Source organism: Sphingopyxis sp. OAS728, from assembly GCF_014873485.1.
In the GTDB taxonomy this organism is placed as follows: domain Bacteria; phylum Pseudomonadota; class Alphaproteobacteria; order Sphingomonadales; family Sphingomonadaceae; genus Sphingopyxis.
In genome coordinates, this window is sequence record NZ_JADBDT010000001.1 from 110,573 (window position 1) to 168,243 (window position 57,671).

At 64.8% G+C, this 57,671-nt stretch carries 46 protein-coding genes (2 of these 46 running past the window's edge); 26 read left to right on the forward strand and 20 right to left on the reverse strand.

Features of this window, described 5'->3' with window-relative positions; genetic code table 11:
• From GGC65_RS00585 to GGC65_RS00605, 5 genes are all read right to left on the reverse strand, one after another.
• A protein-coding gene (locus GGC65_RS00585) for a nuclear transport factor 2 family protein (protein ID WP_192645381.1) crosses the window boundary here: on the reverse strand, window positions 1-330 show its 5' portion. The gene continues 99 nt to the left of window position 1, outside the view; 330 of the gene's 429 nt are visible here — the first part of the coding sequence; its start codon is at window positions 328-330; its stop codon lies off the left edge, out of view.
• Window positions 331-482: 152 nt separating this feature from the next.
• Entirely contained in the window at window positions 483-1,208 is a 726-nt protein-coding gene (locus GGC65_RS00590) for a hypothetical protein (RefSeq protein ID WP_192645382.1), read from the reverse strand.
• 137 nt (window positions 1,209-1,345) lie between these two features.
• Window positions 1,346-4,237, reverse strand: coding sequence for an excinuclease ABC subunit UvrA (gene uvrA / locus GGC65_RS00595; RefSeq protein ID WP_192645383.1), 2,892 nt, complete (start codon window positions 4,235-4,237; stop codon window positions 1,346-1,348).
• A 116-nt stretch (window positions 4,238-4,353) separates the two neighbouring features.
• Entirely contained in the window at window positions 4,354-6,963 is a 2,610-nt protein-coding gene (locus GGC65_RS23220) for a transferrin-binding protein-like solute binding protein (protein WP_225940611.1), read from the reverse strand.
• A gap of 46 nt (window positions 6,964-7,009) precedes the next feature.
• Window positions 7,010-8,332, reverse strand: coding sequence for a surface lipoprotein assembly modifier (locus GGC65_RS00605; protein WP_192645384.1), 1,323 nt, complete (start codon window positions 8,330-8,332; stop codon window positions 7,010-7,012).
• Between the two features lie 242 nt (window positions 8,333-8,574).
• Here GGC65_RS00605 and GGC65_RS00610 point away from each other — a divergent pair, with 242 nt between their 5' ends.
• On the forward strand, window positions 8,575-10,647 hold the full coding sequence (locus tag GGC65_RS00610) for a M13 family metallopeptidase (RefSeq protein WP_192645385.1): 2,073 nt from the start codon (window positions 8,575-8,577) through the stop codon (window positions 10,645-10,647).
• Window positions 10,648-10,663: 16 nt separating this feature from the next.
• Here GGC65_RS00610 and GGC65_RS00615 read toward each other — a convergent pair whose 3' ends face one another.
• The gene (locus GGC65_RS00615; RefSeq protein WP_264081018.1) at window positions 10,664-12,154 is read right to left on the reverse strand and encodes a BCCT family transporter; all 1,491 of its coding nucleotides are present in this window, start codon (window positions 12,152-12,154) and stop codon (window positions 10,664-10,666) included.
• A gap of 175 nt (window positions 12,155-12,329) precedes the next feature.
• On the opposite strand from GGC65_RS00615, the gene GGC65_RS00620 reads away from it, so the two are divergent.
• A complete protein-coding gene (locus tag GGC65_RS00620; protein WP_192645387.1) occupies window positions 12,330-12,728 on the forward strand; it encodes a hypothetical protein in 399 nt (132 codons plus the stop codon).
• 4 nt (window positions 12,729-12,732) lie between these two features.
• On the opposite strand, the gene GGC65_RS00625 is transcribed toward GGC65_RS00620, so the two are convergent.
• The gene (locus GGC65_RS00625) at window positions 12,733-13,218 is read right to left on the reverse strand and encodes a hypothetical protein (RefSeq protein WP_192645388.1); all 486 of its coding nucleotides are present in this window, start codon (window positions 13,216-13,218) and stop codon (window positions 12,733-12,735) included.
• A 243-nt stretch (window positions 13,219-13,461) separates the two neighbouring features.
• On the opposite strand from GGC65_RS00625, the gene GGC65_RS00630 reads away from it, so the two are divergent.
• Window positions 13,462-13,818, forward strand: coding sequence for a UrcA family protein (locus tag GGC65_RS00630; protein ID WP_192645389.1), 357 nt, complete (start codon window positions 13,462-13,464; stop codon window positions 13,816-13,818).
• 64 nt (window positions 13,819-13,882) lie between these two features.
• Here GGC65_RS00630 and GGC65_RS00635 read toward each other — a convergent pair whose 3' ends face one another.
• The 4 genes from GGC65_RS00635 to GGC65_RS00650 all read right to left on the reverse strand — a co-directional run bounded on the left by GGC65_RS00635 (window position 13,883) and on the right by GGC65_RS00650 (window position 20,092).
• Window positions 13,883-14,614 carry a LytR/AlgR family response regulator transcription factor gene (locus GGC65_RS00635; RefSeq protein WP_192645390.1) on the reverse strand — a complete coding sequence of 244 codons (732 nt, stop codon included), beginning with the start codon at window positions 14,612-14,614 and terminating at the stop codon, window positions 13,883-13,885.
• The gene (locus GGC65_RS00640; RefSeq protein ID WP_192645391.1) at window positions 14,614-15,786 is read right to left on the reverse strand and encodes a sensor histidine kinase; all 1,173 of its coding nucleotides are present in this window, start codon (window positions 15,784-15,786) and stop codon (window positions 14,614-14,616) included. Before GGC65_RS00640 ends, GGC65_RS00635 begins: the two co-directional genes overlap by 1 nt.
• Window positions 15,787-15,881: 95 nt before the next feature.
• Complete coding sequence (locus tag GGC65_RS00645) at window positions 15,882-17,342, reverse strand: MATE family efflux transporter (RefSeq protein WP_318780101.1); 1,461 nt, start codon at window positions 17,340-17,342, stop codon at window positions 15,882-15,884.
• Window positions 17,339-20,092, reverse strand: coding sequence for a valine--tRNA ligase (locus GGC65_RS00650; RefSeq protein WP_192645392.1), 2,754 nt, complete (start codon window positions 20,090-20,092; stop codon window positions 17,339-17,341). Before GGC65_RS00650 ends, GGC65_RS00645 begins: the two co-directional genes overlap by 4 nt.
• An 85-nt stretch (window positions 20,093-20,177) precedes the next feature.
• Here GGC65_RS00650 and GGC65_RS00655 point away from each other — a divergent pair, with 85 nt between their 5' ends.
• Window positions 20,178-20,525, forward strand: coding sequence for a cupin domain-containing protein (locus tag GGC65_RS00655; RefSeq protein WP_225940612.1), 348 nt, complete (start codon window positions 20,178-20,180; stop codon window positions 20,523-20,525).
• An 18-nt stretch (window positions 20,526-20,543) separates the two neighbouring features.
• On the opposite strand, the gene GGC65_RS00660 is transcribed toward GGC65_RS00655, so the two are convergent.
• A complete protein-coding gene (locus GGC65_RS00660; RefSeq protein WP_192645393.1) occupies window positions 20,544-22,613 on the reverse strand; it encodes an alpha/beta hydrolase family protein in 2,070 nt (689 codons plus the stop codon).
• 139 nt (window positions 22,614-22,752) lie between these two features.
• Here GGC65_RS00660 and GGC65_RS00665 point away from each other — a divergent pair, with 139 nt between their 5' ends.
• The gene (locus tag GGC65_RS00665; protein WP_192645394.1) at window positions 22,753-23,454 is read left to right on the forward strand and encodes an HPP family protein; all 702 of its coding nucleotides are present in this window, start codon (window positions 22,753-22,755) and stop codon (window positions 23,452-23,454) included.
• Here GGC65_RS00665 and GGC65_RS00670 read toward each other — a convergent pair.
• Complete coding sequence (locus tag GGC65_RS00670; RefSeq protein ID WP_192645395.1) at window positions 23,451-24,734, reverse strand: metal-dependent hydrolase family protein; 1,284 nt, start codon at window positions 24,732-24,734, stop codon at window positions 23,451-23,453. The two genes, GGC65_RS00665 and GGC65_RS00670, sit on opposite strands and share 4 nt — an antisense overlap.
• The gene (locus GGC65_RS00675; RefSeq protein ID WP_192645396.1) at window positions 24,707-25,612 is read right to left on the reverse strand and encodes a neutral zinc metallopeptidase; all 906 of its coding nucleotides are present in this window, start codon (window positions 25,610-25,612) and stop codon (window positions 24,707-24,709) included. The genes GGC65_RS00670 and GGC65_RS00675 overlap by 28 nt, the downstream gene beginning before the upstream one ends.
• 152 nt (window positions 25,613-25,764) lie before the next feature.
• Between GGC65_RS00675 and GGC65_RS00680 the strand changes: the two genes are divergently transcribed.
• The 5 genes from GGC65_RS00680 (at window position 25,765) to GGC65_RS00700 (ending at window position 30,738) form a co-directional block, all read left to right on the forward strand.
• Complete coding sequence (locus GGC65_RS00680; protein ID WP_192645397.1) at window positions 25,765-26,910, forward strand: patatin-like phospholipase family protein; 1,146 nt, start codon at window positions 25,765-25,767, stop codon at window positions 26,908-26,910.
• A 54-nt stretch (window positions 26,911-26,964) separates the two neighbouring features.
• Window positions 26,965-27,750: a 3-hydroxybutyrate dehydrogenase gene (locus GGC65_RS00685; protein WP_192645398.1), complete on the forward strand. Its 786-nt coding sequence runs from the start codon at window positions 26,965-26,967 to the stop codon at window positions 27,748-27,750.
• Between the two features lie 75 nt (window positions 27,751-27,825).
• On the forward strand, window positions 27,826-28,470 hold the full coding sequence (locus GGC65_RS00690) for a DUF4893 domain-containing protein (RefSeq protein ID WP_192645399.1): 645 nt from the start codon (window positions 27,826-27,828) through the stop codon (window positions 28,468-28,470).
• Between the two features lie 22 nt (window positions 28,471-28,492).
• Window positions 28,493-29,806 carry an amidohydrolase gene (locus GGC65_RS00695; RefSeq protein ID WP_192645400.1) on the forward strand — a complete coding sequence of 438 codons (1,314 nt, stop codon included), beginning with the start codon at window positions 28,493-28,495 and terminating at the stop codon, window positions 29,804-29,806.
• Window positions 29,807-29,913: 107 nt separating this feature from the next.
• Window positions 29,914-30,738 carry a helix-turn-helix domain-containing protein gene (locus GGC65_RS00700; protein ID WP_225940613.1) on the forward strand — a complete coding sequence of 275 codons (825 nt, stop codon included), beginning with the start codon at window positions 29,914-29,916 and terminating at the stop codon, window positions 30,736-30,738.
• Window positions 30,739-30,901: 163 nt separating this feature from the next.
• Here GGC65_RS00700 and GGC65_RS00705 read toward each other — a convergent pair whose 3' ends face one another.
• Window positions 30,902-31,669 carry a crotonase/enoyl-CoA hydratase family protein gene (locus tag GGC65_RS00705; RefSeq protein WP_192645401.1) on the reverse strand — a complete coding sequence of 256 codons (768 nt, stop codon included), beginning with the start codon at window positions 31,667-31,669 and terminating at the stop codon, window positions 30,902-30,904.
• Between the two features lie 244 nt (window positions 31,670-31,913).
• On the opposite strand from GGC65_RS00705, the gene GGC65_RS00710 reads away from it, so the two are divergent.
• Window positions 31,914-32,108 carry a hypothetical protein gene (locus GGC65_RS00710; RefSeq protein ID WP_192645402.1) on the forward strand — a complete coding sequence of 65 codons (195 nt, stop codon included), beginning with the start codon at window positions 31,914-31,916 and terminating at the stop codon, window positions 32,106-32,108.
• A gap of 68 nt (window positions 32,109-32,176) precedes the next feature.
• The gene (locus GGC65_RS00715) at window positions 32,177-33,163 is read left to right on the forward strand and encodes a TerC family protein (RefSeq protein ID WP_192645403.1); all 987 of its coding nucleotides are present in this window, start codon (window positions 32,177-32,179) and stop codon (window positions 33,161-33,163) included.
• A 144-nt stretch (window positions 33,164-33,307) separates the two neighbouring features.
• Here the strand turns inward: GGC65_RS00715 and GGC65_RS00720 are convergent, their stop codons facing one another.
• Entirely contained in the window at window positions 33,308-34,900 is a 1,593-nt protein-coding gene (locus GGC65_RS00720) for an isocitrate lyase (protein ID WP_192649334.1), read from the reverse strand.
• Between the two features lie 137 nt (window positions 34,901-35,037).
• Between GGC65_RS00720 and GGC65_RS00725 the strand changes: the two genes are divergently transcribed.
• The 3 genes from GGC65_RS00725 (at window position 35,038) to GGC65_RS00735 (ending at window position 38,997) form a co-directional block, all read left to right on the forward strand.
• Window positions 35,038-36,426: a helix-turn-helix domain-containing protein gene (locus GGC65_RS00725; RefSeq protein WP_192645404.1), complete on the forward strand. Its 1,389-nt coding sequence runs from the start codon at window positions 35,038-35,040 to the stop codon at window positions 36,424-36,426.
• A gap of 95 nt (window positions 36,427-36,521) precedes the next feature.
• Window positions 36,522-37,835 (forward strand): HD-GYP domain-containing protein, encoded by a 1,314-nt coding sequence (locus tag GGC65_RS00730; RefSeq protein ID WP_192645405.1) that lies wholly within the window; start codon window positions 36,522-36,524, stop codon window positions 37,833-37,835.
• A 91-nt stretch (window positions 37,836-37,926) separates the two neighbouring features.
• Window positions 37,927-38,997 (forward strand): L,D-transpeptidase family protein, encoded by a 1,071-nt coding sequence (locus tag GGC65_RS00735; RefSeq protein WP_225940614.1) that lies wholly within the window; start codon window positions 37,927-37,929, stop codon window positions 38,995-38,997.
• 15 nt (window positions 38,998-39,012) lie between these two features.
• Here the strand turns inward: GGC65_RS00735 and GGC65_RS00740 are convergent, their stop codons facing one another.
• Complete coding sequence (locus GGC65_RS00740) at window positions 39,013-40,392, reverse strand: alpha/beta hydrolase (protein ID WP_192645407.1); 1,380 nt, start codon at window positions 40,390-40,392, stop codon at window positions 39,013-39,015.
• Between the two features lie 266 nt (window positions 40,393-40,658).
• On the opposite strand from GGC65_RS00740, the gene GGC65_RS00745 reads away from it, so the two are divergent.
• Window positions 40,659-41,741, forward strand: a complete 1,083-nt coding sequence (locus GGC65_RS00745; protein ID WP_192645408.1) for a class I SAM-dependent methyltransferase — start codon at window positions 40,659-40,661, stop codon at window positions 41,739-41,741.
• Between the two features lie 70 nt (window positions 41,742-41,811).
• On the opposite strand, the gene GGC65_RS00750 is transcribed toward GGC65_RS00745, so the two are convergent.
• Complete coding sequence (locus GGC65_RS00750; RefSeq protein WP_192645409.1) at window positions 41,812-43,641, reverse strand: DUF885 domain-containing protein; 1,830 nt, start codon at window positions 43,639-43,641, stop codon at window positions 41,812-41,814.
• A gap of 200 nt (window positions 43,642-43,841) precedes the next feature.
• Between GGC65_RS00750 and GGC65_RS00755 the strand changes: the two genes are divergently transcribed.
• Genes GGC65_RS00755 through GGC65_RS00770 form a run of 4 tightly spaced genes read left to right on the forward strand, consistent with a single transcriptional unit; the run spans window position 43,842 to window position 50,574 of the window.
• Window positions 43,842-45,230, forward strand: a complete 1,389-nt coding sequence (locus tag GGC65_RS00755; RefSeq protein WP_192645410.1) for a TIGR03013 family XrtA/PEP-CTERM system glycosyltransferase — start codon at window positions 43,842-43,844, stop codon at window positions 45,228-45,230.
• A gap of 2 nt (window positions 45,231-45,232) precedes the next feature.
• Window positions 45,233-47,347 (forward strand): XrtA/PEP-CTERM system histidine kinase PrsK, encoded by a 2,115-nt coding sequence (gene prsK, locus GGC65_RS00760; RefSeq protein WP_192645411.1) that lies wholly within the window; start codon window positions 45,233-45,235, stop codon window positions 47,345-47,347.
• Between the two features lie 2 nt (window positions 47,348-47,349).
• On the forward strand, window positions 47,350-48,726 hold the full coding sequence (gene prsR / locus GGC65_RS00765; protein ID WP_192645412.1) for a PEP-CTERM-box response regulator transcription factor: 1,377 nt from the start codon (window positions 47,350-47,352) through the stop codon (window positions 48,724-48,726).
• Window positions 48,727-50,574, forward strand: coding sequence for a tetratricopeptide repeat protein (locus GGC65_RS00770; RefSeq protein ID WP_192645413.1), 1,848 nt, complete (start codon window positions 48,727-48,729; stop codon window positions 50,572-50,574).
• 3 nt (window positions 50,575-50,577) lie between these two features.
• Here the strand turns inward: GGC65_RS00770 and GGC65_RS00775 are convergent, their stop codons facing one another.
• The gene (locus GGC65_RS00775) at window positions 50,578-50,925 is read right to left on the reverse strand and encodes a GntR family transcriptional regulator (RefSeq protein WP_192645414.1); all 348 of its coding nucleotides are present in this window, start codon (window positions 50,923-50,925) and stop codon (window positions 50,578-50,580) included.
• 71 nt (window positions 50,926-50,996) lie between these two features.
• Window positions 50,997-51,578 (reverse strand): nitroreductase, encoded by a 582-nt coding sequence (locus tag GGC65_RS00780; RefSeq protein WP_192645415.1) that lies wholly within the window; start codon window positions 51,576-51,578, stop codon window positions 50,997-50,999.
• Window positions 51,579-51,762: 184 nt separating this feature from the next.
• On the opposite strand from GGC65_RS00780, the gene GGC65_RS00785 reads away from it, so the two are divergent.
• The 6 genes in view from GGC65_RS00785 to GGC65_RS00810 are tightly spaced (at most 45 nt apart) and all read left to right on the forward strand, a layout consistent with a single transcriptional unit that may run on beyond the window.
• On the forward strand, window positions 51,763-53,385 hold the full coding sequence (locus GGC65_RS00785) for a peptide MFS transporter (RefSeq protein WP_192645416.1): 1,623 nt from the start codon (window positions 51,763-51,765) through the stop codon (window positions 53,383-53,385).
• Window positions 53,386-53,388: 3 nt separating this feature from the next.
• Entirely contained in the window at window positions 53,389-54,792 is a 1,404-nt protein-coding gene (locus tag GGC65_RS00790) for an amidohydrolase (RefSeq protein WP_192645417.1), read from the forward strand.
• Window positions 54,789-56,090, forward strand: a complete 1,302-nt coding sequence (locus tag GGC65_RS00795; RefSeq protein WP_192645418.1) for an amidohydrolase family protein — start codon at window positions 54,789-54,791, stop codon at window positions 56,088-56,090. Before GGC65_RS00790 ends, GGC65_RS00795 begins: the two co-directional genes overlap by 4 nt.
• Window positions 56,091-56,135: 45 nt before the next feature.
• Window positions 56,136-56,837: an NnrU family protein gene (locus GGC65_RS00800; protein ID WP_192645419.1), complete on the forward strand. Its 702-nt coding sequence runs from the start codon at window positions 56,136-56,138 to the stop codon at window positions 56,835-56,837.
• A 4-nt stretch (window positions 56,838-56,841) separates the two neighbouring features.
• Entirely contained in the window at window positions 56,842-57,393 is a 552-nt protein-coding gene (locus tag GGC65_RS00805; RefSeq protein WP_192645420.1) for a DUF1003 domain-containing protein, read from the forward strand.
• A 25-nt stretch (window positions 57,394-57,418) separates the two neighbouring features.
• Window positions 57,419-57,671: the start of a hypothetical protein gene (locus GGC65_RS00810; RefSeq protein WP_192645421.1), read on the forward strand. The gene runs 440 nt beyond the window's last position; the window shows 253 of its 693 coding nt (coding positions 1-253); the start codon lies at window positions 57,419-57,421; its stop codon lies off the right edge, out of view.

The window sequence follows — 57,671 nt, forward strand, 5'->3', positions numbered from 1 at the left end:
ATAGGTGACCGCGCTCATCGCCGGCGTCGCGTCGCGGCGGTCGAGGACGCGCCCGCTCGCCGCGGGATCGGGCCGCGCCGCCCAGTCGCCGAGCACCTCGGCAAAGCGCTTGCAGCCGATCGGCGTCGCGCCCTTGTCGGCAAGCGTGCAAAATTGCCCGTCGGGCAGGAACAGCGCCCGAAGTGTTTCGACCCGCCCGCTGCGCAGCCCCTCGACATAGGCTTCGAGCGCGGTTTCGGGCGAGGACGGGGTGGGAGCCGCCATCGCGGGTCCCGCCGCGAGCAGGGCCGCAGCGCAGGGAAGGGCAAGGCGTACCGGACCGAGGGGCATCGCATGAAACTCCCGCCGCAAATCAGCCCTGCTTTTTAGCCCGTCCCGCGCGGATTCTCCAGCCTCTGCGGATCGCGCCCCGGACGGCAAAAGGGCCCCGAACCGCGTCCGGGGCCCCCTGTCGATCGGCCTGTCCGATTTGGCCGGTCGGGTCAGCCGCCCGTGGGCGTCGTCGCTGCGGGCTCGGCCGCCGGCGCGGCTTCGGTTGCCGGCGCGGCAGCTGCAGCCGGAGCCGCCACGGCCGCAGGCGTGATCACCGCAACGCCCGCTGCGGGCGCGAGCTGCGCGGTCGGGACGATCACCGCGCCCGCCGGGATCGAATAGGCCAGCGGCTCGTTCGTCCGCGCCATCAGATGCTGGCCGTTCGGGATGATCGCCGACTTGCCGGTGACGAAAGCGCCGAACACGCCGACCGCGATTGCTGCGCCGACCGCGGCGCCGGTGTTGCCCTGACCCTCCTGACGGTGCATGCCCGCCAGCGGCAGGCGGTGGCCGTTGGGCAGCGTCAGTTCGTTGAAGGTGATCTCCATCTTCGCCGACTTGCCGAACGCGCCCTTGCCGGTGCGCCACGTCACCGTGCCCATGCCGCGCGTGCCCTTCGGGATCACGACGACGCCATTGTGCATCACGTCGAACACCGTGTGCATCGGGATCGTGTGTCCCTCGCGCAATTTCTTGCTGTTCGCCTCGGCATCAGGCGTCAGGATCACTTCGGTATAGGACGGCAGCGTCAGGCCGGGTGCCGGCGCCGCGATGGCAACGGCGGGCGCGGCGACGACCGCCGGGACCGCAGCGGGTGCAGCGGCGGTTTCGGCCGCGGGTTCGGCGGCAGCGGCGGGCGCCGCGGCTTCCTGCGCCTGAACCGAGATTGAAAGCATAGCAAAAGAGACCGCAAAAGCGGACGCGCCCCTCAGGTAATTCATCCATTTTCCCCCAAGCCGCAGAGTGCGGCCAAGGGTTATCTGCAAGGGTGTAAGTGACTTGTCAATCGGGTCCGCAAGACAAGGCTGTGCCGTTATTTGAGCAGCGGCGCCAGATACTGCCCGGTGAAGCTGCGCTTTTCTTTGACGACCTGTTCCGGCGTCCCCGCCGCGACGATTTCGCCGCCCTTCACGCCGCCTTCGGGGCCGAGATCGAGGATGTAGTCGGCGGTCTTGATGACGTCGAGATTATGCTCGATCACTACGACGCTGTTACCCTGATCGACGAGCGCCTGCAGCACTTCGAGCAGTTTGCGGACATCCTCGAAATGCAGGCCGGTGGTCGGCTCGTCGAGGATGTAGAGCGTCTGGCCGGTCGAACGGCGCGACAATTCCTTGGCGAGCTTGACGCGCTGCGCCTCGCCCCCCGACAGCGTCGTCGCCTGCTGCCCGACCTTGATATAGCCGAGTCCGACGCGGACGAGCATCGCCATCTTCTCGCGGATCGACGGCACCGCCTTGAAGAACTCCGCCGCATCCTCGACGGTCATGTCGAGCACGTCGGCGATGCTGTGCCCCTTGAACTTCACCTCGAGCGTTTCGCGATTGTAGCGTTTGCCGTGGCACGTCTCGCACGTCACATAGACGTCGGGCAGGAAGTGCATCTCGATCTTGATCAGCCCGTCGCCGGTGCAGGTCTCGCAGCGCCCGCCCTTGACGTTGAAGCTGAAGCGCCCGGGCTTGTACCCGCGCGCCTGGCTTTCGGGCAGCCCCGCAAACCAGTCGCGGATGATCGTGAAGGCGCCCGTGTATGTCGCGGGGTTCGAGCGCGGGGTGCGGCCGATCGGCGACTGGTCGATGTCGATCACCTTGTCGCAATGCTCGAGCCCTTTGAGGCTGTCGTGCGGCCCCGCGATCATGCGCGCGCCATTGAGCACGCGCGCCGCGCTGGCATAGAGTGTGTCGATGATCAGGCTCGACTTGCCGCTGCCCGACAGGCCGGTGACGCAGGTGAAAGTGCCGAGCGGGATCTTCGCGGTGACATTGTTGAGGTTGTTCGCGCGCGCGCCCTTGAGCACGAGGTCGAAGCCATTGCCCTTGCGGCGATGCTTCGGCACCTCGATCTTCTTCGCACCTGTGAGGTAGGCCGCAGTCAGGCTCTTCGTGTTCGCGAGCACCTCGTCGAGCGTGCCCTCGGCGACGATCTCGCCGCCGTGGAGGCCCGCGCCGGGGCCCATGTCGACGACATAATCGGCGTGGCGGATCGCATCCTCGTCATGCTCGACGACGATCACCGTGTTGCCGAGGTCGCGGAGGCGCTTCAGCGTCGCGAGCAGCCGGTCGTTGTCGCGCTGGTGGAGGCCGATGCTCGGTTCGTCGAGGACGTAGAGCACGCCCGACAGGCCGCTGCCGATCTGCGAGGCGAGACGGATGCGCTGGCTCTCGCCGCCCGAGAGCGTGCCCGAGGTGCGGTTGAGGTTGAGATAATCGAGCCCGACATTGTTGAGGAAGCCGAGGCGCTCGTTGATTTCTTTGAGGATCGCCTTGGCGATCTGGCGCTGCGTGTCGTTGAGCTTCTCGTCGAGCGTGCTGAACCAGCCCAGCGCGTCGGCGACCGAGCGCTGCGCCGACATGCTGATGTCCTCGCCCGCGATCTTCACTGCGAGCGGCTCGGGGCGCAGACGCGCGCCGTGGCACGTCTCGCACGGATGCGGCGCCTGATATTTGCTCAGCTCCTCGCGCATCCACGCGCTTTCGGTCTGGAGCAGGCGGCGGTTGAGGTTGCCGATGACGCCCTCGAACGCCTTGTGCGTCGTATAGCTGCGCTTGCCGTCCTTGAAGGTCAGCTCGACCGGCTTGCCGCCGCTGCCGTAGAGGATGATCAGCTGCACCTCGCCCGGCAGGTCCTGCCAGGGCGTCGTGAGGTCGAAACCATAGGCTTTGCCGAGGCTTTCAAGTACCTGCATATAATAGGGCGAGGGCGGGTTCGATTTCGCCCAGGGCACGATCGCGCCCTTTTTCAGCGACAGCGCATGGTTGGGGACGACGAGGTCGGGGTCGAACTCCTGCCGCTCGCCGAGCCCGTCGCATGCGGGGCAGGCGCCCTGCGGTGCGTTGAAGCTGAACAGGCGCGGCTCGATCTCGGCGATCGTGAAGCCCGAGACGGGGCAGGCGAATTTCTCCGAGAAGATCAGCCGGTTCGCGGGAATGCCCGCGCCCTTCATCGCGCCGCCGGTGTCTTCTTCCTCGCGCCCTGGTACGGGGCCGTCGGCGAGGTCGACATAGGCGAGACCTTCGGCGAGCTTCAGCGCGGTCTCGAAACTGTCGGCGAGGCGGGTGCCGAGGCCTTCGCGCACCGCGATGCGGTCGATGACGACTTCGATGTCATGCTTATACTTTTTGTCGAGCGCCGGCGCGTCGCCGATCTCGTAGAATTCACCGTCGATGCGGACGCGCGTGAAGCCGTCCTTCTGCCACTGCGCGAGTTCCTTCTTATACTCGCCCTTGCGGCCGCGCACGACGGGGGCGAGCAGATAGGCGCGCGTACCCTCGGGCAGCGCCATCACGCGGTCGACCATGTCGGTGACCGTCTGCGCGCTGATCGGCTCGCCGGTCGCCGGCGAATAGGGAATGCCGACGCGCGCCCACAGCAGGCGCATATAGTCGTAGATCTCGGTCACCGTCGCGACGGTCGAACGCGGATTGCGGCTCGTCGTCTTCTGCTCGATGCTGATCGCCGGCGACAGGCCGTCGATATGCTCGACATCGGGCTTTTGCATCATTTCGAGGAACTGGCGCGCGTAAGCCGACAGGCTCTCGACATAGCGCCGCTGCCCCTCGGCATAGATGGTGTCGAAGGCGAGCGACGATTTGCCGCTGCCCGACAGGCCGGTGATGACGATCAGCGCATCGCGCGGCAGGTCGACGTCGACGCCCTTGAGATTATGCTCGCGCGCACCGCGCACTTTGATGTGGGTGAGACTCATGGGAGAGGTATGTTCCAGATTTGTTCTTTGCGCGCAAGAGGGCGCTGCGACCCCGGAGATGGGATGCAGTCGCCCCTGTTGCAATAGCGTCTGCCGGCGCTCGATGCCCCGCGCTGCTAATCTTTCCGGCCGAGTGTCACGCCGGCAAAGGTCGAATTGTCGACGGATTGCCCCGTGTTACTGTCGAGGTTCAATACGAAGGTCGCGCCATATTCCGCCGCATTGGGTCCGAAGAAATAGCCGTTCAGGAAACCGCTCCCGCCCGATCCGGGGGAGAGGGAGAGCGAAATCTGGTTAGGGCAGGCTCCGGGGCAGGGCGGCGCTCCCGACGAGGCATAGGTGAAATTGCCAAGGTTGGACGTGACGGTTCCCGCCTGGTTGCTGGCGATCAGCGACATGACGAGGCTGCTCACGCCGGTCGCGAAGTTGATGTTGAACTTGCTGGTTCCGGTTAGCTGGGCATCGGCGATGATATTTCCGTGCCGGCCCGCGCCATAGACAATTCCCGAATAGGAGGCGTTGCCCGTCGTCGGAACCTGGAAGCTGGGCGTGCGGCCCCCGAAGAGAGCGAAATGGCGAGCCGTGGTCGCCTGGCCGACCTGGTCTACACCCGTCTCGCTCAGGTCGGCGAAACTGGCGTAGGAAAGCGCGATCTCCGGATTGCCCGCGCCGGGTTTGTAAATGCGCCCGCGATAATCGGAACCCTGATAGACGTCGAAGCGGTCGTCGCTGGCGGCGGCGATGCGGTCGGCCTTCTGAACCACAATAGACAGGGGAATCCCAGCCATGTTTCCGGTCGATTTCGTCTGGAAAATATAGGAGCCTGCAACTGGGTCATAAGTGACTTCGATATTGCTGTCGGTTCCTGACGCGTCGCTTGGCGACACGTTCGGGCGAATATAATATTGCCCGCTCATACCGTTGAGGACCGTCGTTGTTGTCAGGTCGAGGAGCTTTGTCTGCGACGCGCTGACGTCCGCGCCGCGCGCGCCGTAAAGCGCGCCGACGAGAATCGAGCCGTCGCTGGCGGTCGTATTCACGGCGGCGCCGACTTCCTCGGCTGCAGGGCCGAAGAACTTCCCGGCGAGCGTCCCGGAATAGTCCTTGGTCCCGTCCATCGTGAAAGTGCCTGAAAACGCGTTTGCCGCGGCGGCGATGGTCGCCGTTCCGGTCCAGCTTCCGGCGTCGATCTGGCTTCCCAGCGGGTCGCCGAATTCGCGGAGCGGGAGGGCCGATGACACGGTATAATTGCCGAGCGTGGTCAAGGCCCCGGTCGCAAAATTGGCCGAGAGAGAACCAAGTCCGGAAACGCTGTTCAGCGCCGATCCCGCCGTACCGACACCGCCCAGAAGCGACACGTTGTACGAAGCCGATCCGGTACGGGGGACCCCGGCTGCGGCGGTGTCGAATCCATAGGCGAACGCGTCGAAGAACATGTCATTGCCTTCGGTTTGGCGTTGAAGTCCGACACGAAGATATTGGGAGTTGGTGAAAAATTCGCCGCGAAGCGAGGATGTCGGAAGCCGGCCATCGGCCGAATAATATATCGTGCCGCCGCTGTTCTCGCGTTTCAGGACGCTGACGAACGACGCTCCGGAGGCGACAGAGGTCAACACCCCGCCATTCAGCGCCCCACGAAGCGATGCCGATACCGGGCGGAAGAAGATGTCCTTTTGCGGTGAGTTGAGATTGTCGGCCTGATTGACGGCATAGGTGCCGCGAGCGCCGAAGATCGTACCTGCGAGTGCCATCGCAAAATACGGGTTGAGGTGATTCGGGTTGAGGTGAAATGTACCGCCCACCTCTTCCGCCGCCGGGCCATAGAAGGCGCCGCGCAGATCGCCGCTACCGTAATTGTCGAAATTAATCTTTCCCGCGAAGCTGTTGCTGCCCGACGCGATCAGTGCGACGGCGCCCCACCCGCGATTGGTCCCGATCACCTGTCCGGTCTGGGCGACGGTTTCGTCATAAATGCCGGTCCCGAAGATCGCTCCGCTTTGCAGGTCCGCGCTGAGCCGGCCGGTCCCGGAAAGCGAATAGACCTCGTTGCTGAACGACCGCGCGCCCAGCAAGCGCACGTCAAAACTCGCGACGCCTGTTCGCGGCAAGGCGACGTCGGGTGTCTGGGCGCCGTAAGTGAAGGAGAGGAAGCGGCCGTCGATCGCGGTCGAGCCGTTGACCTGACGCTGCCAGAAACCCGCGCCGACGTAACGGGTTTTTCCCGCCGCGGTCCCGTTGGTCGTGAGCGACAGGAAATCGGTCGTGTTGCCCGATACGACTTTATAGGTGGTCAAATCGCCGTTCGTCTGAGTGGGGTCGATATTCGCCTGCCCGAAGGTCTGGCTCCTGGTCCCGTCGGATACGGTGTAGGACTGCGTCGACGCATTATAGACGAACGTAAGCGTCGAGGGTCCGGCGGTTGCGGTGACGTTGTCACCGTTCGTCGGGACGCTCAGCGTGCCAACCGACGCGAGGTTGCGAAATGTCTCGCTTTCCAACGGGGCGATCAGGTCGCTGTTTGCGCCCGTAGGCGTCGGAGTAGGGGTGGGAGTTGGCGTCGGCGTCGGCGTCGGAGTGGGCGTCGGCGTTGGCGTTGGCGTTGGTGTCGGAGTAGGCGTGGGTGGCGGGGGCGTGCTGTTGACGCCGCCGCCACCGCCGCCGCCACATGCGGACACCGCAAAAGCCAGAACCAGCGACGACGATGCGACCGCGAAGCGATTTTTCATTTGATTAGGCCCCCACCTCTGTTCTCATTTTTTCGGCATATCCGCTTTAAAAAGCGGAGGTTATGCCGAATTCTGCACTGATACGTGAATAGTCCCAAATCTCAACGGTCGATTTATTCTTTTCCCAGCCCACTTTGACGGTTGGTGCAAAGCTGCCGAGCTTGAGAAAGCGAAAGTGGCCGCCGATCGATGCCTGCAGCCGGTCGTCGATGCGGCGGTGCGGATAGAGGAAGAGTCGCCGATCGGCCTCGAGCCGGCTGTAGCCCGCGCTCGCGGTCAACGTCGTCTGCCCGATCTCGCGGAAGAGATAGGCGGTCAGGCCGCCCGATGTGGTCGAATATCCGGGATCGCGGGCGGCCTCGCGGTTGCCGCTGAGCTGGAGGCCCCCTCCGAACTTTGCCGAAAAGGCCCGGTCATAGGATGCGGCGAGCAAGACGTTGGTCGCATCCTGCAGTCGATTGCGCTGGTTGTTGACGTCGGCGATCCGGCCGTCGAGGCGCAGCTGTGCCTTTTGGCCCATCGGATGCTGCCAGGTCGCCCCGGCGCCGGCGGAGAAGCTGTACGGATCGAGGCCGTACCAGCGCCACGTCGCTTCGCCCGATATATTGATCCGGTCCTTGCCCGATACATATTCGGGGCCCGCCTGGATCGAGAAGGCGATGTCGTCGAACTGTTCGGCGCGGTAGAGGTTGGCATAGGTCGACGCGCGGACGAGCAACTGCGAGCGCTTGTCGATGCCGGTGCGGAAATAGGCCTGTCCGCGCAGCGCGATGCCCAGCCCCGACCGGGCTTTTGCGTCCTCATCGAGCGTGAAGTCGCCGATGATCGTGCCGAGCGTGTCCGACCGGGTCGCGCGGTTGATATTGCTGTCGGGGGCGAAGGCGATCGAGACCGACCCGCCAAAGGGCTTTTGCGCGCTGAGCGCCGCCGCATAGAAACGGATCTGCTGCTCGACCTCGGGCGGCAAGCCGGCCGCCTGCGCCGAGCGCAATTCGCGCTCCGCCGCGCCGAGATTGCCAAGCATCGCCTGCATGCGCGCAAGTTCGATGCGGACGCGCCCGGCGCCCGGCTTTTCGTCGAGAATCTCGCGAAAGAGGACCGCGGCTTCGCGGTGCTTGCCCAGATTGTCGGCGAGCATCAACGCGAGCCGGAACCGCGCCTCGGTGCGAAGTTCGATATCGGGATTGGTGGCCAGGGCGCGATAGGCGGTTTCGGCCGCCGCAAAATCGCGCGCTGCCTGGGCCTCCGCGGCGAATGTAAACAGCTGTTCGGCCGATAACTGGACCTGGCCGGGCGTTTCAACGCGATCCGATGATTCCTGTGCCCCTGCAGCGGGCGTCCAACATGCTGCGACAGCCCCTGCCGCCAACAAAAACGGCTTGATGATTTTTCCCCCAATGCGGCCAGCGCCGCCCGGCGTTTCATTACGATATATATGTGGCTCGTCAACATCTTCGGAAAGAAGCGAGGGGCTGTTCCAACTAATCTACCAACGCGGGTTTTCGGTCGACCAATGCACCGCAGCCAGGTTGACCGCCCGACCGGCGGGGAGGACAACATGGCTATGTTCGCCGGAGTTTCGGGCCGGCGCGGGGACCAAGGAGACGGGGAATGAAGATGGGATTCACGGGAGCGGCCTCGCTGGCCATCGCTGCGGCGTTGGCGACGCCGGTACTGGCGCAGACTGCACCGGCGGTGTCGCTGGCCGCGGCTGCCGACGAAGTGGCGGGTGACGCCGAAGCGGGTTCGCTGAAAGCGCTGTCCTTCGGCAAATGGGGCGTCGATCTGGACGCGCGCGATCCGTCGGTGAAGCCGGGTGACGATTTCGACAAATATGCGAATGGCGGCTGGTTCGCGCGCACCGAAATTCCGTCGGATCAGGCGTCCGCGGGGGTCGATTATGACGTCTATAACCTGACCCAGCGTCAGCTGCGCGCGGTGGTCGCGGGCGCGCCCGCGGCAAGTCAGGTGGGCGGGCTCTATCAAAGCTTCATGGACGAGGCGCGCGTCGAGGCGCTCGCCGCCAAACCGCTTATGGCCGATATCGCTGCGGTCGCCGCGATCAAGGACAAGAGCGAAATGGCGCGCTTCATGGGCGGCACGCAGGGCACCTTCGGTTCGACGATCGTCAGCGGTGGGCCCTATGCCGACACCGCCGATCCGACGGTCAACGTGCTGTGGCTGGGGCAGGCGGGGATCGGCCTGCCCGAGCGCGAATATTATCTGAGCGACAGCTTCAAGCCGCAGCGCGACGCGTACCGCGCCTATATCGCGCGCACGATGAAGATGGCGGGCAATGCCGACCCCGAAAAGGCGGCCGATGCGATCATGGCGTTCGAAACCGAGATCGCAAAGGTCAGCTGGGCGATCGCGGATCGGCGCGACATCGGCAAGATCAACAATCCGATGTCGTCGGACGAACTCGCCGCCTATGCGCCGGGGCTCGACTGGAAAGCCTGGTTCGCAGGGTCGGGCATCGCCCCGCAAAAGCGCATCATCGTCAACGAGAAGGCCGCGGTGCGCGACATAGCCGCGCTCTACGCCAAGACCCCGCTCGACACGATCAAGCTGTGGCAGCAGTTCCACGTCGCCGATAATGCCGCGCCCTATCTGTCGAAGGCGTTTGTCGACAGCCGCTTTGAATATACCAAGGCGCTGAGTGGCGTGGGCGAGCTGCGTCCGCGCTGGAAGCGCGGGCTGACCTTGGTCGACGGCAGCCTCGGCGAGTTGGTCGGCGAAACTTATTCGAAGCAATATTTCCCCGCGAGCGCCAAGGCGAAGATGGAGGTGCTGGTCACCAACCTGAAACTCGCGATGGGGGATCGTATCCGCAACAACAGCTGGATGGCCCCGGCGACGAAGGACGCCGCGCTGGCGAAGCTTGCGAAGATGGACGTCATGGTCGGCTATCCCGACAAATGGCGCGACTATTCGGGGCTGAAGATCGACCCGGCAGACCTTTACGGCAATGTGAAGCGCAGCGCGGCGTTCGAATATGCCTATGCGCTGTCGGACCTCAACAAGCCGGTCGATCGCAAGAAATGGTCGATGAACCCACAGGAAGTGAATGCGTATAACGGCGGGCTCGAGAACAAGATCGTGTTCCCGGCGGGCATATTGCAGGCGCCCTATTTCAGCGAGAGCGTCGACGATGCGGTCAATTATGGCGCGATCGGCGCCGTGATCGGCCACGAGATCACCCACGGCTTCGACGACCAAGGCCGCAAGATCGACGCCGAGGGCGCGGTGCGCGACTGGTGGACGCCCGAGGATGCGGCGCGCTTCGACGCGCAGGCGAAGGCGTTCGGCGCGCAATATGCGACCTATGAGGCCGCCCCTGGGTCGTTCATCAATCCCGACTTGACGATGGGCGAGAATATCGCCGACCTCGCCGGCTTGGAGGTCGCCTATGACGCCTATCGTCGCTCGCTCGGCGGCAAGCCCGCGCCGGTGATCGACGGGCTGACCGGCGACCAGCGCTTCTTTCTGGCCTTCGCGCAGGCCTGGCGGACGAAGCAGCGCGAGGATGCGATCAAGCAGCAGGTCGCGAGCGACCCGCACAGCCCCGCGCGCTGGCGCATTATCGGACCTGTGCGCAACGTCGATGCGTGGTACAAGGCGTTCAGCGTCGCCGCGGGCGCCAGATATTATCTGAAGCCCGAGGAACGCACCCGGATATGGTAGTCCTGAGGCCCCTTTCTCAGGATTGGGCGGGGGCGGCCTCGTGCCGTCCCCGTACCGCCATGACTGCGAGCGACAGTGCGGCCCCGACGATGACGAACAGCGCGGGAAAGCCACCGAGCACCGACATCATGCGGATGCCGTCGATGCCGCCGCCGGCGACGAGCACGATTGCGACGAGACCGACGGTGATGCCCCACACCGCCTGAACCCAGAGCGGCGCTTCGGGCGCGTCGGGCGAGATGCCGCGCGTCGACAGCGCGCTCATCGCCGAGACATTGGCGTCGGCGCCAGCGACATAAGAGAGGAAGATCGCGAACAGCACGATCCCGGCGACAACCGGGCCGCCGCCGAGCGCGCTGAACAACCGGAACAATACCGGATCGGGGCCTTGCGCGGTGAGCACGGCGTAGAGGCTGGCGCCGCTCTGCTGATCGAAGGCGATGGTCGCGCCGGCGATGGCGGTCATCCACACCGCGCCGAACAGCGACGGCAGGATGAGGTTGTATAGGATGAAGGCGCGGACGCTGTATCCGACGGCGAGGCGGCCGAGGAACAGCGCGGTCACCGGCGCCCACGCGAACCAGTTGGCCCAGTTGAAGATCGTCCATTGCCGGTGCCAGCCGGTGTCGACGTCGAGCCCGAGGTTGCGGGGGATGAAGGTCTGGAAATAGTCGGCGGTGCCGCGCAGCGACAGGCCGAGCATTTCGGCGGTCGGTCCCGCAACCAGGACGAAGGCGATGATCGCGAAGAAGAGCCAGGTGTTGAGCACGGACAGGCCCGCGATGCCTTTTTGCAGGCCGGTCGCCGCCGAAATCAGGAAGCTGGCGACGATCGCCGCCGCGATTCCCCAGCGCAGCGCCGTGCCGCCGTCGAAACCGCCGATGCCCTCGACGCCGCCCGCAAGCGCGAGCAGGCCGGCGCCGAGCGACGCCGCCATGCCTGCGACAAGCGCGTAGAGGCAGATGATGTCGATCCCTGTCCCTACGGGGCCGTGCGCGCGCTGGCCGATCAACGGGACGAACAGCGACGACAGGCTGAACGGTTCGCGGCGATTATAATAGACGAGCGCAAAGGCCAGGCCGGCCACTGTGTAGATGGCATAGGGCGTCAACGTCCAATGCAGGAACATCGTCGACATCGCGAAGGTAGCCGCCGCATCGCTGCCCGGTTCCAGTCCCAGCATCGCGGGCGGGTCGTTGAGGTGGAAGAGCGGTTCGGCGGCGCCCCAAAAGAGGATGCCGGTGGCGATCGTCGTACAGAGCGTGACCGCGAACCAGCGCCAGCGGGTCAGTATCGGCTTCGCGTCCGGCCCACCGATGATCCGCCCACCGAGCGGAGAAACCGCAATACCCGCCAGAAGCGCCAGGAAGCCGATCCCAGCCCAGGCAAAGAGCGGCGAAAAATTGCGCAATATCCAGTCGTTGATCGCGGTTTCGGCGGCGACGACGGCGGCGCCCTGCCACAGGCTGAGGATGACGGCGGCGAGCAGCACCGCGAGCGGCGTCAAGAATACCGGGCGATTGAGCGGGTGCTTCGGTGATGCTGGCAAATGATCGGCCGATCAGACATGAAGAGGGCGTCCAGCATGGCGCTTGCGTTTGGAGAGGTCAATTCGCCGCCGGGAACGCGCTACCGGGCAAAGCGTTGGACCGGCAGACCAGATGATTGAAGGAGACGCTTCGATGACCAGGAATATCATGGCGGCGACCGCCGCGCTTGCGCTGCTCGCCTCGGGCCAGGCCGCAGCCTTCCAGACGCCCGATGATGCGACGACGGCGGTGAAACCTGCCAAGGATGGCACCACCCCCGAAGAGCGCGCGAACACGGCGCGGCTCAATGCCGAACAGGCGTCGCGCGCCAAGGTCGACAACACGGTCTATGCGCAGGAAGTGTCCGCTGCGCAGCAACAGGTTGCGCATGACCAGACCGTGTTCGCCGAGGAAACCGCGGCCTATGAGGCGGAGAAGGCGCGCGTCGCCGCGATGTCGGCCGAAGAACGGATGACGTGGGAGGCCAATGCCGCCGCGTGTAAGGCCGGCGATACGACCCGCTGCGCCGCTCCCACCAAGCCGCCGCACTAAGTCGTCAAAATTCGGCGGGGACGGGAGGCGTCATGTCGAGGGCCGGGGATTCGTCGGCCGGCCCGTTGGTGTGTGGATCCTCGCTCGTCGCAGCGGCGTGCGGCTCCGGGTCGGGAAAGCGCCCGCCGTAGCGATAATCGTCGTGGGCATCTGCCTGGATGGGCGGATCGACGTTGACGGCCCCGAGTTCGCGGAATTCATCGCTCATCCTGACGTCGCGCTCTGCACGAAGCCGCAGTGCAACGCCGTAGCCGTCCGCGCAGCCCGGGCAAGGAAGGATTCCGCCGTCGCCCTGCGAAACGAGCGCGTCAGGGTTGGCGCTAAGGTCGGAATAGGACGCTCGCCCGCCGGTTTCGCTGCCGAGGCGCGTCCCGGCCGCCATCTCGCCCAGCATTGCCCCGGCGGTCACACCGGCGAGCGCCAGCACCGACCAGCGGAAGAGTCGCACCCCTTTGTGCCGACTCACAGCGAAAGATAATTTCTTTCCCATTGGTCAATTTGGCCATGACCGTTCTTCCGATGCAAGCCTCGCGTCATGATCTTGTCCGCCGGTTGGCCATTCGTCGACGGATCGACGCCCTTCGTCTGTCAATCGAGCGGCTCTCCGCCCCGATCGATCCAAAGGCGATTCTGATGACGTCCAGAGGGTATCACCAACTTGCGGGATATCGGAAGACGGTCTCCCCGGTCCGCCAGCCGGTATCCCGCATCCTTTTGAAGAGAGGACTCCCCCATGGCGAAATTTTCATTCCTGCTAGCTGTGCCGGTGGCGCTGGCCGGCTTTTCGGTTCCGGCTCTGGCCTCGGCCGAAGACGATGGTGAGCGGCATACCACCGTCGTGCGATATGACGACTTGGACCTGTCGAGCGTCGACGGTCGCGAGCGGTTGAACGCGCGCGTCAAATATGCCGTCCAGAAAGTGTGCGGTACCCGGGTGAACTACCGGCAGGCCCTTCGTGAGCGCGCCGCGGCCACACGCTGCGAGGACAGTGCGATGGCCGACGCCGATGTGAAGCTGGCCGGCCTGTTCAACGGCGAAAGTGCCCGTCTTGCCGATCGCGGCCGGATCGTCGTCGCTGCCGCTCCCTGATCAACCCCGCCGTATGTTGATCCCAATAAGGCGGTCATGCCCGGTGGCATGGCCGCCTTTTCGTTCAGGCGTGCATGATCGCCTTTACATCGTGGAGATAGGTGCGGCCGATGCGGTGCACGCCGCCTTCGCCGAGGTCGACGCTCCATGCGCCGTCGCCATGATGCTTCAACCCGACGATGCCCTCGCGGCGGATCATCTTCGACCGGTGGATACGCATGAACTGGTCGGGGTTCATGCGGGCTTCCAACGATTTGATCGTCTGGTGGATCAGCCAGCTGCGGCCGCCGACATGGAGGCGCATATAGTCGCGTTCGGCCTCGATCAGATCGACCTGGCCCGCATCGATGCGCAGCATCTCGCCGCGGTTCTGCACCCAGAATTCGGTGATCCACTTGCTCTTTTGCGTCGGCGCGCGCTCGGTCGCGCGCCATTCGCGCACGCGCGACAGCGCGCGTGCGAGGCGGTCGGGTGATACCGGCTTGAGCAGATAGTCGACCGCCGCGACATCGAATGCCGCGACGGCATAGCGGTCGAAGGCGGTGACGAAAACCACCGCGGGCGGATTGTCCAATCCCTCGATTGCGGCTGCAACCTCCAGACCGTTGAGGTCGGGCATCGCGATGTCGCAAAGCACGAGGTCGGGCGCGAGCGCGTCGACCATGCGCAGCGCCGAAGCGCCGTCGCTGGCGGTACCGACGAGCGATACGCCGTCCTGCTGGCCGGTCAGAATCTGCAATCGTTCAATGGCGAGCGGTTCGTCGTCGACGATGAGTGTGCGGAGCGTCTGGATCATTAGCAAGCCTCCCGTGCCAGCGGCAGCCAAAGCGATACGACAAAGCCGCCGCTGTCCGAAGGCCCCCATTCGCACCCGGCGGTCGGACCATAGCGGGTCAACAGGCGTTCGCGGACATTGCCGAGGCCGAGGCCGGTCCCCGGCGCAGGCGCGGGCGCCTTCGGATCGATATCATTCTCGATGCGCAATATCAGCAGCCCATATTCGGCGCTGGCGGTCAGGCGGACCGCGATCTTTCCCTTGCTCGGCGCGACGCCATATTTGATCGCATTTTCGATGATCGGTTGCAGGATCAGCACGGGAACGCAGGCGTTCTCCAGCTCTTTCGGCATCGAGACCTCGACCTGCAGTCGGTCAGGGAAACGCGTCTGTTCGATGTCGAGATAGAGCCGTTGGAGCGCGATCTCCTCGTCGAGGCTGACGAGCTGTTCGGGATCGACCGCGAGGCTCGAACGGAGGAAAGACGACAGGTTCATGATCATCGTCTCGGCCTCGCTCTTCGATCCCCTGAGCACGAGGGTCGACAGCGAATTGAGCGTGTTGAACAGGAAGTGCGGGTTGACCTGGTAATGGAGCGCACGGAGCTGCGCGGTCTGCGCCTCAATGCGGAAATGATTGGCGCGGCGTTCGACCGCGCGCATTTCGTTGGCATAGCCGAAGGCGACATAGAGCGCGGCCCAGACGGCAAAGAAGAAATACCAGCGGATCGAGCTGTCGAGGATCAGCATCATCTCCCATGCGCCAGGATATTTGCCCTGCATCTCCTCGATCAGCTTGGCGCTGTCGGCGACGGGAAACCAGTAATAGAAGACGAGCAGATTGACCGTCGCATAGATGATGACAAGCGGTACTGCCGCCCCCATCGCCGCGGCAAGGCGGGCACCGAAGCTTTGCGGCTGGGCGCGCTGGAGCAGTTGGTACAGGACGAAGGTGCAGAGAATGCCCGCGATCACCACGACCGCCCGGCGCCCCGATGACGTCCATTGTTCGGGCGCGCCGGTCAGCATCGCAAGGACCGTGGTGATCAGGAAATAGATCACCCACATGGCGATGATCGAGCCGATCGCGACGCGCGGATTGACCCGCGCGTCCGAAGCGCGCCAATCGGGGTCCGTCGCCAGCATTTTTGCGCGCTGATCGCGCAGCGCGTCCTTGCGGTTTGTCATGTTCATTGACGATGCTTTAGCGGCAAATGGCGGTCGATGGCTAGCGGGCGCCGGGCCGCCAGTCGAAGCTGTGCGCGCCTTGGTCGAAAGCGGAGCGCGCCTCAGCTTGTCGGTTGCGGCAGTGTCCGGCGCCAGTTTCCGCGTTGGTAGATCGCCCACGCCATCGCCAGCGAGGCGAGCGACGAGAGCGGGAAGCTCCACCAGAGAATATCGCTGCCGACCGACGGATAGCCGAAATAATAGATGCCGAGACGGATCGGGAACATCGACAGGAACAGGATGACGAGGGGCGGGACGACCGAGCCGTTGGCGCGGAGCGTGCTGATCAGCACGATCGTCGTGCCGAAGGGCAAGAAGGTCCAGGTCGCGATCAACTGGATATTGCGCGCGACGTCGATCGCCTGGCTTTCGCTGCCCAAGAAAAGCGCAAGCGCGGCGCGGTCGAACGCGAGGAGGAGGGCGATGAGCACGCCGGTCATCGCGAGGTTGATCGCGATGCCGCTGTTCGTCACCGACGAAACGCGGTCCCAACGCCCGGCACCGATATTCTGCGCCGCCATCGAGCTGACCGCGGCGCCGACCGCAAGCGCGGGCATCTGGATGTAATTCCACAGCTGCAGCGTCGCGCCATAGGCCGCGGCGGTGACGAGCCCCTCGCGGTTGACGAGCCCGACCATCACGAGACCGGCGCCCGAGATCACCAGCATCTGTGCGCCCATTGGCAGGCCGCGGCCGATGATGAAGCGCAGCTCGCTCCATTTGGGATAAAGATAGGACAATTCGTGACCGCGGAGGCGGAGGACGTGGTTTTTCGCGTAAAACCAGCCGATCATACCCGCGAGACTGATTGTACCCGCGAGCGCGGTGGCGAGCGCGCTGCCGGCGATGCCGAGGCGCGGGAAGGGGCCGAGGCCAAGGATCAGCACGGGGTTGAAGGCGATGTCGAGGACGACCGCGAGGATCATGAAGCGGAGCGGTGTCACGGCGTCGCCGGCGCCGCGCGAGGCCATCATCAACGTCACGCTGAGCATGGAGGCAGGGACGGCGAGGAAGGTGACGCGGAGATAATCGTGCGCCATCGCAAAGGCTTCGGGCGGGGTTTCGAGCCAGCGCAATATGCGATCCGACGCGAACCAGCCGACGATCGCGATGACGACCGAGAAGATGAGCGCGAGGCCGATTACGCCGCCAGTCGCACGACGAGCGGCGTCGATATCGCCGCGGCCCATAGACTGGCCGATCAATACCGTCGCCGCCATGCCGAAGCCGAAAAAGGCACCGAACATCAGGAACATGATGATGTTCGCATTGGCGGTCGCGGCGAGCGCGCTTTCGCCGAGGAATTGCCCGACCCAGATCGAATTCACCGAGCCCGACAGCGTCTGGAGGACGTTCGACGCGAGCGTCGGCAGCGCAAAGAGGATGAGCGTCTTGGTGATCGGCCCGTGGGTCAGATCCATCCGCCCGCTGCCGCGCGCTGTCTGGCGGGGCGGAACCGGGCTTGCGGCCGGATCCGCCGCCGCCGCAACGGGCGTCGGCGTGACGGGGATTTCTTCGCTCACCCCAGCCGCGCCAGCGCGGCAGTCAGGCGGTCGGCTTCAGCTTCCTTGGCGGCATGATCGGCGCGCGCCTTTTCGACCGCTTCGGGCTTCGCGCGTTCGACGAACGAAGGGTTGTTCAGGCGGCCGGCGAGACCGTCGCGTTCCTTCGCGGCGGCGGCAAGCGCCTTGGTCAGGCGGTCGCGCTCGGCGGCGATGTCAATCACCCCTTCGAGCGGGACGGTGATCGTCTCACCCTCGACGACGAGTTGCGCCGAGGCGCCGGCAGGCGCGGGGTCGAAGCTTACGGCTTCGAGGCGCGCGAGGCGATCGAGCTGCGCAGCGAGCTTCTCGGTACGGCTTTTCAGCGAGGCCGGGAAATGCGCGGTCAGGCGCGCGCCCGGCGGCAGGCCGAGTTCGGCCTTGGCGGTGCGCAGTTCGCTGACGAGCCTGATCAGCCAGTCGATGTCGGCGCTGGCTTCGGCGTCGTTCGTCGCGGCGGGCGCTGGCCATTTCGCGGTGATCAGCGGATAGTCGGCGCGGTCGCCGAGCCCCGTCCACAGCTCTTCGGTGATGAAGGGCATGAAGGGGTGGAGCATCACGAGGATCTGGTCGAGCACCCAGCCGGCGACGGCCTTTGTTTCGTCGTCGATCGCGCCCTTGATCAGTTCGAGATACCAGTCGCAGAAGCTGTTCCACGCAAAGCTGTAGATCGCGTTGGCGGCGTCGTCGAAGCGATAGGCGGCGAAGGCCTTGTCCATCGTCGCGACGGTCGCGGCGACTTCGCCGATGATCCAGCGGTTGACCGGCAGCGTCGCCGCGGGGGCTTCGAAGCTGGTCGAGGCCGAAATGCCATTGGCTTCGCAGAAACGCGCGGCGTTCCAGAGCTTGGTCGCGAAGTTGCGATATCCCGCGAGGCGCGCGTCATCCATCTTGATGTCGCGGCCCTGGCTTTCCATCGCCGACATGAAGAAGCGGAGCGCGTCGGCGCCATATTGGTCGATCAGGCCGAGCGGATCGACGACATTGCCCTTTGACTTCGACATCTTCGCGCCGTCGGGCGCGCGGACGAGGCCGTGGAGATAGAGCGTCTTCCAAGGCACATCGCCCATGAACTCCATGCCCTGCATCGCCATGCGCGCATCCCAGAAGAAGAGGATGTCGAAGCCCGAGATGAGCACGTCGTTGGGGTAATGGCGCTTCAGGAGTTCGGTATTCTCGGGCCAGCCGAGTGTTGCGAAGGGCCAGAGCGCGGAGGAGAACCAGGTGTCGAGGACGTCCTCGTCGCGCGTCAGGGCGACGCCCGCGCCGGCCTCGGCCTGCGCTTCCGCTTCGGTTTCGGCGACGAAGATGCGGCCGTCCTCGGCGTACCACGCCGGGATCCGGTGACCCCACCAGAGCTGGCGCGAGACGCACCACGGCTGGATATTCTCCATCCAGTTGAAGAAAGTCTTTTCCCACGTCTTGGGGACGATGTTGATGCGGCCGTCGCGGACCGCGGCCATCGGCGGCTGTGCGAGCGTCTTGGCGTCGACATACCATTGGTCGGTGAGCATCGGTTCGATCACCACGCCGCCGCGGTCGCCGAACGGCTGCATGATCAGCTTGTCCTCGACCTTGACCATCAGCCCTTCGGCATCGATGTCGGCGACGACGCGTTTGCGCGCTTCGTAGCGATCGAGCCCGCGATATTCCTCGGGAACGAGATTGAGCGCGTCAATTTCGGCCGGGGTCGCGGTCGCGCCCTTGGCAATCTCGACCGCGCGCGCGGCGGCTTCGGCATAGGGCGCCCCGTCGGCGCGCATCGCGGCGACCTCGTCCATCAGGCGGTACATCGGAATGTTGTTCCGCTGCGCGACGCCATAGTCGTTCTCGTCGTGCGCGCCGGTGATCTTCACCGCGCCCGACCCGAAATGCGGATCGGGATATTCGTCGGTGATGATCGGGATCAGGCGGCGATGTTCCTTCGGCCCGACGGGGATCTCGCAATATTTGCCGACGATCGGACGATAGCGCTCGTCGTCAGGGTGAACGGCGACCGCGCCGTCGCCGAGCATCGTTTCGGGGCGCGTCGTCGCGATCGAGATATAGTCGCGCTCTTCCTCCAGCACGACGTGGCCGTCGGCGTCGCGTTCGACATAGGTGTAGGTCTCGCCGCCCGCGAGCGGATATTTGAAGTGCCACATATGGCCCGGCACCTCGTGCGATTCGACCTCGAGGTCCGAAATCGCGGTCTTGAGCGCGGGATCCCAGTTCACGAGGCGCTTGTCGCGGTAGATCAGGCCTTTTTTGTGGAGGTCGACGAACACCTTGACCACGGCCTCGGTAAAATGCGGGTCCATCGTGAACTGCTCGCGCGACCAGTCCATCGAGCAGCCGAGGCGGCGAAGCTGGCCGGTGATCTGGCCGCCGCTTTCGGTTTTCCATTCCCAGACCTTGTCGACGAATTCTTCGCGCGTGAAATCGGTGCGCTTTTGCTGGCGTTCGTTGAGCTGGCGCTCGACGACCATCTGCGTCGCGATGCCGGCATGGTCCATGCCGACGACCCACAGCGCATCCTTGCCGCGCAGGCGTTCGTAGCGGACGAGAACGTCCTGCAACGTGTTGTCGAGCGCATGGCCGATATGGAGCGCGCCGGTGACGTTGGGCGGCGGATTGACGATCGTGAAGGGTGTCGCGTCGGGACGCGCGGGACGGAAGAGTCCACGGCTTTCCCATTCATGGGCCCATTTCGCCTCGATAGCGGCGGGATCGAACGTTTTTTCCATCGGCATAGCCGGGCGCCTTTGCCAGCCGGGGTGCGGACTGGCAAGCTGGATCGGCAGGGATTAGAGTATCGCCGACTGCAGGAGCGAGGTCATGGACGATGCGATGCGCAGCGGAGTCATTCGCTTGGCCGAATATGCGGCGCAGGTGCCGACGCCCGAGGGTGAACGATCGGTCCTCGCGCTGAAACGCGGGACGCTCGACGTCCGCCTGTCGGTTCCCGTCCCGCCGAACCGCCAGACGCCGCACGAACAGGACGAGCTGTACGCGGTTATCCGCGGAAAAGGCGTACTGATCCACGGCGACGAGCGCACGCCGTTCGCTGCGGGCGACCTGCTGTTCGTCGCCGCCGGGGTCGAGCATCATTATGCCGATTTCAGCGACGATCTGGCACTGTGGCGGATATTCTATGGCAAGGCGGGCGGCGAGGTCGCGATATGACCTGCCGCCCGCCAAGGCTTATTTCTTGAGGTAGCTGCCGAGCCAGTTGAACACCGTCTGGTGCCACTGAACGCTGTTCGCGCCCTTCAGCACCCAGTGGTTCTCGTCGGGGAAGACGAGCAGCTGCGACGGTATGTTCCGGCGCTGGAGCGCGGTGAAGGCAGCGAGGCCCTGCGTATAGGGAATGCGGAAGTCCTTCTCGCTGGTGATGACCAGCATCGGCGTCTTCCACTTGGTCACATGATTGACCGGATTCCATTTTTCATATTCTTCGGGAACCTGGAAATAGGGGCCGCCATGCTCCCATTCGTCGAACCATAGCTCCTCGGTCTCATACGCCATCGCGCGCGCGTCGAAGACGCCGTCGTGCTGGACGAGGCATTTGAAGCCGTCGGTCCACTGGCCAGCGATCCAGTTCATCATATAGCCGCCATAGGATGCACCGAGTGCGCAGGCGTTGGCGATGTCGAGCTGCGCATCCTGCTTGCCCGCAGCGGCGAGGCCGAGGCGGAGGTCTTCGAGCGGCTTGCCGCCCCAATCCTTGTTGATGCTGTCGGTGAAGGCCTGACCATAGCCGGTCGAGCCGTGGAAATCGATGCTGACGACGCCATAACCCTGCTGCGCGAACAGGCGCGGGTTCCAGCGCGTCGACCAGCCGTTGCCAAAGCTGCCCTGTGGGCCGCCATGGACGATGAAGGCGACCGGCAGCTTGCCGGTGCTGTTTGCGGGTTTCAGAATGATGCCCCACACTTTGTCGCCGTTGGCGCCGGCAAACTGCATGCGGTCGAACTTGACCGGATCGAATTCGGCGAGCGTCGCGGCGTTCACGGCCGTGACCTGCTTCACCTTGCCCTTCGCGTCGCGAGTGTAGAGGTCCGTGGGCGCGAGCGCGGTGTTGCGCGTGTAGAGAAGCGCGCCGCCCGGCAACACCGTGACGTCGCCGATCGTGCCGTCGAAGGCGTCGGCCGAGGCCTTGAGCTTTTCCACCTTGCCGGTCGCGGCGTCGACCTTGAACACCGGATGGTCGAGCACGTCCTGCGCGGTGACGAACAGCGACTTGCCGTCCGCCGCCCAGGCGATCGACGCGACCGAGCGATCCCATGCATCGGTCAGCTTCTTCGTCTCGCCGCTCTCGAGGTTGCGCAGCATCAGCACCTGCCGGTCGGCTTCATAGCTCGGCCGCGCCATCGCGGCATAGGCGAGCCATTTGCCGTCGGGCGAGGGGGTGGGGAGGGTGTCGGTCGCCTGATTGTCCTGTGTCAGGTTGACCGGCATCATCCGGCTGTCGACCAGCCAGCGATAGATATCGAGGTTGGTCGAGGTCGGCTCGTTGCGATCGGCCTTGCGCAGCGTGAAAAAGACGGTGCGGCTGTCGGCGCCCCATGCGAGTTCCTCGCCGCCGCCGAACGGCTTCGACGGGCTGTCGCCGATCAGGCCCGCGTCGACCGGACGTGCGACGCTAGCCTTGCCACCGTCGAGGTTGAAGACGAAGGGGCGGCTGTAGGTGCCGGGGGTCTCCCACGCATCCCAGTGGCGGACGAATCCGGCGCCATCCTTGTAGAGACGGCCGCTGCCGGGTCCGACAAGCGCGCCCTTGTCCTTGGCGTCGCAGCCGAAGTCGGTGCATTCATTCGGGATGTCGCCCCATGCCAGCAGCTTTTTGCCGTCGGGGGAAATCTTGAAGCCCGCGACGTCGGCCGGAGTGTCGGTGACTTGGGTCGCGGCACCGCCCGTGCTCAGCTCGATGCGCCACAGCTGATCCTTGCCCGATGCATTCGAGAGAAAATAGAGGCTGCCGTCGGGCGCAAAGGCGGGCGATGTCTCATTCTTGCCCGCGGTGTCGGCGATCTGGACGGGCTTTGCGTCCTTTGCATTGCGATCGACGAGCCAGAGGCCGGTCGAGCGCCTGTACGTGCCGGTTTCGGTGTCGGTCTGCTGGAAGACGACCCAGCGCCCGTCGGGCGACGCGGTCGGCGCGGCGACGCGCTTCAGCGTCGCAAGGTCGACCTCGGTCATCGGGCGGGCGAAAGCGGGGGTGGAAAGGGCGGCGGCAAGCGCGATCGCGCTGCAAAGGATCTGGTTTCGCATGAAAGCGGTTTAGCGACGCGCGCTGCACGTTCAAGCACGAAGGCGCGCCAAATCGCGCTTCGCCGACGCCAACTAAATTTCGCTGGCGGGCCAAAAGGAAAAGCGCCATCGGGCCGGTCGAGGAACGAGAAGGAAACCGATGGTTCGCGCCATATTGAACACAGGCCGCATCTTCGTGCCGCTGTTGGCGGGTGCGAGTCTGCGCGACCGCGTGATCGCCAGCGTCGGCGCGCTGATCGGGATCGGCTTCGTCGGGCTGACCTGCACCGCGCTGTTCCCCTCGACAATGCCATGGATCGTCGCGCCGATGGGAGCATCGGCGGTGCTGCTGTTCGCGGTGCCAGCAAGCCCGCTCGCGCAGCCCTGGTCGATCGCCGGCGGCAATGTGATTTCGGCGATCGTCGGCGCGATCGTTGCGTGGATATTCCCCGATCCGGCGATTGCCGCGGCGGTCGCGGTTTCGCTCGCGATCATGACGATGTCGCTCTTGCGCTGCCTGCATCCGCCCGGCGGCGCCGCGGCGCTGAGTGCCGTGCTCGGAGGCTATGCGCTGTTCTCGGCGCATGTGGCCGATTTCCTGATCGTCGTTCTCGTCAATTCGCTGCTGATGGTGGCGATCGGATGGATGTTCCACCGCTTCTCGGGACATAGCTATCCGCACCGCGCCAAGCCCGTCGAAGGCAAGGCCTTGCCGCCTGCACCCGCGTCCGGCTTGCTGATGGGCGATATCGACCAAGCGCTCGACGACTTGGGCGAGACGTTCGACATCAGCCGTGATGATCTTGCTCTGCTGCTCGAACGGGCGGAACTGCACGCTGCGGAGCGCAGCGGCAAGCCTTAGCGGACGAGGGCGCCGCCCTTCATTACATGATCGATCTTTTCGAGCACGGTGATGTCGGCGAGCGGGTCGGCCTTCACCGCGACGAAATCGGCGTAGCGGCCGGGTACGATCGCGCCGACATCGCTGCGGCCGATTTCCTCCGATGCGCGGCCGGTTGCCGACTGGATCGCCTGCATCGGCGTCATTCCATATTTGACCATATTGCGGAACTGGCGTGCGTTGAGCCCGTGCGGATAGACGCCCGCGTCGGTGGCGTAACCGATGTTGACGCCGAGCTCGACCGCGCGCTTGAAAGCGGCGCGCTGCGCGTCGGTCGTTTCGCGGTTCTTGCGCAGATATTCCTCGGGCCAGCCTTCCTTCGTGCCGACATCGTCGATGTAGGTGCCGTTGTAGATATCCATCGCGAGCCAGGTACCGTGTTTTTTCGCAAGCTGGAGCGTCGCTTCGTCGGCGAGGCTGGCGTGCTCGATGCTGTCGACCCCCGCGTTGATCGCATTCTGGATGCCGATCGCGCCATGCGCGTGCGCGGTCACCTTCTTGCCGCGGGCATGCGCGACCTTCACGACCGCGCGGAGCTGGTCGACGGTCATTTCGGGGGCGCCGGGCTCGGTGCCGATCGCAAGGACCGCGCCGGTCGCGATCGTCTTGATGAAGTCCGCGCCATGATCGAGCAAATAGGTCGTCTTCGCTGCTGCTTCCTCGGGCGTCGCTGCGACGCCGAGCCGCATGTCGGGCGGCAATTGCTCGTTCGGGACGACGCCATTGAGTTCTCCGCCACCCTTGGGGATGGTGAGATAGGCGCCCGCGACCCACATGCGCGGACCCGGCACGTCACCACGGTCGATCGCGTTGCGCAGCGTCACATCGGTGAGCCCGCGATAAGTGCCGACATCGCGCACGCTGGTGAAACCCGCGTCGAGCGTCACGCGCGCGTTGCGCGCGCCGACGAGTGCGGTTTCGGCGGGCGAGGCTTTCATCGGTGCGGCGAGGTCGGCGCTCTGGCCGAGGTCGGCGAGATGCGTGTGGAGGTCGATCAGGCCGGGCAAGACGGTATAGGCGGACCAGTCGACGACCGTTGCGCCGTCGGGCGCCTTGCCGCACGCGCCGACGGCCTTGATGCGCTCGGCCTCGACGGTGATGCACTGGCCGGTGTGCACCTCGTTCGAGACGCCGTCGATCAGGCGTCCGGTCTGGATATAGAGGGTTTCGGCCGACGCGGGCGTCGCGGCGAGGACCGCCGCGAGCGCCGCCGTCAGATATTCGAACCGAACGCGTCGCACTGGCGCGGATCTCCCGATTGCAGGCCGCGGCGCAGCCAAGTCATGCGTTGTTCGCTCGTCCCGTGGGTGAAGCTTTCGGGTACGGGGCGTTGGCCCGCCGAGCGCATCAGCGTATCGTCGCCGATCGCATTGGCGGCGCGCATCGCTTCTTCCATGTCGCCCGGTTCCATTACGGACTGGCCGTCGTTTGTCTTCGCGCGCGCCGCCCAGACGCCGGCGTAGCAATCAGCCTGCAACTCCATACGGACCTGCAGTGCGTTGCCCTCGGCCTGCGAGGATCGCGACTGCGCGCGGCGGACCTGTTCGGAAATGCCGCTGATCGTCTGGATGTGATGGCCGACTTCGTGCGCGACGACATAGGCCTGCGCAGCATCGCCCGCGGCCCCAAACCGCTGCGCGAGTTCGCCAAAGAAGGCCGTGTCCAAATAGATGCCCTGATCGGCGGGGCAGTAGAACGGCCCCATCGCGGCTTGCGCCGCGCCGCAGCCCGACTGGTTGCGATCGGTGAAGAAGCGCAGTTTCGGTTCTTGATAACCGTTGATCTGCGTACCCCAGAATTTGTTCGTCGAACTGAAGACGTTACACGCGAAGCGTTCGCCCTCGGTATCGCAAGCCTGTGTATTGGTACCGCGGCTGTCGGCCATCGGGTCGGCGGTCCCGCTCCCGCTGCTGAGCATATTGGCGCCGGGGCCGAGCAGGAAAAAGGCGGCCACGCCGATCAGCAGGATCGTGCCGCAACCCATCTTGCGTCCGAGCAGCATCGGGAGGAATCCGATAAGGAGTCCGCCGAGGCCACCGCCACCGCCGCCACTGAATCCGCCGCCGCTGCGGCCTAGGTCGCGGATATCGTCTCCGGGATCATAGTCGTCGAGGCGCATCGGGCTTCTCCACCGGTAAAATTCTGGTCTACCGCGATAGTTACAGCAGCGCCGGGCAATTGGAAGGGGGTTCGCATATCACCCGGCCATTGCAATAGCCTGTGTTGCGGTGCACAAATCCGGCGCGCTTCCAAGAAGGATCCCCCGAGTCCATGCCCCGCCGCGCCGCCCGTGCTGCCCTTCCGCTTCCCGATCTCGTCGTGCTCGTCCTGCAGGGCGGCGGCGCGCTCGGGGCGTTTCAGGCGGGAGTTTATGAGGCGCTGATCGAGCTTGGGATCGAGCTCGACTGGGTGGCGGGGATTTCGATCGGCGCGGTCAACGCCGCGATCATCGCGGGGAACGAACGCGATCAGGCCGTCGGCAAGATGCGTGAGTTCTGGGAGGGCGTCTCGTCCGCACTGCCGTCGCTGCCGACCGCGGATAATGACTGGGCGCGCGAATGGACGCATCTGGCGGCGGCGGCGCAGGTGACGGCGTTCGGGGTCCCGGGATTTTTCATCCCGCGCTTTCCGCCACCGGCGTTTGCCGAGCGGCAGACGCCCGAGGCGGTCAGCTTTTACGACACCACGCCCTTGATCGCGACGCTCGACCGGCTGGTCGACTGGGACCGCGTGAACAATGGCAAGGTGCGGCTGTCGGTCGGCGCCGTTGCGGTCGAAACCGGCAATTTCCGTTATTTCGACACGCAGTGCGACATGATCGACGCGCGCCACATCTTGGCGTCGGGCGCGCTGCCGCCGGGCCTGCCGCCGGTCGAGATCGACGGCAATTGGTATTGGGATGGCGGCCTCGTGTCGAACACCCCGCTCGAGCATGTCGTCGAGGCCGCGAACAAGGACATGCTGGTCTTTCAGGTCGACCTGTTCCCCGCGCGCGGCGAGCGCCCGCACGATATGGAGGCGGCCTGGTCGCGCGAAAAGGACATTCGTTACTCGAGCCGCACGCGGCGCATTTCGGACGGGCTGGTGCGGCGCCGCAAGGAGCACCGGTTGATCGACCGCATGCTGGAAAAACTGCCGTCGGAATGCGCGGACCTGCCAGAGGTCAAGGCGGTGCGGCGGATGGTCGACTGCAAGGCGCTCAACGTCGTCCAGTTGATCCACGAACCGCCGGCGTGGCAGACGGGTGCGCGCGATTTCGAATTTTCGCGTTCGACGATGGAGGTCAACTGGGCGCTGGGCCGTGACGCCGTCGAGGCGGCGATGAAGGATGGGCACCTGCTCGCGGACAGCATCGCCGAAGGGCGCTCGGACAGTTTTGCAGTGCAATCGAACGGGCTCAGACCAAAGGATGGTTGAAGCGGCCGGCGACCATCTTCACCTTCACATTCTCCCTCACTGAAAGGATTATCGATGCGCCTTAAAGGAAAGACCGCCCTCGTCACCGGATCGACCTCGGGCATCGGGCTCGGAATCGCCAAGGCCTTTGCCGCCGAGGGCGCGAACATCATCATCAACGGGTTCGGCGAAGCCGATGCGATCGAGACCGAACGCAAGGGGCTGGAGGCGACCAGCGGCGGGAAGGCGGCCTATGACGGCGCCGACCTCACCAAGCCCGAGGCGATCGAGGACATGTTCAAGCGCGCCGAGAAGGATTTCGGCGGGGTCGACATCCTCGTGAACAATGCGGGCATGCAGTTCGTCTCGCCGGTCGAGGATTTTCCGGTCGAGAAATGGGACATGATCATCGCGCTCAATTTGACCGCGGCGTTTCATACCATCCGCCATGCCGTGCCTGTCATGCGCAAGAAGAAATGGGGGCGCATCATCGCGACCGCGTCGGCGCATTCGCTCGTCGCCTCGCCGTTCAAATCGGCCTATGTCACCGCGAAGCACGGCCTCGCGGGCCTGACCAAGACCGTCGCGCTCGAAGTCGCCGATGCCGGGATCACGGTGAATTGTATCAGTCCGGGCTATGTCTGGACGCCGCTGGTCGAGAACCAGATCCCCGACACGATGAAGGCGCGGAACATGACGCGCGAGCAGGTGATCAACGACGTGCTGCTCGCGGGTCAGCCGACGAAGCAGTTCGTCACGGTCGAGCAGGTCGCGGCCATCGCCTCCTTCCTGACGCGCGACGAGGCGGCGAACATCACCGGCGCAAACCTGAGCGTCGATGGTGGCTGGACGGCTGCTTGACCCGCTGCGCTCTTGAGCAATCTCCTTTGCCCTCTTAAGGTTAACGATAGAGGGACTGGGGAGAAACGGAGAATCATGGGTCGCACCATTTGGGTTTTGGCGGTGGCGCTCGGCGTCACCCTTGGCGCGTGCAAGTCGGTGGTGCCGCCGGTGCCTCCGTCGTCGGCCGATGCGCCGCCGGAGACGTGCACCTGGCGCGCAACGGCAACTGATCAGGATCAGGAGCGCATCCGGGGCTGGTACAAGAGCTGGCAGGCGGCGCTGGCCGATGCGCGGGCGAAAGGCTTTGGGGGTGATATCGACCGCGAGGGCATATTGCTGCAGCCGACCGCCGCGCTGCCCAATCCGCATCTGCCGGCGGGCGATTATCGTTGCCGGACGATCAAGCTCGGCACGCAGGGGCGGAGCGGGCTGTCCTACGTCGCCTATGGCTGGTTCCGTTGCCGCGTCGCGCCCGAACAGGGGTTGTCGAGCCTGACCAAGATAACGGGGTCGCAGCGTCCCGTCGGGCTGATCTTTCCCGACAATCTGAAGCGGCAGATTTTTCTCGGCACGCTCGAACTCGGCGACGAGAAGATGGCGGTCAATTATGGCAGCGACCGGATGCGCGACATGGCAGGGCTGGTCGAACGGATCGGCGACAATCGCTGGCGGCTCGTGTTGCCGGCGCCGGCTTATGAATCCTTGCTCGACGTGATCGAACTGGTCCCGGCGGGCTGAAAAGAACAACAGGGGAATTGGCATGCGGATTTTGTTGATGAGCGCGGCGGCGCTGGCTTTGGCTGCGCCTGCCGCGGCGCAAACGCTCGGCGGCGAGGTCGAAAAGCAGATGCCTTCGCTCATGGCGATCTACAAGGATCTGCATGCCAACCCCGAACTCAGCTTCATGGAGGTGCGCTCGGCGGGTATCCTCGCGGGCGAGGCGCGCAAGCTGGGCTTCAATGTCACCGAAAAGGTAGGCGGTACCGGCGTCGTTGCGGTGATGGAGAACGGCCCGGGCCCGGTGGTGATGGTGCGCGCCGACATGGACGGGCTGCCGGTCACCGAACAGACGGGGCTCCCCGGCGCGTCGAAGATACGCGTGACCACGAAGGAAGGCGTCGAAACCGGCGTGATGCACGCATGCGGCCACGACACGCATATGACCGCATGGATCGGCGTCGCGCGGCTGATGGCGGCGAACAAGGCGAAATGGTCGGGCACGCTGGTGATGATCGGCCAGCCCGCCGAAGAACGCGGGGCGGGCGCGCGCATGATGCTCGCCGACGGCCTTTATACGCGCTTTCCCAAACCGCAATATGCGCTCGCATTCCATGACGCGGCACAGTTCCAGGCGGGCAAGATCGGCTATACGCCGGGTTATGCGCTCGCCAATGTCGACAGTGTTGACATCACGGTGAAGGGCGTTGGCGGCCATGGCGCCTATCCGCAGACGACCAAGGATCCGATCGTGCTCGCGAGCCGTATCGTCGGCGCGCTCCAGACGCTCGTCTCGCGCGAGATCAGTCCGCTCGACAGCGCGGTGGTGACGGTCGGCAGCTTCCATGCGGGGGCAAAGCACAATATCATTTCGGACGAAGCGAAGCTGCAGCTCACGGTGCGCAGCTATAGCGACGAGGTGCGCGACCACCTGCTCGACGGAATCGCGCGTATCGCGAAGGGCGAGGCGATCGCCGCCGGCATGCCCGAGGACAAGATGCCCGTCGTGACGGTGCAAAAGGACGAATATACCCCCGCGACCTTCAATACCCCGGAGTTCACCCAGGAAATGGCGGCGTTTCTGAAAACGAGCTTCGGCGAGGACCGCGTCGTTCAGATGCCCCCGGTGATGGGCGGCGAGGATTTCAGCCGCTTCTGGCGCGAGGACAAGAGCATCAAGAGCCTGATCGTCTGGGTCGGCGGGGTGCCGCAGGCCGAATATGACGCGGCGAAGAAGGAAGGGCGGACGCTGCCCAGCCTCCATTCGCCCTTCTGGGCACCCGACGCCCCCGCCGTGATCTCGACCGCGACCGAGGCACTGACGGCGATGACATTGAAGTTGATGGCGAAGAAATAAGAGGCGCGGAAAGCGGCGAGCCACTGATGCCGCATTGCCCGGCCACGCGGCCGTTTCCCAAATAAATTGGGATGGACCTGTTCGCGGCGCTGTGGTGAGCAAAAGACATGTCTGCCAATGAACCCGCTCCCGGCTTGACCGCGTGCCTCACCGATCGGGAAATGGAAATTCTTCGCCTGCTGGTCGCCGGGCATACGGTAAAGACCATCGCAGCGCGTCTCGGCCGTTCGGAAACGTCGATCAACGAGCGTTTGCGTGCCGCCCGGCGCAAAACGGGGGTCGGCAGCAGCCGCGAATTGGCACGCCTTCTGGACCTCCAAAAAACTTGTGACGAAAATATCGATCTTTCGAGACAGCGCCCCAACGGAAAGGACTTGGCGTACACCGCGGCCGTTGGAGGTCGCGGTTCGAAAGGAATGATCATCATGCTCATTGCAATACCCATGGCCGCCGCTGGACTGATGTTCGCAGCCGCTCCTTCCGCCGATCAGGCCGGAACGCCGAACGCCGTTTACGCCGCCGCCTCCAAGCCATTGCCGTTGGTCGGAAGCTGGTCGCTGGACGCGTCGCAGATGCCGGAAAAGGAACGCCCTCAACGGGTCACGATGACGTTCCGTCCATCGGCGGACGGAAAATGGACAACGCGCGTGGAAATCATTGCGCCGGACGGTTCCAGCAAGCATTCGGAATCGACTGCCGCGCTTGACGGCGTCGCCGTACCGATCACCGGCAATATGGATTTCATCGACAGCGTTGCCTTGCGTCAGCCGGCGCCGGATACCTTGGTCATGACGCTGGGCAAGGCGGGCGCGCGGGTTTCGACGCGCGTCTACACCGTCGCCAAGGATCTGAAATCCATGACCGAAACGATCGTCTGGTCCGCCGACAATCGTCAAAAACTGGAAACGACGCATTTCGATCGAATTGATTGATCGCGGGTAAGTTTCCCCCGCCGGCATCGCGCGGCACCAACATCGCAATCAGCCCTGACGCCCCGCGCGTTTTGCTAAGGTTGCGACTTCGCGCGCGCCGATAATGGCCTCCCACTTCGGCCCCCGGCTTGCCCCGGGGGTCGCCTTGTCCATATCGCCGTCGTCATTCTCCTTTGAAGGCCGCAAAGCTGCCGCCACGGCCCGCGCCCTCGGTAAAGCGTTTGCCCCCCGCCGCCGCGCCTTCGCGCAAGGGAGCAGCCCCGGCGTGCGCTTCGTGCGACAGGGCGCCTTCGATATCGAAATCCCATTGGCGATAGGTGCTGAGCCGGTCGCTGTTCACGCAGATTTGCGGGAAGGCCGCGATCTGCTTCGCCAATTCGACTGCAGCGGCAAGCGCCTCACCGTCGGCGACGATCCTGTCGGCCAGGCCGATGCGCTGCGCCTCATCGGCGGCGACCGGCCGCCCGGTCAGGATCATGTCGAGGGCGCGGCCTTGCCCGACGATGCGCGGCAGGCGGACGGTGCCACCGTCGATCAGCGGCACGCCCCAGCGGCGGCAATAGACGCCGAAGATCGCGCTGGCGGCGGCAACGCGCATGTCGCACCAGAGCGCCAGCTCGAGCCCGCCGGCGACGGCATGCCCCTCGACCGCAGCGATCACGGGCTTCTCGATCAGCATCCGCGTCGGTCCCATCGGTCCGGGGCCGTCAGGGTCGTAGCGCGACGTCCCTACGGCATTGAGGTCGAAGCCGGCGCAGAAATGCCCGTCGCTGCCGGTCAGGATCGCGACGCGTGCGCTCTCGTCGGCGGCGAAGGCCGTGAAAGCGGTCCGCAAAGCAGCGGCAGTATCGGGATCGACCGCGTTGCGGCGCGCCGGGCGATCGATGGTGACGATCGTGACGGGGCCATCGCTTTCGACAAGCACGCTCATGCAAATCCTCCTCTTCCACCCGTCGTAGCGTGCCGGGACGCCGGGGGACTTGCAAGCGGCGCGGCGGCACCCTAAATAAAGGATATGCGGGCCGGGCCCCTCTGGCGTCGGTGGGATATCTCCCGCCACGTGATGTCGGACCGCATCGGGTGACCCCGATGCTCTGGCCCTATCTCCCCCCTGTTTCCTGGGGTCCCGGCATCGGCGTCACCTGCTTGATTTCTCAATCAGGAGGCCCTTTTCAATGACACTCAATCCCAATCTCTACCGTCTGACCGTCCTCCATCGTCAACTCGACGATGCCGAGCGCCGCGAGGTGCGCCGCCGCGGCGCCGATCCGTTTCGCCTGCTGCGGCTGAAGACGCTGAAGCTCGCGGTGAAGAAGCGGCTCGCGACGTTGACGCAGCGTCCCGCATTGCGCCCGGCGTTCGCGCTCTAACCCGCCATAATCGATGATCGAGCACGCTGCCGAAAGGTGGCGCGCTCCGCATATCCAGGGACATCATCATGGAATTTCTGTTTGCCGACTGGCTGGGCACCCCGGCCTGGTTCTGGCTGTCGTTCATCGCGCTCGTGATCGCGCTTACCGCCTTCGACCTTGGTATCCTCAACAAGGAGAACAAGGAGATGGGGATCGGCGAGAGCCTCAAGCTCTCGGCGCTCTATATCGGTATCGCGACCGCGTTCGGCGCATGGGTCTGGGCCGCAAAGGGCGGCGAGGCGGGCCTCCAATATTACACTGGCTTCTTCATCGAGAAGGCGCTGTCGATCGACAATATCTTCGTCATCTCGCTGATCTTCACGACCTTCGCGATCCCGCCGCGTTACCAGTATCGCGCGCTCCTTTGGGGCATTGTCGCGGTGATCGTGCTGCGCGGCATCATGATCGCGGGCGGTGCGGCGCTTGTCACCGAATATGGCTGGGTACTCTACATCTTTGCGGCGTTCCTTGTGTTCACTGGCGTGAAGATGCTGTTCGCAAGCGAAAAGCCGATGGACGTGAAGGGAAATCCGGTCGTCAAATGGCTATCGCGCCGGATGCCGATCACCGACGAATTGCACGGCGAGAAATTCTTCGTGCGTGTGCCCGATACGAAGACCGGCAAGATCGTACTCGCCGCGACGCCTTTGTTCCTCGCGCTCGTCGTGATCAACCTCGCCGACCTTGTGTTCGCGGTCGACAGCGTGCCGGCGATCTTTGCGATCACGACCGACACCTTCATCGTTTATACGTCGAACATCATGGCGATCCTCGGCCTGCGCGCGCTCTATTTCGCGCTGTCGGCGATGGTGCACCGTTTCCACTATCTCAAATATGCACTCGCGCTGGTGCTCGTCTTCATCGGATCGAAGATTTTCGTCGCCGACTTCGTTCTGGATGGCACGAAGTTTCCGCCGCTGGTCAGCCTGGGCGTCACCGTCGCGCTGATTGCGGGCGGTGTCATCTGGTCGCTGGTCAAGACGCGCGAGGAGGAAGCGACGCTGCCGCAATGAAAATGTCCGCCGGAAGCGCAAGGGCTTCCGACGGACAGGCTTTCCTCCCCAGGAAAGCTCGGTAGGCGCGGAGGTCGGGTCGCTGGCCTCCGCGCCAAGAGGGGTGACGCGGGGGCTGCAACATTTCCCCCGCGTCGAACTCGTTTAAGCGGCGAACTGGTTCATCGTATTGTCCTTGCCCGCGGCCTTGAGGGCCGCTTCGCCGGCGAAATATTCCTTGTGATCGTCGCCGATATCGCTGCCCGACATATTCTGGTGCTTCACGCAGGCGATGCCCTGACGGATTTCGGCGCGCTGGACGCCCTTGACGTAACCCAGCATCGCTTCGTCGCCGAAATATTCCTTGGCGAGATTGTCGGTGCTGAGCGCCGCGGTGTGATAGGTCGGCAGCGTGATCAGGTGGTGGAAGATGCCCGCCCGCTTCGCCGCGTCGCGCTGGAAGGTGCGGATGCGGTTGTCGGCTTCTTCGCCCAGCGCCGTGGCGTCATAATCGGCGCTCATCAGCCTGGCGCGGTCATAGGCGCTGACGTCCTTGCCCTCGGCGCTCCACGCGTCGAACACCTGCTGGCGGAAGTTGAGCGTCCAGTTGAAGCTCGGCGAATTGTTGTAGGCGAGCTTCGCATTGGGGACGACCTCGCGGATGCGGTCGACCATGCCGGCGATCTGTTCGATATGCGGCTTTTCGGTCTCGATCCACAGCAGGTCGGCGCCGTTCTGCAAGGATGCGATGCAATCCATGACGCAGCGATCCTCGCCGGTTCCCGAACGAAACTGATAGAGGTTCGAGGGCAGGCGCTTCGGACGCATCAGCTTGCCATCGCGGTTGATCAGCACGTCGCCCGGGTTGCCCGCGCCGTCGACCTCTTCGCAATCGAGGAAGCTGTTATACTGGTCGCCAAGGTCGCCGGCCTCCTTCGAGAAGGCGATCTGCTTGGTCAGGCCCGCGCCGAGGCTGTCCGTGCGCGTCACGATGATGCCGTCCTCGACGCCGAGTTCCATGAAGGCGTAGCGGCAGGCGCGGATCTTCGCGATGAAATCCTCGTGCGGCACGGTGACCTTGCCGTCCTGGTGGCCGCACTGCTTTTCGTCCGAAACCTGATTTTCAATCTGGAGCGCGCAGGCGCCGGCCTCGATCATCTTCTTGGCGAGCAGATAGGTCGCCTCGGCATTGCCGAAGCCCGCGTCGATGTCGGCGATGATCGGCACGACGTGCGTTTCATGATTGTCGATCGCGGCCTGCACCTGCTTGGCCTTGAGTTCGTCACCCTCGGCGCGCGCGGCGTCGAGGTCGCGGAACAGCATGCCGAGTTCGCGGGCGTCGGCCTGACGCAGGAAGGTGTAGATTTCCTCGATCAGCGCCGGAACGCTGGTCTTCTCGTGCATCGACTGGTCGGGCAGCGGACCGAATTCGCTGCGCAGCGCGGCGATCATCCAGCCCGAGAGATAGATATAGCGGCCCTTGACGGTGCCGAAATGCTTCTTGATCGAGATCATCTTCTGCTGCGCGATGAAGCCGTGCCAGCAGCCCAAGGACTGGGTGTAGTTCGCGGGGTCGGCGTCATAGGCGGCCATGTCGGCGCGCATAATGCGCGCGGTGTACCGGGCGACGTCGAGGCCGGTGCGGAACTTGTTCTGGGCGCGCATGCGGGCGATGCTCTCGCCGCTGATGCCATCCCAGGTGCCGTCATAATCGCGGATGAGGCGGCCTGCCTGCGCCATGTCTTCTTGGTAGCCCATCATCTTGTCCTCGTTCGAAGCTGATGGGTGGAAGTTGGCGAAAGTGCAGCGAAAAGTGAAAAGCTTTGTCAATAATATTTGTGAAATATGGACGTTAGGTGTAAATTAGGCTGTAAATTAGTAAAGAAAGTTACAGGATGGCAGAGCGGCGGGTGTTTGCGGGGCCGGCGGTGCGCAAGGTGCGGCGCGAGGCGGGGATGACGCAGGCGGCGATGGCCGAGGCGCTCGATATTTCGCCGAGCTATCTCAATCTGATCGAGCATGGGCAGCGGCCATTGTCCGCGACTGTGATCGTCAAACTGGCCGAACGGTTCGGGTTCGATGCGGCGAAGCTCGGTGCGGAAGATTTGCCGGGCGGGCTTGCAGGGCTGCGGCGGCGGCTCGCCGATCCGCGTTTTGCCGATCTGGGGATCGGCGCGCACGAGGTCGAGGAGTGGCTTCAGACCGCCCCGGCGACCGCCGCCGCCTTTGCGCGATTGTTCGATGCCGCGCCCGAAGCGCGCGGTGAGATGCAAGAAGAGGCGCCCGAAGTTGCCGCCGTGCGCCGGGCGATCGAGAAATGGCGCAACCATTTCCCCGATCTCGACGCGCGCGCCGAGGAACTGGCGGACGAGTTACGGCTGGCGGGCGGCGATCTCTATGGGACGATTTCCGAGCGTTTGCGCACCCGGCACCAACTTGGCATTCGCATACTGCCGAGCGACGTGATGCCCGACCGGCTGCGCTGGCTCGACTGGCACGCGCGGCAACTTATGCTGAACGAGCTGCTGCGCCCCGCGTCGCGCACCTTTCAGGCCGCGGCAACGCTTGCGCAGATCGAAGCAAAGGGCGAGATCGACGCGCTCGTTGCAGGCGCCGAATTCGCCGAGAGCGCGGCGGCCAAGCTGTTCGAGCGCCATCTGATCCAGTATTTCGCCGCGGCGCTGATGATGCCGTACAGCCGGTTCCTGCGCGCCTGCGACGCAACGGGATATGACCTGCTGCTGCTCCAGCGGCGCTTCGGTGCGGGGTACGAACAGGTGGCGCACCGGCTGACGACCTTGCAGCGCGTCGGCGCGCGCGGGCTGCCCTTTTTCATGCTGCGCATCGATCGCGCGGGGCAGGGGAGCAAACGCTATGCCGGGGCGAGCCAGTCGCCGCTGGTCGATGGCGACGCGCGCTGCCCGCTGTGGAGCGTACATGAAGCCTTTGCGCGCCCGGGCGAGGTGGTCGCCGACCTCGTCGAGTTGGAGGACGGATCGCGCTGGTTCACCCAATCGCGTTCGGTCGCCGCCCCCGGCGCGACGGGAAGCGGCGCCCCCGCGCGCTTTGCGGTTTGCGTAGGGGTCGACGCGAAGGTCGCAGCGCCGCTGATCGCCGCGCGCGGACTCGATCTGATGCGCAGCCCCGCGACGCCGATCGGTCTCGGCTGCCGCCGCTGCACGCGCACCGGCTGCGTCCAGCGATCGATGCCTCCGCTGGGCCGCCCGCTGCGCTTCCGCGAAGGCGAACGCGGGGTGAGCGCGTTCGATTTTGCGGGCGACTGAGGTTAAGCAGACGTTACGTTGTGACTTAATTTGGCACATAGCGTGCCGTATTGGGAAAGGTGCGTGTCTATCAGGCGGCCGCAACGGGACCCAAAATGCTTGTACGAATTGAACCAGAGGACGTCGAAATCGGCATGTTCGTCCACGCCTTTGAAGGGTCGTGGTTCGATCATCCGTTCTGGCGGAGCAATTTCCGGGTCGAGACAATCGAGCAGCTGGAACGCATTCGCAATTCGGGCATCGAAGGGCTGATGATCGATCCCGAGCGGGGGATTGCGCCGTCCGGGGGGCGCCAGCCGAGCAAAGGCGAAGAAGGCCCACGCCAAAAGCTGTCGCGATCGTGGGGCAGGCCGCGACCGACTGTCCGTACCGCACCCTTGCCAAAGATTTTCGCCCAACCCGATCCCGAGGATCGTGCGGCTCCGCGTCCGCGCCGCGGTTATTCGAGCGAGTGCCGCCGCGCAAAGCCGGTGATCTCGCGAACGCGCGCGGCCGTCGTCGACATGTTCGAGGCGGCCCGGCTGGGCCGCGCGGTCGAGGTCAAACGTATGGTGCGCCTCGCCAGTTCGATCGGCGCGTCGATCGAACGCGACGCCAAGGCGCTGATCAATCTCGTGCGCCTGAAAGAGAAGGACGAATATACCTACCTTCACTCGGTCGCGGTCTGTGCGCTGATGATCAATTTTGCGCGTCATCTGGAACTCGATCCGCAGCAGGTCGAGGATATGGGTGTCGCCGGACTGCTCCACGATGTTGGCAAGGTCGCGGTTTCGGACGCGATATTGAACAAGCCGGGCGCGCTGTCGAAGGACGAAATGCGTTCGGTCCGCTCGCACCCGGCCGCGGGGCATCGCCTGCTTGCGAGTTCGCCCGGAGCCCCCGAAATCGCGCTGGAGCTTTGCCTGCGGCACCATGAGAAGGTTGACGGCACGGGGTATCCCGGCCGCCTGAAGGGTGAAGAACTATCGCTCGCGGCGCGCATGGGCGCGATCTGCGACGTGTATGACGCGGTGACGTCGAACCGGCCGTACAAGCAGGCGTGGACGCCTTGCGAGGCGCTGACCGAAATGAAGAAGTGGCAGGGGCATTTCGACCCTGCGTTGCTTGACCGGTTCGCCGACAGCCTCGGCATCTATGCGATGGGCACGCTCGTCCGCTTGTCGACCGGCGAACTCGGCATTGTCGTCGGCAGCGAGGGCGAAGCGGACGAAGATCTGGTCGTGCGCGCCTTCTTCGACTGCGACGCGCTCGCCGAGATCGAATTTGTCGACCGCACGATTGCGCCGTCGGCGGAGCATCCGCGGATCATCGGCCGCGACAGCCCGACCTTCTGGCGCTTTCCCGACTGGGATGTGCTGCGCCACAAGGTGCTGGCGGCTGAGATTATCCCCGACGAGGATGAAGGCTGAGAGCGGGCTTCCCGTCCGCAGATTGCCCCTTGTCCCGCATCCTTTCGAGCGCAGGATCGTTAACCCTGTTCGGAACTGCGAGGACAAGCATTTGAAACCTATCTTCATTCTACCATGGCTGTTGCTCGTCGCCGGTTGCAATGCGGCGCCGGACGGGCAGGGTTCCGAAAAAGCACCGGCGGCCAAGGTCGACGCCGATTCCGATAGCCTCCGCTTTGAGGACGCCAAAACCGACGCGGCGCCTTTCACCGATCCGCCGATCCTTCGTGCGCAGGTGCTTCTCGACCATCTTGGCCTCTCTCCGGGGGTGATCGACGGGAAGGAAGGGCAATCCTATGTCGCCGCGCTCCGCGGTTTTCAGGAGGCGCAAGGGCTTGAAGAGAGCGGCAAGCTCGACGCAGCCACCGAAAAGGCGCTGCAACAGGGACGCAATGTCCCGGCAACGCGGTTGGTCGTCATACCTGCGGGTTTCGCCAAAGGGCCGTTCGTTCCGGCCTTTCCGAAGGATGCGGCCGACCAGTCCAAATTGCCCGCGCTCGGCTATCGCAATCTGACCGAAGCGCTGGCCGAACGCTTTCACACGACGCCCGAAACGCTTGTCGCTCTCAACAGCCCGTCGACGCTTGTCGGGGCTGGCCGACCGTTTCGCGTGCCCAATATCCCCGATATCGACCGCGCGACGTTGGGCGAGGATGCGCGCGGGTGGAACGGCACGCTCGAACGGCTCGGGGTTGCGCCGACGCAGGTGGCGGCGGCGAAGGTGGTGGTCGACAAGTCCGAGGGGGTGTTGAAGGTTTATGACGACGGCGACAAGCTCGTTGCACAATTCCCCGCCACGATGGGCAGCAGCCACGATCCGCTGCCGATCGGCAAATGGAAAATCCAGGGCGTCAGCCGTAATCCCGATTTTCATTATAATCCCAAGCTGTTCTGGGATGTGAGCAACAACAAGGAAGCGGTGTTGCTGCAGCCCGGGCCGAACAGCCCGGTAGGCGTCGTGTGGCTCGACCTCAACAAACCGCATTATGGCATTCACGGCACAAGCGAGCCGCATACGATCGGGCGCGCCGAGAGCCATGGCTGCGTCAGGCTGACCAATTGGGACGCCGCGCGTCTGGCGCAGATGGTGAAACCCGGAACGCCGGCGATCTTCCAGAATTAGGTCCGTTGGGCGCGATCAGCTCAGGAAATTGACGATCTGTTCGATCACGACGTCCATCGCGGGCTCGTTCGAGCGCAGGATGTGATTGTCGGTGTCGAGCGTGACGAGCGAGGCGCCGCGGATGTTCGACGCCAGTTCGATCGCTTGGTCGATCCCGATGCGCTGGTCGGCGCGCGCGTGGAGGATCAATGTGGGTACGTCGATATGCTCGAGGTGCTGGCGCACGTCGATATTGCCGAACAGGTCGAGGAAGGCGGCGGCATTGTCGGGCGACACCGTCTGTTTCTGGAAATCGTTGAACCAAGTGAGTTCGTCGGCGGTCGCCGACGGGGTGAAGCTTTGCGAGAAGATCTGGCGATAGATCGGCGTATCCTTGCCCCAGCCGCGGCGGACCAATGTGATGACGGCCTCACGCTCGTCGGCCTCGCCCTCGTCGACGCGGTGGCGCCAGCCGGTGGCATAGCCGCCGAGCAGGATCAGGTGCGACACGCGCTCGGGGTGCCGCCGCGTATATTCGATCGCGACCGCGCAGCCCTGTGACAGCGCGAAGAGCGGGAAACGGTCGAGACCGAGCGCGTCGGCCACCGCCTCGAGATCGGTGACGAGCGATTCAAAGTAGATATGGCCGACGTCCCAGTCGGAGAGGCCATTGCCGCGCTCGTCATAGCGGACGAGGCGGAAATGTTCGGACAGGCCGCCGACCATGCGGCCCCAGAGCGGGCTGCCCCAGTCGAGTTCGAGGTGGTTGAGCCAGTTCGCGGTCTTGACGAGCAGCGGGCCGTTGCCCGTCACCGCATAGGCGATGCGGACGCCGTCGGGGGCGAAGCAATAGCGCACTTGCTGCACCGGAAATTCGGAGCGGTCGACCGCCGAGGTGAGCCCGTCGTCGAGCGCGTCGGCGGCGGCGGCGAAGCGCGTCCGGTCGGCCGACGGCCAGATCGCGTTCCGCGAGGCTTCGTCGAGGCAGCGGCGGCGACGGCGGTCGATCGCCGCGCGTTCGGAGGCGAGCCACAGGCTATATTCGTCGAGGCCAGAAAGCTCGAGCCCGGGCAACGGCGCGTCGAGCGCGCGGAGCGGATCGGGACGGTCGATGTCGAAGGAAAAGCCCGACGCATCGATCGCGACGCGTTCGCGGTCGGCGGCGAGCAGGTCGGCCTCGTCGCCGAGCAAAGCGCGGATTTTCGATAGCGACCAGCGGAGCGCGGCACGCGGATCGTCGGGGATGTCGAAAAAGATTTCGCAGAGCCGTTCGCGGCGGACGGGCTTTCCGGTGAGCAGCAGATAGGCGAGCAATGCGCGCGTCTTGCGCGAGGCGGGGAGCGCGACGGGGGTGCCGCCGCGATGCAGCTCAAACTCGCCGAGCAATCTGACCTCGAAGGGCTCCGATCCGCGCATGGAGACGGTCTGCCGCGCAATTTCCACGCTGTCACGGCAAATTCCAACGCTCGTTCAAACGCTGCCGCACACGGCGCGTGGGCATTTCTGTCCTCGCCAACAAAGGAGGCAGAAAATGTACGGTAACTTCAAATCCCTGAATGGCGAACCGCTCGCCGCAATGGCGTCGCTCAGCTTCGCCTTTTTGATCTTTGCGGTGATGCCGCATCTGATCTTCATCTGACCCAAGGCGACGGAGAAGCGCCATGTGCAGCAATGTGAACCTCATGACCGATGTGATTGAATCGGAGTCGCTCAGCGCGGAGGAAGAAGCGTTCGCAGGGAAACTGATCGCGATGGTCAACAACGGTATGGCCGGGTTGATGATCGCGATCGGTCACCGCACAGGTCTGTTCAGCGCGATGAAGGGCGGGGGGGCGCTGTCCAGCGACGAGCTGGCGACACGCGCCGCGCTCAACGAACGCTATGTCCGCGAATGGCTGGGCGCGATGGCGACTGCCGGGATCGTCTTGATCGATCGCAGGACCGGCAAATATATTCTGCCCGCAGCGCATGGCGCGTTCCTTGGAACCGACGCCGCCTATGGGTCGATGAGCAGCTATTTCCAGTATCTTTCGGTGCTCGGCTCGGTCGAGACGCGGATCGTCGACTGTTTCAAAAACGGCGGCGGGCTGTCGTACGGCGATTACGACCGTTTCCATGAATGCATGGCCGAGGATAGCTATCAGAATGTCGTCGCGGCGCTGGAGGATGCCATCCTGCCCCTCGCGCCGTGGACGATCGATCAGCTCGAGGCCGGGATTGCGGTCGCCGATGTCGGCTGCGGGCTGGGCAAGGCGATGATCCGGCTCGCCGAGCTTTTCCCGAACAGCCGCTTCACCGGCTATGATCTGTGCGCCGACACGGTGCTGCTTGCCGAAATCGAGGCCGCCGAGCGCGGGCTGGACAATGTCCGGTTCGAGCGCGCCGATGCGACCTTGCTCGAGGGGACGGCGACATTCGACCTGATCTTCACCTTCGACGCGATCCACGATCAGGCGCATCCCGCGGCGGTGCTGGCGCATATAAGGCGGCTGCTGAAACCCGGCGGTACCTATGTGATGCAGGAAATCCGCGCCGCGACCGACGTGGCCGACAATCTCGACAACCCGCTCGCGCCCTTCATCTACACCGTGTCGTGCATGCATTGCATGTCGGTGTCGCTGGGGCAGGGCGGAGTGGGGCTTGGCGCCGCGTGGGGCGAGCAGCTGGCGCTCGCGATGCTCGCCGACGCGGGTTTCTTCCGTGTCGAGGTGCACCAGTTGCCGCACGACCAGATGAACAATTATTTCGTTTGCCGGCCCGATTGATTTCCCTCCCGCAATCGGCCGCGAGAAGCCCTTCGCCTGTCCTTGCTGGCGAAGGGCTTTTCGTTTCGGGTCAGGCCTTTTGCGCCGCCGTCCAGCGGTCGATCACCGATTCCAGCACCGAAATCGGCATTGCGCCAGCCGACAAAGCGGTGTCGTGGAAACCGCGAAGGTCAAACTTGTCGCCGAGTGCGGCCTTCGCCTTTTCGCGGATCGCGACCCAGCGCGTCTGGCCGACCATATAGCTCGTCGCCTGACCCGGCCACACGCAGTAGCGCTCGATCTCGGTGACGTTCGACCCCTCGGGGGTGCCGAGCGAGTCGTTGTAATAGGCGATCGCCTTCTCGCGGCTCCACCGATAGTGATGGAGGCCGGTGTCGACGACGAGGCGCGCGGCGCGGAACATATAGGACTGCAGATAGCCGAGCTGGCCCCACGGGTCGTTCGCGTAGACACCCATCTCGTCGGCGAGCTGCTCGGCATAGAGGCCCCAGCCCTCGGTATAGACCGAGTAGGCGGGCAGACGGCGGAGGCGCGGGATGCCCTCGGCCTCCTGCGCGAGCGCGATCTGGTGGTGATGGCCCGGGGTCGCCTCGTGATAGGTCAGCGTCGGCAGCGTCCACGACGGATTTTCGGCAGTATCGCGCAGGTTGATATAATAAGCACCGGGGCGCGAGCCGTCGAGCGCGGGGATCTGGTAATAGCCGCCGGGTGCGCCGGCTTCGATCTCGGGCGGGACGCGGCGTATGTCGCATTTGGCTTTCGGCAGGCGGCCAAAGGCTTCGGGCAGGCGGCGCTGCATTTCCTGGATCTGCTCGTTCAATTTGGCGATCAGGTCGGCCTTGCCCTTGTCGGTGTTGGGATAAAGGAAACGTGGGTCCTTGCCGAGCGCGCGCATGCGTTCGGCGACGGTGCCTTTGGACATGCCTTGCGCCTTGAAGATCGCATCGGCGCGTGCGGTGAGCGCGGCCATGCGGTCGAGGCCGAGCTTGTGCACCTCCTCGGCCGACATGCCCGTCGTCGTCGCGAAGCGCAGCGCATAGGCGTAATATTCATCGCCCTTGGGCAGCCGCCACACGCCGGCATCGTGCGTCGCGCGAGGGCGGACGGCGGTGAGTTCGGCCGCCTGGCGGCGCATTGCGGGATAGATTTTGCCTTCGACGATCGCGGCGCAGCGTTTCGCCCAGTCGCCGGGTATCTCGGCGGTCTTGGTTTTGAGGTTGGTGGTCAGGATGTTCGCGTCGGGCGTGGGCGCCCAGATCTTGTCGAACAATGCGAGCGTGCGGTCGATGACGAAATCGGGCGGGATGATGCCCGCAGCGTGGTCGGCCTTGATCCGTCCCGTCTCATTGTCGAGCTGGACCGCGAAATCGGCGCAGCGCGAAAGATAGGCCTCTGCATCGGCGGCGTTGGCAATGCTGTGCTGGTTGACGAGGAAATCGGGGATCGAGCGGTAGGTACCGCTGAGCTGCGTGACCGGATGCGGTTCAGGCCAGCTGTGAAGTCCGTAGCTGAAACTGTCGTAAGCCTTGACATAATCTTCCCACGGACCGCGGAACGTCTCATAGTTGACGAGGTCCATTCCCGAGAGTTTCTTCGGGTCGATCGTTTTCAATTCCTTGAGTCCGGTGCGGTAGAGATCGTGTCCCTTCTTGATCCCTGCGGGCGACCGGTCGGCGAGTTTGGCCTTGGCGGCGGCGCGATCGCCCTTGTCGAGCCCCAGCGAGGTGGCGAACTCGGGATCCTGATCGACGAGCATGTCGTAGACGCGCTCGTAAATCGCGGTCAACCGCGCGCCTTCGCTGTCGGGAGCGGCCGCGAGCGCCGCGCGCGCCGGCGAACGGGTGCCAGCCAGCATCGACGAAGCCGCGGCGGCGGCAAGCAAGGTGCGACGGTCTAACATTTTGCTATCTCCGGAAAAAAGTCCGGGCGTGCGCGGCGGGCCCACACCCAATAGGTGTACTGTTGCAGCAAGTCACCGTTGGCGCAAGTGTTTGATGCGGCGGGTCGATTGTCCTAGGCGATCGCGCGAGTGTAAAATTAACCGACAGTTGACGCCTCGGCAGTAAAGTCGCGCGGGCGAAAGGGCTTTGGCGATTTTCCATGTTTCGGCTGTTTAAACATTATGTTCCGCACGCTGTCGTCTGGCTGGCGTTGATCGAGTTTTTCGCGCTGCTCGGTTCGGCCGAGGGGGCGTGGCACCTTTATGCGCATCAGGCGGGGTTCGATCCCGGGTCGCTCGGCGACCGCTGGTTGCCCCTTTTGACCTTTGGCCTCTCGAACTCGCTCGCGATGATGGCGACCGGCATGTACGGGAACGAGGGGCTGCGCTCGATGCGCTTTGCCACCGCACGCTTGCTCGCGGCGATCTCGCTTGGGGTGATCTTCCTCTCGGTGCTCGGTTTCCTGTTGCCGACCGCAACGCTCTGGCGCGCGAACAGCCTCTACGCGATGATCTTTGCCATTGCGGTGCTGTTCGTGATCCGCCTGGTGCTGACCCAATCGTCGGGGACCGAGGCGTTTCGCCGCCGCATCTTGGTGCTGGGCGCGGGGCCGCGCGCCGCACGATTGGCTGCTTTGGCCGAAGCGCCGGGAAGCGGGCTCGAAATGGTCGGCTTCATCGCGATGAGCGCGGCTGAAAAGACGGTGGCGGGAGCGGTCCCGCGCGATGCGATCGCCAATTTGTCGGACCATGTCGTCGATCTGCGCGCGGGCGAGGTGGTGCTGGCGTTGGAGGAGCGGCGCAACGCGCTACCGCTGAACGACCTGCTCCGCGTCAAGACGACCGGGGTCCATGTCAACGACATTGCGAGTTTCATCGAGCGCGAGACGGGGCGCGTCGATCTGGCGACGACCAATCCAAGCGGACTGATCTTTTCGGACGGTTTTTCGGCCGGGCAGCGTATTTCGAAGGTCGGCAAACGCCTGTTCGACATCCTCGCCAGCCTGATCGTCCTGATAGTCGGCCTGCCGCTGATTGTCATCGCGGGGATTGCGGTGATCCTCGACAGCCGCGGGCCGGTCTTTTACCGCCAGCCGCGCGTCGGCCTGTTCGGCGAACCTTATGACATCTTCAAGATCCGGTCGATGCGCACCGATGCCGAAGCGGCGGGCAAGGCGGTGTGGGCGGCCGAGAACGATCCGCGCGTCACCCGTGTCGGCCGCGTGATCCGCAAGCTGCGCATCGACGAACTGCCGCAGACCTGGTGTGTGCTGAAAGGCGACATGAGCTTTGTCGGCCCACGCCCCGAACGGCCGAGCTTTGTCGAGGAACTCGAAAAGAAGCTGCCCTATTATGCCGAACGCCATATGGTGAAACCGGGCCTGACCGGCTGGGCGCAGATCAATTATCCTTATGGCGCGTCGGTCGAGGACGCCCGTGTGAAGCTCGAATATGATCTCTATTACGCCAAAAATTACTCGCCCTTCCTCGACCTGTTGATCCTGCTTCAGACGGTACGCGTCGTGCTGTGGCCGGAGGGGGCACGGTAACCGTGTCGGCGCTGACCGGCCTGTCCCATATCCTGTCGAGCCTTGCACTGGCGGGCTTTGCCGGCGTCACCCTGTGGCTGTTGATGCGGCCGCGTGCGCGGATGGCGGCGTTGATGCCGGCGCCGCGCTTGCTCGCCGCCACGGCCGCGGCGACCGGCTTATGGTGCGCGGGCCTCACCATCTACGGTCCCGGATCGTCGCAATCGCTGGTCGTGCAGACGGTGCGCGACCTCGCGATGCTCCTCTGGCTGGGGGCGACATTCTGGTCGCCGCGGGCGCCGATGTCGCCGCCGCTGCGGCTGATCGTGCGGATGCTCGCGACGATCTGCGTGTTGACGCTGCTGCTTGGAGCGGCGGCGCATTTGCGCGCGGGCGCGGCGGCCGAGGCGTGGATGACGCCGACGCTGGGTTTCGCGGCGGCGGTCGTCGCGATCGGCGGGCTGCTGATGATCGACGGCGGGGTTCGCCATGCAAGCGCGGGACAGCGCATGCCGGTGATGGCGGTCGCGGGCGGCTTTGCGATGCTGTGGGCCTATGAGCTCAACGTCCAGCTGATCGGTGCGCTGACCGGCAAAAACGCGTCGACGCTGATCGCGCTGCTTCCGGCGATCGTGCTGCTCACGCTACCCGTTTATGTCGTCGCTGCGATGGACGTCGGGCGTGAGCGGATGCGCCTGTCGCGTACCGCCGCGACGCGCACGCTGATCCTGCTCGGCGCCGCCGCATATCTGATCGTCATCGCGCTTACCGGCGCCGTCGCGCGCGTCGTCGGCGGCGATTATGCCGAGCTGGCGCAGGCGATTTCGCTGCTGGTCGTGCTGGGCGCCGGGGGGCTGATGCTCGCCTCTGCACGGTCGCGGGCGTGGCTGTCGGTGATGATTTCCAAGCATTTCTTCGAGCATCGCTATGATTATCGCGCCGAGTGGATGCGGTTCACCGCGACGCTGGGGCAGGGCGAGAAGGGCGATGGGGGCGAGGACGACCGCAATCTGTATCGCCGCGTCGCCAAGGCGCTTGCCGAACTCACCGGCAGCCCGGCTGCGCTGCTGATGACACCGGCGGCGGCGGGCGGCTTTCGCATCGCCGAACAATGGCGTTGGCCCGAGAGCGTGGGCGAGGACGCTACGCTCTCGCTGCGCTCGGCCTTCATGCTGCAGGAAACGCAGCATATCGTCGATCTCGATGCCGAACGGCGCGGGCATCCGGGCGAGGATCTGGCGATCCCCGAATGGTTGATGGCTGATAGCCGCGCGTGGGTCCTCGTGCCGGTGCTGCATTTCCAGCGGATGATCGCGATCGTCGTGCTGCACCGCCCCGCGGTGTCGCGCGCGCTCGACTGGGAGGATCTCGACGTGCTGCGCATCGCGGGGCAGCAGGCCGCAAGCTATCTGGCCGAATCACAGAGCCAGCAGGCGCTGTCCGAAGCGCGGCGCTTCGACGAGTTCAACCGCCGCTTTGCCTTCATCATGCACGACATCAAGAATCTGGCGAGCCAGATCGGGCTGCTCGCGCGCAACGCCGAGCGCCACGCCGACAAGGCGGATTTCCGCGCCGACATGGTCGAGACGCTGAAGATTTCGGCGGGACGCCTCAGTGATCTGCTTGTGCGCCTGTCGCCACGCGAACGCGGTCCCGCGGCGGAGGCCGGGCGCACCTTGGTCGAGCCGGTGCTGAACGAGATTGCGGCCGAGATGCGGCCGCGCCGCGCACTGTTCGTGGGCTGCCAGGCGGGATTGTCGGCGTGGGCCGATGCGAGCGCCGTCCGCCAGATCGTCCAGCACCTTGTCTCCAACGCGATCGACGCCTCTGCGCCCGAAACGCCGGTGCAGGTCGTCGCGGTCGCCGAGCAGGGGCGCGTGCGGATCGACGTGATCGACCAGGGGTGCGGCATGACGCGCGACTTCATCCGCGACGAACTGTTCAAACCCTTCGTGTCGACAAAGGAATCGGGCTTCGGGCTGGGGGCATTCGAGGCGCTGCAAATTGCGCAGGCCCTGGGCGGCGCGATCGAAGTGGCGAGCGAACCGGGCAAGGGGAGCAGTTTTACCCTGTGGCTCCCGCTCGGCGATGCGCGCAGCGATAGCGGGGGCGACCCCCGCGTGGTGAAAGTAGGATAATAATGACCGAGGGCGGGGCCAGTTTGCGCAAATTGCTGGTGGTCGAGGACGACCCCGGGCTGCAGACGCAGCTCAAATGGGCGTATGAAGATTATCAGGTCTTCGTCGCGGGCGACCATGACGCGGCGATCGAATTGCTGCGTGCCGAGGAACCCGATGTGGTGACGCTCGATCTCGGGCTGCCGCCCGATCCCGACGGGACGCGCGAAGGGTTCCGGACGTTGAAAGCGATCCTCGAGGCGAAGCCCGACACCAAGGTTATCGTCGTGTCGGGGCATGGCGAACGCGCGAGCGCGCTCACGGCGATCGCGAGCGGGGCGTGGGACTTTTATCAGAAGCCGATCGACATCGACGAATTGGGGCTGATCGTTCGCCGCGCTTTCCATGTGCGCGAGCTCGAGGTCGAGAACGCGCGGCTCGCAAGTCAGGGTTCGAGCGACAATCGCGTGCTCGGCGGGATGATCACCGGGGCGCCCGAGATGCAGAAGGTCGCGCGGACGATCGAGCGCGTCGCGAACCTCGATGTCAGCGTGATGCTGCTCGGCGCGAGCGGCACGGGCAAGGAATTGCTCGCGCGCGGCCTGCACGAAGCGAGCGCGCGGCGTGATGGCGCGTTCGTCGCGATCAACTGCGCGGCGATTCCCGAAAATCTGCTCGAAAGCGAATTGTTCGGGCACGAGAAGGGCGCGTTCACCGGGGCGGTGAAAACGACCGAGGGCAAGATCGAGCTCGCGCATGGTGGGACGCTCTTCCTCGACGAAGTCGGGGACATTCCATTGCCGTTGCAGGTCAAGCTGTTGCGATTTTTGCAGGAGCGCACGATCGAGCGCATCGGCGGGCGCAAGGCGATCGCGGTCGACACCCGCATCGTGTGCGCGACGCACCGCGATCTCGATGCGATGATCGCCGAGCAGAGCTTTCGCGACGATCTCTATTACCGTCTCGCCGAGATGGTGGTGAAGATCCCGTCGCTTGCCGAACGGCCGGGCGACGCGGTGCTGCTCGCGCGGCACTTCCTTCATCAATATGCGCCCGAAATGAACCCGGCGGTGCGCGGCTTCGCGCCCGACGCGCTGCAGGCGATCGACGAGGGGCGCTGGCCGGGCAATGTCCGCGAGCTGGAAAACCGGATCAAGCGCGCCGTTATCATGGCCGACGGCAAGCTGGTGATGCGCGAGGACCTCGATATGTCGGGCAGCGAGCAAGAGGGCGAGGAGGCGTGGCTGAACCTGCGCAGCGCGCGCGAAGCCGCCGACCGCGTCGCGATCCGCCGCGCGATGACGCAGAGCGAGGGCAATATCTCCGCGGCGGCCAAGCTGCTCGGGATCAGCCGGCCGACGCTGTACGACCTGCTGAAGCAATATCGGATGCACGCCTGAATGGATTTGGGGCGCGTCTGGACGAGTGCGCTGCTGCTGGCGGCGTTGCTGCTGGGAGCATGCGGCGATGGGGCTTCGTCCGCTTCGCGCAAGGCGCTCGAGGAGCGCCGAGTGGCGCTTCAGAATGCCATCGCGAACAACCCAAAGGCCATAGCCGAACGTGTCGAGCTGGCGCGCGTGGCGATCAAGCTTGGCGACGGCGTCGGCGCCGAGTCAGCGGTGAAGGGGGCGCTGGGAGCTGGGGCGAACGACGCCGCGCTGCGCCCGTTGCTTGCGCGCGCCTATGCGATGCAGGGCGAGGGGAGCCGGGCGCTTCAGACGCTCGACGATGGCCCGATCATTCCCGAGATGATCGGCGAGGCGGCGTGGGTCGCGGGCGATGTTCATTTGAGCAACGGCGACCTGGGCGCAGCGCGCGAGGCCTATGACCGCGCGGTGCATGAGTTGCCGCGCTCGTCGGCGCTGTGGGTCGACGTCGCACGCTTTCGCGATGCCAATGCCGACACGCTCGGTGCGCGCGACGCGGTCGACTTTGCGATCGAGCTCGACAAGACGAACGGCGCGGCGCTGGCGTTCAAGGCGAATCTCGTGCGGACCGAGGACGGGCTCAAAGCGTCACTCGATTGGTATGGAGATGCGCTCGCGGCCGATCCCGATAATGCCGACGCGCTGATCGAACAGGCGGCGACGCTTGGCGATCTGGGACGCTATCAAGATATGCTCGCATCGCTGCGTCGCGCCGCGACGATCGTCCCGCGCGACCCGAGACTCTTTTACCTGCAGGCGGTGCTTGCGGCGCGCGCCGACAATTATGTGCTCGCGCGAAGCCTGCTCCAGCGCACGCGCGGCGAACTCGACGAACAGCCGTCGTTCATGCTGCTCAGCGCGATCGTCGAACTCGAGCTCGGCGGCGAGGCGGTCGCGGCGAGCTGGGCCGACCGGTTGCTGGCCGAGCAGCCCGAGAATTTCACCGCGCGCCGCATTCTTGCGGCGGCCGAATGGGCCGATGGCGACGCCGGTGCCGCGCTCGACGCGCTGCTGCCGGTGGTCCAGCGTCCTGACGCCGACAGCTGGTCGCTGTTGCTCGCGGCGCGTTCGGCGGCGGAACAAGGCCGGCGGATCGAATCGGCGGACTATCTGGCGCGCGCGGCAGCGCTGGCGCCCGGCGAAGCCGTGCCCTTTGCCGCCGACAATGATTATGGCCTGTTGACGATGGCGGCCGACGCCGAGCCGCTCAATCCCGCCTATGCGATTCCTGCGATCTCGGCAGACTTGTCGAGCGGCAATAGCGCAAGGGCAATTGAACGTGCCACGCGGCTGCGCGATGCGAACCGCGGCGTCGCCGACGCGCATATCCTGCTCGGCGATGCGGCGCTGGCTGGTGGGCGGACCGATCTGGCGGTGCAGGCCTATCGTACCGCGCGCGATCTCGACGCGGGCGAGCGTACGACGCTGCGGCTTGCCAACGCGCTGTTCCGCGCCGGCGATGCAGCGGGATCGGGCGCCGCGATCCTCGCGCTCCAGCGCAGCCAGCCGTCGAGCATCGCCGCCGACCGATTGTCGGGGCATCTGGCGATGGACATCGAACATTGGGATCAGGCGATCGCGCATTTCGAGCGCGTGCGGCGGCGAATCGGCAATCGCGATGCCGTGATCCTGCGCGAACTCGCGCGCGCGTGGGCGGCGAAAGGCCAAGACGATCGTGCGCTGCCGCTGATCGACCGCGCCTACCGGCTACAGCCGCTCAACGCGGCGATTATGGGATTTTACGCCGACCTGCTGGAGCGGCGCGGCAGTAAGCAGGCCGCCGCGGACCTCCGCGACAAGGCGGCGCAGATCGGGCGGTAGCGGTCAGGCTTCGGTGAGGTCGAGCAAGGTTCGCGCATCGAGGCCGATGCGGCGCATCTGCTGTGCGACCGGCGGCCAGACGTTCGCAAGGAAGTCGGCGCGCATCAGGTCGCGGAGGCGTTCGGTCGCGCCTTCGGCGACGAACATTCCGACGCCGCGCTTGACCGTGACGAGCCCCTCGTCCTGAAAGGTCTGGTAGGCCTTTGCCACGGTGAGCGGGTTGGCGCCTTCCTCTGCCGCGAGCGATCGGACAGACGGCAACATGTCGCCGTCGCGAAACTGGCCGTCGAGGATGGCGTTGGCGATGACATCGCGCAGACGCTGGTACACGGGTTTGGACTGATCGAGCATGCCGCCTTAATGCCATAAGACAGCAGCACAGTCAAATTCGGATTATTTCAAACTCGTATCACCTGGTATAACTAAATGTCCCAAGCGCGCACGACATCGTCATATTCGGGTCGCGGCCGCTCATCGAGCTCGCGTGCCGGGGTGCCTAGGAAGAAATAGCCGACGATCGTGTCGCCTTCGCCCGCGCCGAAGGCAGCAGCGACTTCGGCGCTGTAGGCGGCCCAGCCGGTCAGCCAGCTGCCGACGAAGCCATGCGCGTGTGCGGCATGGAGCAGGTTCATGCCGACCGCGCCCGCCGACATCTGTTGCTCCCAGACGGGGATTTTGACGCCCGGCACGGGGGTCGAGAGGAGGACGAGCAGGGTCGGCGCCTGATGCGCGAACTGGTCGAGCGCCGAGAGATCCATGCCCGCGGCGCCGGGATTTTCGGCGACCCACGCCTTTTTGAGCAGCGCCGCGAAGGCTTCGCGCTGGTCATCGGCGACGGTGACGATACGCCATGGCGCGAGCTTGCCATGGTCGGGGGTGCGCAGCGCAAGCGCGACGATGTCGTGGAGCGTGGCGGCGTCGGGGCCGGGGGCGATCATGTCACGGGCCTTGCCCGAACGGCGCGTGGCGAGATGGGCGAGGAGCGAGGAGCGGTCGTTGAACATGCGCGCCATGTGGCGTTTTATGCACCTCAGTGCAAGTGTTGCGAACGATTCGCAACAGCTTTTGGCCCGCCCGAAACGGTTTCAGGCGCAATTAGATTCTTCCCATACGCAATTTTAGCGCTAGGTTGCCGCATTCGCGCGGCGGACGGCCGCGCTCAAGATAATCGATAAAAGGGACGCTTTGATGAAAGATATTGGCCTTTGGCAGGAGGGCGACTGGATCGCGGTTATCGCGCTGGTCCTCCTGGGGGCATTCCTGACCGTCGGGGCGCTGATCGCGACGAGCCGGAAGCCCGAATTCGCCGGGCACCCCAAGGGCCTCTACATGCTGTTCTTCGCCGAAATGTGGGAGCGTTTCTCCTATTACGGCATGCGTGCGATCCTGATCTTCTACCTGACCCAGCACTGGCTGTTCAGCGACAGCAAATCGAACCTGATCTATGGTGCGTACACCAGCCTCGTCTACATCACGCCGGTGCTCGGCGGCTATCTCGCCGACCGTTATCTCGGCCAGCGCAAGGCCGTGCTGTTCGGCGGCCTGCTGCTCGCGGCGGGGCACAGCCTGATGGCGGTCGAGGGCGTCGGCGGGCAGAATGACCCGACGATCAACGTCTTCTGGGCCGCGCTCGCCTTCATCATCGTCGGCTCGGGCTTCTTGAAAGCCAATATCTCGGTGATGGTCGGCCAGCTCTACAAGCTCACCGATACGCGCCGCGATAGCGCCTATACGATCTTCTACATGGGCATCAACGCGGGCGCCGCGCTCGGTACCATCCTCGTCGCCTATCTTGGCCAGACGATCGGCTGGGGCTTCGGCTTCGGCCTCGCGGGCATCGGCATGCTCGCTGGCCTGATAGTCTTCGTGCTCGGCAAGGGCGTGCTGAACGGTGCCGGTGAGGCGCCGGCCCCGCTCGCCCGCTCGCGCGAAATGACCATCTATGGCATCGGTTTCGCCGCGGTCGCGGTGATCTGGGCGCTGGTGCAATATCAGAACGTCATTCAGGGCCTGCTCGCCGTCTCGGGCGTCGCGCTGCTCGGCTATGTGCTTTACGAAAGCTTCAAGCTCGAGAAGGAACCGCGCGAGCGCATGTTCGCGATTCTGTTCCTGATCAGCCTCAATCCGCTGTTCTGGGGCCTGTTCGAACAGGCGGGCGGCTCGATGAACCTGTTCACCGACCGCTTCGTCGATCGCGGCGGCGTGCCGGCAGGCATCTTCCAGTCGATCAACCCGATCATCATCATCCTCGTCGCGCCGCTCTTTGCCACGCTCTGGCTGTGGCTCGGCAAGCGCGGCGCCGAGCCGTCGGCGCCGGCGAAGTTCGGCCTCGCGCTCGCGCAGATGGGGCTTGCGAACCTCGTGCTTGTCTGGGGTGCCGAGGCCTATGGCGTCGGCGCGATGACGCCGGTCTTCCTCGTCTTCGCTTATTATTTCTTCGCGACGACCGGCGAACTGTGTCTCTCGCCCGTCGGGCTCAGCGCGATGAACCGGCTGGCGCCGAGCTTCCTCGCGTCGCTGATCATGGGCGCCTGGTTCTATATGACCGCGGTCGGCAATTTCGTGGCCGGCAAGATCGGCGAAGCCACCGGCGGCCACGACGGCCAGATGACCAAGCAGGGCCTGCTCGACATCTATCAGCTGTTCGGCTGGATCGCGATCGGTGCCGGCGTGGTGGTGCTGTTGCTCAGCCCGATCGTGAAGCGCTGGATGCATCTCGACACGCTGCGCGATCGCGACGATGTCGCGGGGCAAAAGGAACTCGCCGAGCCGCAGGCGGCTGGCGTCCATCCCGAACCCAAGGGGGCGTAATCCATGATCAGGGGTGTGAAGGGCAGCCTGCTGGCTGCGGTGTCGCTGGCGCTCGTCGGTTGCGCGGCGAGCGGCGGCGAGGTGGCCTCGGCGAGCGACAAGCCCGCCGAGAAGCCGGTCAAGTTCAACAAGGATCCCTATCCCTCGACGTACAAGGGATATCCGACCCGCCTGACGGTGGTGAAGGGTGTCACCATCTTCGACGGCGAGGGTGGGCGGATCGACAATGGCTCGATCGTGATGACGAGCGGCAAGGTCGACCGGATCGGCGGTCCCGACATGGAACTGCCGACCGACGCCGATGTCATAGACGGGACGGGCAAGTTCCTCACCCCCGGCGTGATCGACATTCACAGCCACCTTGGCGACTATCCCTCGCCCAGCGTCGAGGCGCATTCGGACGGGAACGAAGCGACCGCGCCGACCACCCCCGAAGTCTGGTCCGAACATAGTGTCTGGCCGCAGGATCCGGGTTTCAGCCGCGCGCTCGCCAATGGCGGCGTGACCAGCCTGCAGATCCTGCCGGGCAGCGCGAACCTGATGGGCGGTCGCTCGATCACGCTCAAGAACGTCCCGTCGCGGACGGTGCAGGGGATGAAATTCCCCGGTGCGCCCTATGGCCTGAAAATGGCGTGCGGCGAGAATCCGAAGCGCGTCTATGGCGGCAAGGGGCGGATGCCCTCGACCCGCATGGGTAATTTCGCGGTGAACCGCGCGACGTGGCAGAAGGCTGCGGCGTACAAGAAGAAGGTGGACGACGGAAAGGCCGTCGACCGCGACCTTGCGATGGAAACGCTCGCGGGTGTGCTGTCGGGCGAAATCCTCGTCCACAACCATTGCTACCGCGCCGATGAAATGGCGCTGGTGATCGATATGTCGAAGGAATTCGGCTACAAGGTCTCAACCTTCCACCACGCGGTCGAAAGCTACAAGATCGCCGATATCCTTGCGAAGGAAGGTATATGTTCGGCGATGTGGGCCGACTGGTGGGGCTTCAAGATGGAAGCCTATGACTCGGTGAACGAGAATATCCCGCTGGTCTATAAGGCCGGCGCGTGCACGATCGTCCATTCAGACGATGCGAACCAGATCCAGCGCTTGAACCAGGAGGCCGCGAAAGCGCGCGCTGCCGGCCGCCGCATCGGCATCGATGTCAGCGACGAGCAGGCGTGGACCTGGCTGTCGTATAACCCGGCGAAGGCGCTGGGGATCGCCGACCGGACCGGCAGCCTGAAGCCCGGCAAGATGGCCGACGTCGTGCTGTGGAACGGCAATCCGTTCAGCGCCTATACGCGCCCCGAAAAAGTGTGGATCGACGGCGCATTGATGTTCGATGCGATGGATCCGAAGCGGCGTCCGGTAAGCGATTTCGAACTGGGCCAGCCGGGCGAAGGAGACGTGAAATGATCCGCACTCTCCTTCTCTCCGCCGCAGCTATCGTCGCACTTCCGGCCGCGGCGCAGGATGTGGCGATCGTCAACGCAAAGCTCGTTATCGGCGACGGCAGCGCGCCGGTCGAGGGCGGCACCGTCGTGGTGCGCGGCGGCAAGGTTGTCGCGGCGGGCGCCGGCGTTGCGGTGCCCGCGGGCATCGAACGCGTCGATGCACAGGGGCGCTATGTCACGCCGGGTATCGTCGCGGCGTTCAGCCGCGTCGGGCTGACCGAAGTCGATGCCGTCACCGGCACCAACGACCGCTCGGCGAGCAAGTCGCGTTTCTCCGCCGCGCTCGATATCGCGCCGGCGCTCAACCCCATGGGTTCGCCGGTCGCGGTTAACCGCGCCTCGGGCGTGACGCGCGCGATCGTCGCGCCGGGTGGCAGCGGCAGCCTGTTCGCCGGACAGGGCGCGGTCGTCGACCTCGCCGACGATATGGACATGGTGACCAAGCCGCGCGCGCTGCAATATGTCGCGTTCGGTGAGGATGGCTCGGCCAAGGCGGGCGGAAGCCGCGCCGCGACTTTCCTGTTGTTCCGCGAACAATTGCTCGCGGCGCGCAGCTATGCGCGCAACCCCGCGACGCTCGCCGAATGGAGCAGCGACGCGCTGATCCAGCGCGCCGATGCCGATGCGCTGGTGCGCGTGATCGACGGGACGACGCCTTTGTTCGTTCGCGTCGACCGCGCCGCCGACATCGTCAATGTACTGAAGCTGCGGCAGGAATTTCCGGCGCTGAAGCTCGTGCTCGTCGGCGTCACCGAAGGCTGGCTCGTCGCGCGCGAACTTGCGGCGGCGAAGGTGCCGGTGCTCGTGTCGCCGCTCACCGATCTGCCGTCGAGCTTCGAACAGCTGGGTGCGACGCAGTCGAACGCCGGACGCCTAAAGGCCGCGGGCGTCGACGTCTCGGTCGGCGTGTTCGACGACGATGACGCGCACAAGATGGGCTATGCGACGCAATATGCGGGCAACCTCGTCGGGCTCGCGCGCCTCCCGGGCGCGAGCGGGATGACATGGGATCAGGCGTTCGCGTCGATCAGCAGCGTCCCCGCGCGCGCCGTCGGCATGGAGGGCAGCATCGGTTCGCTGCGTCCGGGCCGCGCCGGCGACATCGTGATCTGGGACAATGACCCGCTCGAACTCGGTAGCCGGCCGACGGCGGTGTGGATCGACGGCAAGGCGCAGTCGCTGACGACGCGGCAGGATCGCCTGCGCGAGCGTTACGCGACACCGCAGGAAGGGGCTTTGCCCAAGGCTTACGACAGGTAGGGCCGCACCTGATCCGAAGCGGCAAAGGGGAGAGGGAGAGGCTCCATGCAACCGATGTCGCTTTTGATCACGACGTGCGTCCTGTTCGTCGGCTCGCATCTCGCTTTGTCGCATCCGCTCCGCGACGGGCTCGCGGGGCGGATGGGCGAGCGGGGGTTCCAGATCGTCTATTCGGTCGTCGCGATCGCGACCTTCATCATGATCGTGCAGGCGTGGCGCGGGATGCCGCCCGAGCCGCCTTTGTGGGCGGTCGACGACCCACTGTGGATCTTGGCGTCGCTGATCGTGCTGTTCGCCAGCATATTGTTCATGGGGTCGCTGATCGGCAATCCGGCGATGCCCGCGCCGGGCGCCGCCAAGGCCGCGCAGGCGCCGCCGCGCGGGGTGTTCGCGATCACGCGGCATCCGATGATGTGGGGCTTTGCCCTGTGGGCGTTCGCGCATGTGCTGGTAATGCCGACTGCCGGGCAGATCGTCCTGTCGGCAACGATCATCTTTCTCGCGCTCGTCGGATCGGCGGGGCAGGATGCGAAGAAGGCGCGGCTGATGGGCGATGCCTGGCGCGGCTGGGCGGCGCGGACGAGCTTCCTGCCCTATGCGAGGCAGGTTGGCGGCAGTGCACCGTGGGGCGAGACTATCCCGCGGCCGCATGCGCTGTTCGGTGGGATCGTCCTCTGGTTAATCGCGACTTGGGCGCATGGCGCGCTCGGTTATATGGTTGCCGGTATCTGGCGCTGGATGGGGTGACATCATGCACGACAAGACGACAACCGCCGACCTGTCGCTGCGCCTGCTCGGGCGGCCGCTCGACGAGCTAGATGCCGACGAACTGCGCGTGCTCGACGCGATCGCCGAACGCCGCCTGATCAGCCGCGACGCCGCCGACCTCGACGATGCCGAGGCGAGTTTCGGCGCGCGCCTGTCGGACAGGGTTGCGGCGGTGGGCGGGTCGTGGGGTTTTATCATTGCCTTCACCGCGGTGCTGCTCGGCTGGATGCTGCTCAATTCGGACGTGCTCGCGCGCTGGGGGATGGCGTTCGATCCCTATCCCTTCATCTTCCTCAACCTGATGCTTTCGACGCTCGCGGCGATCCAGGCGCCGATCATCATGATGAGCCAGAACCGCGCGTCGGCAAAGGACCGGATCGCGGCGGGGCTCGATTACGAGATCAATTTGCGAGCAGAGCTTGAGATCATGCGGCTGCACGAGAAGCTCGACCAGATGCGGATTCATGAGTTGGTCGGCCAACTTGATCGAATAGAGCAGCGACTTCAAAACGAACGCAATGGCATCACGCCGTAGCATGGGGGACGGCAGGGAACGGTAGATGTTTGCTGAATACGCTAAATCCGTACTTTCTCGGGCGATAAGCCCGGCAATGCGCTTTACGGATGGTTTGCAACTAGCGGTAGCTGTCGCTGTGCCAGCATTTGCAAGATTTTCGGGCGTTTCTGTTGGCGAAGCCGCAAATGATACTGCGCTCGCCTATGTTGGCGCCGCCCTAGTATCGCTTATCGCAATTCGATTGCTGTGGGCGCCTTACGAATTGTGGAAAGAGCAATCCATCCGCATCGTAGAAC

Coding starts and splice junctions, on each gene's coding strand:
- GGC65_RS00805 (WP_192645420.1), top strand. CDS start 56,842: ATGCACGACAAGACGACAACCGCCGACCTGTCGCTGCGCCTGCTCGGG.
- GGC65_RS00625 (WP_192645388.1), bottom strand. CDS start 13,218: ATGGGAAAGAAATTATCTTTCGCTGTGAGTCGGCACAAAGGGGTGCGA.
- GGC65_RS00635 (WP_192645390.1), bottom strand. CDS start 14,614: ATGATCCAGACGCTCCGCACACTCATCGTCGACGACGAACCGCTCGCC.
- GGC65_RS00690 (WP_192645399.1), top strand. CDS start 27,826: ATGGGTCGCACCATTTGGGTTTTGGCGGTGGCGCTCGGCGTCACCCTT.
- GGC65_RS00705 (WP_192645401.1), bottom strand. CDS start 31,669: ATGAGCGTGCTTGTCGAAAGCGATGGCCCCGTCACGATCGTCACCATC.
- GGC65_RS00725 (WP_192645404.1), top strand. CDS start 35,038: ATGGCAGAGCGGCGGGTGTTTGCGGGGCCGGCGGTGCGCAAGGTGCGG.
- GGC65_RS00720 (WP_192649334.1), bottom strand. CDS start 34,900: ATGGGCTACCAAGAAGACATGGCGCAGGCAGGCCGCCTCATCCGCGAT.
- uvrA (WP_192645383.1), bottom strand. CDS start 4,237: ATGAGTCTCACCCACATCAAAGTGCGCGGTGCGCGCGAGCATAATCTC.
- GGC65_RS00640 (WP_192645391.1), bottom strand. CDS start 15,786: ATGAACATGACAAACCGCAAGGACGCGCTGCGCGATCAGCGCGCAAAA.
- GGC65_RS00680 (WP_192645397.1), top strand. CDS start 25,765: ATGCCCCGCCGCGCCGCCCGTGCTGCCCTTCCGCTTCCCGATCTCGTC.
- GGC65_RS00665 (WP_192645394.1), top strand. CDS start 22,753: ATGGTTCGCGCCATATTGAACACAGGCCGCATCTTCGTGCCGCTGTTG.
- GGC65_RS00695 (WP_192645400.1), top strand. CDS start 28,493: ATGCGGATTTTGTTGATGAGCGCGGCGGCGCTGGCTTTGGCTGCGCCT.
- GGC65_RS00620 (WP_192645387.1), top strand. CDS start 12,330: ATGACCAGGAATATCATGGCGGCGACCGCCGCGCTTGCGCTGCTCGCC.
- GGC65_RS00710 (WP_192645402.1), top strand. CDS start 31,914: ATGACACTCAATCCCAATCTCTACCGTCTGACCGTCCTCCATCGTCAA.
- GGC65_RS00775 (WP_192645414.1), bottom strand. CDS start 50,925: ATGCTCGATCAGTCCAAACCCGTGTACCAGCGTCTGCGCGATGTCATC.
- GGC65_RS00790 (WP_192645417.1), top strand. CDS start 53,389: ATGATCAGGGGTGTGAAGGGCAGCCTGCTGGCTGCGGTGTCGCTGGCG.
- GGC65_RS00780 (WP_192645415.1), bottom strand. CDS start 51,578: ATGTTCAACGACCGCTCCTCGCTCCTCGCCCATCTCGCCACGCGCCGT.
- GGC65_RS00590 (WP_192645382.1), bottom strand. CDS start 1,208: ATGCTTTCAATCTCGGTTCAGGCGCAGGAAGCCGCGGCGCCCGCCGCT.
- GGC65_RS00730 (WP_192645405.1), top strand. CDS start 36,522: ATGCTTGTACGAATTGAACCAGAGGACGTCGAAATCGGCATGTTCGTC.
- GGC65_RS00660 (WP_192645393.1), bottom strand. CDS start 22,613: ATGCGAAACCAGATCCTTTGCAGCGCGATCGCGCTTGCCGCCGCCCTT.
- GGC65_RS00650 (WP_192645392.1), bottom strand. CDS start 20,092: ATGCCGATGGAAAAAACGTTCGATCCCGCCGCTATCGAGGCGAAATGG.
- GGC65_RS00755 (WP_192645410.1), top strand. CDS start 43,842: ATGTTTCGGCTGTTTAAACATTATGTTCCGCACGCTGTCGTCTGGCTG.
- GGC65_RS00685 (WP_192645398.1), top strand. CDS start 26,965: ATGCGCCTTAAAGGAAAGACCGCCCTCGTCACCGGATCGACCTCGGGC.
- GGC65_RS00745 (WP_192645408.1), top strand. CDS start 40,659: ATGACCGATGTGATTGAATCGGAGTCGCTCAGCGCGGAGGAAGAAGCG.
- GGC65_RS00700 (WP_225940613.1), top strand. CDS start 29,914: ATGTCTGCCAATGAACCCGCTCCCGGCTTGACCGCGTGCCTCACCGAT.
- GGC65_RS00675 (WP_192645396.1), bottom strand. CDS start 25,612: ATGCGCCTCGACGACTATGATCCCGGAGACGATATCCGCGACCTAGGC.
- GGC65_RS00800 (WP_192645419.1), top strand. CDS start 56,136: ATGCAACCGATGTCGCTTTTGATCACGACGTGCGTCCTGTTCGTCGGC.
- GGC65_RS00740 (WP_192645407.1), bottom strand. CDS start 40,392: ATGCGCGGATCGGAGCCCTTCGAGGTCAGATTGCTCGGCGAGTTTGAG.
- GGC65_RS00715 (WP_192645403.1), top strand. CDS start 32,177: ATGGAATTTCTGTTTGCCGACTGGCTGGGCACCCCGGCCTGGTTCTGG.
- GGC65_RS00655 (WP_225940612.1), top strand. CDS start 20,178: ATGGACGATGCGATGCGCAGCGGAGTCATTCGCTTGGCCGAATATGCG.
- prsR (WP_192645412.1), top strand. CDS start 47,350: ATGACCGAGGGCGGGGCCAGTTTGCGCAAATTGCTGGTGGTCGAGGAC.
- GGC65_RS00785 (WP_192645416.1), top strand. CDS start 51,763: ATGAAAGATATTGGCCTTTGGCAGGAGGGCGACTGGATCGCGGTTATC.
- GGC65_RS00610 (WP_192645385.1), top strand. CDS start 8,575: ATGAAGATGGGATTCACGGGAGCGGCCTCGCTGGCCATCGCTGCGGCG.
- GGC65_RS00750 (WP_192645409.1), bottom strand. CDS start 43,641: ATGTTAGACCGTCGCACCTTGCTTGCCGCCGCCGCGGCTTCGTCGATG.
- GGC65_RS00770 (WP_192645413.1), top strand. CDS start 48,727: ATGGATTTGGGGCGCGTCTGGACGAGTGCGCTGCTGCTGGCGGCGTTG.
- GGC65_RS00795 (WP_192645418.1), top strand. CDS start 54,789: ATGATCCGCACTCTCCTTCTCTCCGCCGCAGCTATCGTCGCACTTCCG.
- GGC65_RS00630 (WP_192645389.1), top strand. CDS start 13,462: ATGGCGAAATTTTCATTCCTGCTAGCTGTGCCGGTGGCGCTGGCCGGC.
- GGC65_RS23220 (WP_225940611.1), bottom strand. CDS start 6,963: ATGAAAAATCGCTTCGCGGTCGCATCGTCGTCGCTGGTTCTGGCTTTT.